Below are 57,553 nucleotides of genomic sequence, written 5' to 3' on the forward strand. Positions count from 1 at the left end.
CACAGGTTGGGATTAAAGGAACTTGTTGGCCAAATAGCCTTCAACTGTGTCGATGCACAATAATAAGCGTGAGCTAAAGCTGAGTCTCTGCCGCCACTGTTACCTATAATAAGGCGTTAATGATGCTGGTTTAAGTTGATGCATCACCCTTACAGCGATTAGAGAGGAAAAACAGATGAAAGGTATCATTGCAGGACAAGCGGCTACCGTAAACGACACTTGCACCGATTGCGGCAGTTTTGTGGATATTGGCGCTGTGATTGACGAGCAGGATACAGTGCTGGAGTTATCCTTCGCGGGTGCAGAGGCTGAGGTCGAAGCGACTAAGATGTTGGAGCGGGCTAGAGCGCGTTTTAGCCAAACCCAAGGGAATATTGTGCAGGGTGAAGCGGGTGTTACCCTCAAGCTGGTCTTCGATGTGAGTGTCGAGAAAATGATTTTCCAATTAGAGAATGGCCTATGATGCAAGCGACTGTGAGCACCGTTAGCGTTAATTTGTAATAAAGTGTGGCCGATGTTGCTGTTTTAAATGTAGATAGTGTAATCTGCATCAACAAAAATAAAGATAAATAGGCTCTATTAACACGCTTCTTTAGTGTGTTAGTCGCAGCAGTACCGTTTTACCCAACACGAAGTTTTGTAGGGATCAGAGTGAAGCGACGTCAGCATCAGCATTTATTAGAGTCTTTAGTGCATTCCACGGCTAAACAGCAGGGTGATTTTACTAAGACCGCGGAGTTAGCCACTGAGCTACTTTGCCAAAATTTAGCCGTTTCTCTGGTGTCGGTTTGGATTTTTTCCGCCGATCAATCGAGCCAATCCCTAGTGGCGCAATTTGGCGCTATGGCCCTACAAGACACTTACCGTCCTTCGCAGTTGCAGACGCTACCGCGCTATTTAGATGAACTTAAAAATCATCGCCATATCGATGCGAGTAATACGCTTATCGATCCGCGCTTGACTGAGTTAGTCGATAACTATTTTATCCCTCGGCAAATTTTATCTAGTCTCGAGATTGGCATTCGCATTAATGGTCATCTCGAAGGCGTGCTTTGCCTTGAGCGAGCGCAACTGACTCACCATTGGCACGACAGCGAAATTCACCTTGCCTGCCAAATGGCCGATCAACTGGCCCTCACGCTGGCCACCAAACATACCTATGATAAAGAAGAGCGCTTAAGCCTGTTTCGCTGTGCCACCGAGCAGTCTCGTCAAATGAGCATGCTGATTAACCTGCACACCGAAAAAGTGGAATACGTGAATCAAGCCCACGAGGAGATCACCGGCTTAGCGCGTGAAAAAAGCATAGGCACCAATTTACGCGAGTTAAGTTTCTTTAAGCAGCACAGTGAATTAGCCGAGCAGACCTTGGCTAAAATTTTCAGAGGCGAGCAGGCTAAAGGCGAAGTGCAATTTAATCGAGCCGATGGCAGTCGCTACTGGCTCAAGTATGTAGTCAGCCAATTTATCACCGATCGCGGCAATCATTACGCCTTAGTCTCCGGCGAAGAAAGCACAGATGAGCACAACTATAAGGCGGAGCTTGAGCGTTTAGCCTGGCGTTGTAGCCTCACTGGGCTGAATAATCGTAGTCACTTCAATCGCGTATTGGAGCGCACCACCAATGGATTGTTGCTGTTGGTCGATTTAGTCGCCTTTAAGCGTTTCAACGATACCTATGGTCACGAAAATGGCGACAGCTTGCTGATTGAAATTGGCCGGCGCTTAAAACATTTCTCTGAAATTAATAAGGCGACCGAAATTGCCCGCGTCGGTAGCGACGAGTTTGCCGTGTTGCTTACCGATGATAACGCGGTTTACGATCTGGATTATTTCAGTACCCGCCTATATCAGCATTTAGCCATGCCGATTTTAATCGGTCGTGAGCAAATCGAACCTAAACCCGCACTGGCGGTTGTCGATATCGCCTCGGTGGCGAATCTGTTCGCGCCGCTGACCTGCGCCGATATTGCGGTGCAATACGCGAAGAAGAAAAAGGGCACAGCTATTCAAGTGTTTAACAGCACCTTGCTCAGTGCCTTTAAGGAAGATGCGCAAATCGAGCGTGATTTGCATAGTGCGATTCGCGGCCGTCAATTCGAACTTTATTATCAGCCCTTACGGGATCTGGAGCAGAAAACCTATATCGGTGCTGAAGCCTTGATCCGTTGGCATCACCCGAAAAAAGGTGTGCTGTATCCCGGCGCCTTTATCGATATTGCCGAGCAATCTGGGATGATAAATGCCATTGGCAGCTGGGTGCTTGAGGCCGCGTGCCGACAATTGAATATATGGCAGCACCATAATGCCGATTTAAGCATGCATGTTAACGTGTCGGCGCGGCAGTTTTTTAGCGGAAACCTGTATGAGCAAGTCTGGCAACTGCTGACGCGCTATCGTTTAAAGCCTAAAACCCTGATCCTTGAGATCACCGAGACGGAATTGATGGGCGACATTCGCCATGCCACGCTCTTATGTCAGGAATTGGCAGAGCTGGGTGTGGGGCTGGCCATCGATGACTTTGGTACGGGTTACAGCTCGATGCGCTATCTTAAACAATTCCCGATCAGTAAGTTAAAAATCGACCGCTCCTTTATCTCCGATCTCACCATTAGCCGCGAAAGCCAAGAAATCGTCTCGGCCATTATTGCGATGGCGAGCGCGCTTAATATTTCCTTGACCGCCGAAGGGGTTGAAACCGCCGAGCAGGAAGCGTTTTTAGCCAAGAGTTTTTGCCATCAGGCGCAGGGGTATTTATACAGTCCTGCGTTGCGAGAGCCCGAATTTGCGCAATTCTTATTGGAGGCAAAAGAACCTAATCTTGTTACGCATTAACCAGTTAGATTAGTCGTACAGGTGATATAAAAACAAAAGGCAATCAATAGATTGCCTTTTGTTTTATCTGTGGACTTGGTTAACCCTTCATGCAGCACTGCTTAAACTTTTTACCGCTGTGGCAGACGCAAGGATCATTACGCCCCGGTAATTTGGCATGCATTTGATGGCCTTTAGTGTAAAACCAACGACCTTGCTCGAAGATAAACTCAGAGCGCTCGTAAATGGCATCAATCTCGCCACTCATTTTATACCAGGCTTTGAAAGTTACAGTACCGAACTTGCTGCCATCGGGCTGGGTAGTGTCATTGGCGGATAATACATCGAGCCCTAACCATTCGGGATGTGGACCTTGTTGGAGCTGCTCAAGGGTTAAGCCATCGAGGTAAGCTGCATGGTGTGTTTTGATAATGTAATCAAAATTTTTCAACACAAAAGCGCAGTAGCGAGAGCGCATTAATTGCTCAGGACTTGTCGCCAGTTGTGCTCCTGAATCGAGCCCTAGATGCAGTATTTGACAGCAATCTTGATAGATTTTTGGGTTGCCGCAAGGGCAGGTTTTGTCGTGTGTCATAATGGTAATGCTTTAAAATATAATAGATTACTGCTTTTTCTTTTGGCTGTCCGGTAATGGTGGGAACTGGCGGCCATAGTAAAGATTGGGTACAGGTTTGGCATTCAAATAGAAACTGGGTTCGGCACGGTTATTCATATCCAGTGTGACGTTCCAGCGCTGCTGAGAGTCTTTTTGGGTGCCAATCACAAATTTGCCAGCAAATTCACTCACTGGTTCGCCAGTTTCTTCTGCGGGGTAAAAACGCACTAAATAATAGCCAGTGTCGAACGCGCTGTTGCCCGAAAGCTTACGGTTGAGCACCCGGAAATCGATATCGATACGGGCCTTTTTATTGCGGATTTTATCGAAAAAACGTTGGTAAATAGCAACGATACTGTCGCGGCCATAATAGATTTCTTTACTTTGGCTTTCAGAGAGATAGCTTGCATCTTTCGCATAAATCTCTGCGGTGACTTCGGGGGCAAGCTCAGTAAATGCTTTAGTGAACAGCGGATAATTAGCATTGATCAGCTGATCGGTTGTCATGGTTGTTTTGGCTTTTGCGGGAGTTGCAAAACTTGGAAGCGACAATAGGCATATCAGGGCTAGCAGCAAAAATCTCATTACATTATTCTAATCAAGCATTCATGGCGCCACTATAATGGAGGTGCCCGCTGAACTAAAGGGTTGAATGTTTACAAAGTGTGTTTCTGTTCTAAAAGTGCACACTGAGCGTTAAGAGTGGAGGAGCTTGCCATGCTAGATGATGAATCGGCACTGTTTTTTGAAGAAATGGCGGGGGTTGTGCCACTTAAGGGTGATGTGAAAGCGGTGAATTTGCAGCCTAAGGCACTAACGGAGGAGCAACTTCAGCGCCGTGATGCGTTGCAACGCGAGGCTTATTTAGCCTGTATGCCCTTGGATTTGAGTTTGATCCCGATAATAGCGCCCGATGATATTGCCAGTTTTAAGCGCGAAGGGGTACAAGGTGCAGTGTTTAAGCGCTTAAGGCTGGGGCAGTACAGCATTAAGATGGAATTAGATGTACATGCCTACCGTTTAAGTCAGGCCCGTGATGCGTTGCTCAATTATCTGTTAGCAGCGCAGGCCCATGGGGAACGCTGCGTCATGCTTATCCATGGTAAGGGCCATAACAGTAAACCCGTGGCCGGACTGTTGAAATCTGCCGTCTGCCATTGGTTGTCTCAGCTTGATATGGTGCTGGCCTATCATTCGGCTAAAACCGAGCAGGGCGGCACGGGCGCCTTGTATGTGATGCTCACTAAATCCGAACAGCTTAAGATCGAGAACAAAGAGGCAAATCGTAAGGGAATGGGTTGGCGTTAATAGGTTTCTGAACGCATTGATTTTATCTGATTGATACTCGCTTTCGTTATTAATGCCGAAGCTTAAAAAGAAAATGCCCAACATCGTTGGGCATTTTTATCGGTTATATTTTCACACCAAGAGCCTAGGTGTTACTGACGTTAGAGTCTTCATTCCGTCTTGGTTTTAATTACCAACCACATTGACGATTCGCCGCTGTGTTTTGCTCATCGAGCCAGGTTTTAAGCGGCGCAAAATAATCGAGTACGGCTTTGGCATCCATTCCCTCAGTACCTGTCACTTCTTTTAAAGCAACTGGCCAAGGTTGGCTTGCACCTAGCTCTAACATTTTATTGAGTTTTTCCCCTGCGGCTTGATTGCCATAAATACTGCATCTGTGTACAGGTCCTTTATCGCCGGCGGTATCACACAGTGCCTTATGGAACTGGAATTGCAGAATATGCGCGAGGAAGTAGCGCGTATAAGGCACGTTACCGGGCACATGGTACTTGGCACCTGGGTCAAAATCGGCTTCGCTGCGGTCTGTTGGCGCCTTAACGCCTTGGTATTTCTCTCTTAATTCCCACCAGGCTTGGTTATATTGTGCTGGAGTGATTTCACCGCTAAAGACTTTCCAGCGCCACTGGTCAATCATCAAACCAAAGGGCAGGAAGGCAATTTTATCCAGAGCTTGTTTCAGCAGTAAGCCAATATCCTTGGAAGCATCGGGCACGTCTTCGAGCAAGCCAATCTGTTTTAGATAGCTAGGGGTAATAGATAGCGCGATTGTGTCACCAATGGCCTCATGGAAACCATCATTGGCACTGTTTTTAAACAGGAAAGGCTGCTGTTTATAGGCACGTTGATAGAAGTTGTGTCCAAGCTCGTGGTGAATAACGGTAAAGTCTTCAGCGGTTTTCTGGATACACATCTTGATGCGAATATCGTCGAGGTTATCCAAATCCCACGCCGAGGCATGACAAACGACATCACGATCCTTGGGTTGCAAGAATAAAGAGCGACTCCAGAAACTGTCTGGCAGTGGCGCAAAGCCTAACGAGGTGAAAAAGCTTTCGGCCTGTTTAACCATCTTGTGTTCATCATAGCCTTTCTGCTCGAGCAACTCTGTCACATCATAGCCAGGATCGGCATCGTCAGGGGCGACGAGATCGTACACATTACCCCATTGTTGCGCCCACATATTTCCCAGTAAGTGGGCGGGAATAGGGCCTGTTTTTGGCGCGATGGCATCACCGTATTCGTTATTCAGCTCGCCGCGAACGTAACAATGCAGGGATTCATAGAGGGGCTTAACTTGTCCCCATAAACGATCTAATTCCTGTGAAAATTCATCGGGTTTCATATCGTATTGGCTGCGCCATAGCTCAGAGAGGTTAGCGTAACCAAGATCTTTTGCACCTTCGTTGGCGAGTTCAACTTCACGTTGAAATAGTGGGCGCATCGGTTTTGCAATTTCACGCCAGCCTTTCCATGCTTCAAGCAGTTTGGCTGGGTCACGCGATTCCGCCATCAGGTTCGACAGCTCTGGCTGGGTCATACACTTGCCATCGGCGAAACAGTATTTGCCTTTACCATAGAGTCCATTGAGCTCGGAGCTGATTTGCGCCAGCTCAGCATTTTTGACGGGATCAAGCGGCGCAGGTAACACGAGTGCGCTGCGCAGAATATTCAGTTTGCGCGCATTGGCAGGATCGAGTTCCACATTGGCGTATTTGGCAGCTTCGGTGGCAAATTTGACCGACGCGGCACTAACTTTCTCACCTACTGCGGCCGAGAGTGCAGCGGTATCTTCGGTGATGAAGTTACTGTAAATCCATTCGGCGCGATTCGCTTCGATAGAGAGCTGCGCCATCTGGGCTTCAGCATCTTGAATAAAGGCGATGGCCTGAGCTTTATCGGGCGCAGCATTAGTTGCAGCAGGTGCTACTGCAGTGGTTTCGGCCTTGCTTTGGGCATCATTACAGGCGGTTACGCCTAAGGTTAGCGCTATGGTGAGCGCGAGAGTGGTGGGACGATTCAATAGAATAGCCATGTATTGCAGTCCTTTGTTGTTTTTGTGTTAAGCATTCTACCTAAGCACAGTGTTTTTTGCACAGGACTTGATGACTTTTCATTGTTTTTTGCAACGGATGTGAGTGGCCTGTTAATCCCTGTCAGCAAGGCGCAGCTTATTTGGCCATTTTTCGTTTGACAACTCCCATACCAATGTTTAATTTAAACGAGTGTTTTAAATTAATTCAAGGTCACGGAATGGCAAGTCGATCCGATACAAAAACTAGAATACTTGATGCCGCAGAGAAGCTATTTGCCGAAAGGGGGTTTTCTGAGACGTCATTGCGACTTATCACGAGCAAGGCGGAGGTTAACTTAGCCTCGGTGAACTATCACTTTGGTTCTAAAAAAGAGTTAATCCGCGCCGTGTTAGCCCGCTATTTAGACGTGTTTATGCCCGCCGCATCGACGGCCATAAAACGTTTACATACTGCGCCAACACAGGCTTCGTTAGAGGAGATTTTCTCTGCGTTAGTCGATCCATTATTGGATTTGAACGAGCTGCGCACCGAAGGCACGACAATTTTCCTACAATTGCTCGGTCGCGGTTACATTGAAAGCCAAGGTCACCTACGTTGGTTTATCACCACCCATTATGGGCAGCATTTAGACACCTTTGTTAAAGCTGTTTCGGCCAGTGCACCGCATATTCCTCCTGCTGAAATGTTTTGGCGCTTACACTTTACCCTAGGCACGATTGTTTTCACTATGGCGTCAGCCGATGCGCTCAATGATATTGCCGCGGCCGAATTTGGTGAGCATAACGACATCGAAGCCGTGATCCGTAAAGTGATCCCCTACATGGCTGCGGGCGTATCAGTCCCCGTGGCTTCTTAATAAAAGGTCTTGATTATGTTGACGATTATAATTATTGCCCTGATTGCGATTATTGCACTGTTTGCAGTAAAGAGCCTTCGGATGCAATTTATCACCCAGCCTGTGTTTCACTTCTTTAAAAAAGTATTACCGCCATTATCCGATACCGAGCGCGAAGCGATGGAAGCGGGTGATGTGTGGTGGGAAGGCGAGCTATTCCGCGGTAATCCGAATTGGAATACCCTGCACAGTTACGGTAAACCCACTCTTACGGCTGAAGAGAAAGACTTTATCGATAATCAGGTGATGACCGCCCTGAAGATGATCGATGATTTCGACATTGTGCATAATCGCAAGGATTTGCCACCAGAGCTGTGGGACTACTTTAAGAAAGAAGGCTTTTTTGCGCTGATCATCCCGAAAAAGTTCGGTGGTCGTGCGTTTTCTGCCTACGCCAACTCGACGATTGTGAGTAAATTAGCCAGCCGCAGCGTGAGTGCCGCGGTCACTGTGATGGTGCCAAACTCATTAGGCCCAGGCGAGCTTTTGACTCATTATGGTACCAAAGAGCAAAAGGAGCGCTGGTTACCTGCATTAGCCAAGGGTGATGAGATCCCATGCTTTGCATTAACTGGTCCTGAAGCAGGTAGTGATGCGGGCGCTATCCCCGATGTGGGTATTGTTTGCCGTGGTGAGTTTAACGGCGAAGAAGTTTTAGGCCTTAAATTAACCTGGGATAAGCGTTATATCACGCTCGCACCAGTGGCAACCGTATTAGGTTTAGCCTTCCAGATGCGCGACCCTGATGGTTTGCTGGGCGATAAAAAGAATTTAGGTATTACCTGCGCCTTGATCCCAACCGATCATCCTGGTGTGATCATTGGCCGTCGTCATAATCCGCTTAACATGGCGTTTATGAACGGGACCACTAAGGGCGAAGAAGTCTTTATTCCGCTGGATTGGATCATCGGTGGTCCTGAGTTTGCGGGCAGAGGCTGGCGTATGCTGGTTGAATGTTTATCGGCGGGTCGCGGTATTTCTCTGCCTGCATTGGCTACCGCGTCTGGCCATATGGCGACCAAAACCACAACGGCTTACAGCTATGTGCGTCATCAATTTGGTATGGCGATTGGCAATTTTGAAGGTGTGCAAGAAGCGCTGGCGCGCATTATCGCCAATACCTATCAATTGGAAGCGGCGCGCCGTTTAACCACTACGGGGATTGATCTTAAAGTTAAACCCTCAGTGGTGACGGCAATTGCTAAATTCCACATGACTGAACTTGGCCGCGCTGTGATGAACGATGCGATGGATATTCAGTCGGGTAAGGGCATCCAATTAGGACCTAAAAACTACTTAGGTCACCCTTATATGTCGAATCCGATTTCGATTACCGTTGAAGGGGCGAACATTTTGACGCGTTCCTTGATGATCTTTGGTCAAGGTGCGACCCGTTGCCATCCATATGTGTTGGCCGAAATGGAAGCCGCGGCGATGGAAAACGAGCACGATGCGCTCGAGCGTTTCGACTCGCTGTTAATGGGCCATATGGGTTACGCCACTCGCAACGCGTTCAGTGCCTTATTCAACGCCTTGACTGCCAGCCGTTTCGGCAGTGCGCCAGTGAGCGGCGAAACCAAGCAATATTACAAAGACATGTCGCGCATTTCATCGGCATTAGCCTTGATGACAGATATTTCAATGCTGATCATGGGCGGCGATTTGAAGCGTAAGGAAATGTTGTCGGCACGTATGGGAGATGTGTTAAGCCAGCTGTACTTAGGCTCAGCCACCTTAAAACTGTTTGAAGACAATGGCCGTCAACAGGACGATTTACCCGCGGTGCGCTATGTAATGGCAAATCGCTTGCACTTAGCAGCTAAAGCGCTTGAAGAAGTGATCCGTAACTTCCCGAACCGCCCATTTGCATGGTTGCTACGCGCGCTGATTTTCCCCATCGGCAACCATTTCAATGCGCCTAGCGATAAAATGGCGACTGAATTGGTCTCTGGCATGTTAAAACCGAGTCCTGCCCGTGAACGCATTACTTTCCTATGCCCAGAGTTTGAAGGCGACGTGGGTGGTATTGCAGAGGTTGAACAGGCCTTCGTGGCGCAATATGCCTGTAAAGAGATTTACAAGAAGCTCAAGAAAGCACAACGCGCCGGTGAGTTACCAGCCAAAGTGCCTAACTTAGTGTTATTTGCTAAAGCGCTGGAGCAGGGCACTGTGACTCAAGATGAGCATCAAAAGCTGTTACATGCCGATAAGCTGCGCTTAGCGGCCATCAATGTGAATGATTTTGAAGCCTTATAAACGGATCGGCTATCGCGACTACAATCGTTTCTAGCCGTGACAAGAGATAAAAAAACCACCTCAATTGAGGTGGTTTTTGTTTTTAAGCTTGATGACGGTTAGCCTTACTCTTTACGTCTAGCTAACGCCAATCAGCAAAGATTAAGCAACGATCAACACTTTACAAGTGTTAGTGCCGCCGATAGTTTCCATCGCATCGCCCTTGGTCATTAATACCAAGTCGCCACTCTGTAGATAACCCGCAGTTGTTAATGATTCCAACGCTTTTTGCGCTAACTCATCGGCAGGATAAATGGTTGAGTCGAAGTAAATCGGTAACACACCACGATACAGTGCCATCTTCGCCAGTGTTGTCTCATGGCGTGATAAACCAAGAATCGGTAAAGATGAACTGATACGTGACATCAGTTTAGGTGTTGCGCCGGACTCAGTTAAGGCAATAATTGCTTTAACGCCTTCTAAGTGGTTAGCAGCATACATAGTAGAGAGTGCAATCGTTTCTTCAACTGAAGTGAAACGTGCATCTAATCTGTGCTTAGACACTTTCACGCTTGGGTGTGATTCGGCACCGATACACACATTCGCCATCGCCTTAACGGTTTCTTCTGGGAAGTCACCGGCAGCGGTTTCGGCAGACAACATCACAGCGTCAGTACCATCGAGGACTGCGTTAGCCACGTCCATGACTTCCGCTCGAGTTGGCATTGGACTCGAAATCATTGACTCCATCATTTGAGTCGCAGTGATCACGATTTTATTCAGTTGACGAGAGCGCGCGATAAGCTTCTTCTGCACTGCAACCAGTGCTGCGTCACCAATCTCAACCCCTAAGTCACCACGGGCAACCATGACTACGTCAGAGGCTAAAATCACATCATCCATCGCTTCTTCGCTAGCAACGGCTTCAGCACGTTCTACTTTTGCGACGATCAGTGCATTACTGCCAGCTTGTTGCGCTAAAGAACGCGCGTATTCCAGATCGGCGCCGCTACGTGGGAAAGACACGGCTAAGTAATCTACTTGGATCATGGCCGCAGTCAGAATGTCTGCCTTGTCTTTTTCAGTCAGTGCTGCTGCCGATAGACCACCACCTTGTTTGTTGATCCCTTTATTGTTTGATAGAGGGCCAGCAACGGTAACAGTCGTGTGCACTTTACGACCTTCAACGCGCTCAACACGCAGTTGAACTCGGCCGTCGTCGAGCATCAGGATATCGCCAACATTCACATCGTCTGGCAATTGCTTGTAGTCGATACCAACTTGATTCTCATCGCCTTCGCCTTTACCTAACTCGGCATCCAGAATGTAGGCTTGACCTAAGTTCAGTTGAACTTTCTTGTTGTCTTTAAAGGTAGATACACGGATCTTAGGACCTTGTAAGTCACCTAAAATAGCAACATGGACACCTAATTCTTTTGCAATTTCGCGAGCTTGAGTCGCGCGTTTGAGATGATCTTCGGGGGAGCCGTGGGAGAAGTTAAGACGAACAACGTTTGCACCTGCCGCGATAATACGGCGTAAGTTATCGTCACGGTCAGTGGCGGGGCCCAGAGTGGTGACGATTTTGGTTCTGCGGAACATAAGATACTCCGTTAAAGTTAAAAAAATCTTGGGACTATATTACCATGCAATTCCAAATTATGTAGTAAAGTTACAATCAAATTGATCTAAAGTTATGTTTCAAATTTGTGAGGTATCGCTGAAATTTGCTTTAAAAAAGGCTAGACGGACGATTTGCACTAGCCTTTTTTAAGATAGGAAGTGAATTACAGTATCGGATCTTTATTGATACGAGACTCTTTCAACACTTCTTTCACACGTTTTAAATTGTCACGGAAACGCGGGCCGCGGCGTAGGGTAAAGCCAGTCGCCAATACATCTATAGTCACCAATTGCGCTAAACGCGAGGCCATTGGTAAATACATATCGGTATCTTCAGGCACTTCCATCGTCACGGGCAGTGTACATTCCATAGATAACGGTGAGTTACGAGCTGTAATACCAATCACAGCTGCGCCGTTTTCTCTCGCTAAACGCGCTATTTCAATCAATGATTTAGTGCGACCTGTATGGGAAATCAGCACCACAACGTCGCCTTCATTGCTGTTAATACAGCTCATGCGCTGCATTAGAACATCGTCAAAACAGATGACAGGCACATTAAAACGGAAAAATTTATTCTGGGCATCATGGGCAACGGAGGCCGAAGCGCCTAAGCCAAAGAAGGAAATAGTTTTGGCTTGAGTCAGAATATCCACGGCTTTATTGATAGCAGTGACGTCTAAGCTTTGACGTGCTGTATCTAAGGAAGCCATTGATGATTCGAAAATTTTTGTGGTGTAAGACTCTGGAGAGTCATCTTCTTCCACATGGCGGCTCACATAAGGCGTACCGTTTGCGAGACTTTGCGCCAGATGTAACTTAAAATCAGGAAAGCCTTTAGTATCTAAGCGGCGACAGAAACGGTTCACAGTAGGTTCACTCACATCTGCCATCTTAGCTAGAGTGGCAATACTGGAGTGAATAGCTGTTTGCGGAGAGGCTAAGATCACCTCTGCAACCTTGCGTTCTGACTTACTAAAATGGGTGAGGCTTTTTTGAACCTTTTCTAGGGTATTCATACGCGTACGTCCGCTAAATTGAGAATGTAATTTTATTTATTTTTGTTTAGTGCTGCTGATCTGTTTCAGGATCTCACTAATCGACACTGCTTAAGTAAGTTTTAAGTACATTTTTGAAATAAGAATTTACTATCATCAGTAATTTAAGCACAAAAAGCATATCAGATTTATGCCCTAGGTGCCTAGTTAGCAAGAATGTTAATATTGATAAAAATAGATGCATTTAACAAATTCTGTTGTTATATTACAACAAAAGTGTGGATTTCTTCATTGGCTTGAAGGGACACGACATACAAAGGAGAGCGTAACGCAATGGGCAAAACAACATCAGGCGCCAAAGCTTGTGACTTCGTACTCTTTGGTACTAAAGGCGACTTGGCACGACGCAAGTTGTTACCTTCTTTATACCAGCTAGATAAAGCTGAACTTCTGGATAAAAACACCAAAGTCATTGGGGTTGCCAAAGATGAGTTCAGTCAGGATGAATTTAGAGAACTCGTCATCCTTGCGTTAAAAACCTTCGTAAAAGAAGCCCTCTGCGAAGAGACTGTCCAACGCTTCTTGTCCCGCTGCCATTATGTCGGCACGAATTTCACAGAATCTGCAGGCTACAGCGCCTTCCATGAATTGCTCAAACCAGAAGAGCGCGTCATGGTCAGTTATTTTGCCACCCCTCCTGCGATTTTTGGCGATATCTGCCGCTGTTTACACGAACAAAACCTTATCCATAGCGATTCTCGCGTGGTACTCGAAAAGCCCATTGGCTCTGACCTCGCTTCTTCCCGTGTGATTAACGATCAAGTTTCTGCCTATTTTAAAGAAAACCAAGTTTATCGTATCGACCATTACTTAGGTAAAGAGACGGTCCAAAACCTGATTGCACTGCGTTTCGCTAACTCGTTATTCGCGTCTAAGTGGGACAACCGGACCATTGACCATGTCCAGATCACCGTTGCTGAAGAAGTGGGTATCGAAGGCCGTTGGGGTTACTTCGACAAAGCTGGTCAGATGCGCGATATGATCCAAAACCACTTACTGCAAGTGTTGACACTGGTTGCTATGGATCCTCCGGTTAACTTAGATGCCGACAGTATTCGCGATGAAAAAGTGAAGGTACTGAAGTCGCTGCGCCCAATTAATGCTGACAATGTGTATGAGAACACTGTCCGTGGTCAGTACAGTGCAGGCTTCCTAAAAGGCAGTCCAGTGCCAGGCTATTTAGAGGAAGAGGGCGCTAACCTTCAGTCTCACACCGAAACCTTTGTGGCGCTGCGTGTCGATATCGACAACTGGCGTTGGGCGGGCGTGCCATTTTATCTGCGTAGCGGTAAACGCATGCCGTTCAAGAGCTCTGAAATTGTGGTGTATTTTAAAAACCCACCCCACAACTTGTATCGCTCAAGCTACCGTAACTTGCCACCTAACAAGTTAACCATCCGTCTGCAACCACATGAAGGGGTAGAGATCCAGATGATGAACAAGGTGCCGGGGCTAGAGCAGAAACAACGTTTACAAACCACCAAACTCGACTTGAGTTTCTCGGATACCTTTAAAAACGAGCGTATCGCCGATGCTTACGAGCGTCTGTTGCTCGAAGCCATGCTCGGTAACCAAGCACTGTTCGTTCGCCGTGACGAAGTAGAGCAGGCTTGGACTTGGGTGGATGGCATCATCCAATCATGGGAACAAAGTAACGAGAAACCGAAACCTTATCCTGCGGGCACTTGGGGACCTGTAGCGTCGGTCGCGCTGATCACCAAAGACGGCCGTTCGTGGGATGAATAGGGGGCTTTGATGATTAAAGAAACCGTATTTAAATCCTTTGATACACCTGCAGCGCTCGAGCAACAGTTGGCGAATAAGATCGCCAGCCAGTTGCAAGAGGCCGTGGATGCCCGTGGTAAGGCAAGCTTAGTCGTCTCCGGCGGCTCAACACCGCTTAAACTGTTTGAGCTCCTCAGCATGAAATCCATCGATTGGAGTGATGTTTATGTCACGCTCGCCGATGAGCGCTGGGTAGATGTGGAAGACAGTGCATCGAATGAGCGTTTAGTGCGTGAACATTTACTGCAAAACCGTGCGGCCAATGCCAAGTTCCGTGGATTGAAGAATATGTTTTCCACCGCCGAAGCGGGCGCCGATATGACAGCCGAGTCGCTGTCTAATTTCCCGCGTCCCTTCGATGTGGTAGTACTCGGTATGGGCAACGATGGTCACACTTGCTCATGGTTCCCCTGCAGCGCCGAGTTAAATGATGCCTTGAGCACTCAAGCCTTGTGTGTGGCAACCAATCCCACCACGGCGCCCCATGGCCGGATCACATTATCTAAGAATGCGATCCTCAATAGCAGACAGATTTATCTGCATTTGGTCGGGGAACAGAAATTATCCGTATATCGTCAAGCCTTAGAAAATGATGATGTTAATGCTATGCCCATCAGAGCAGTGTTAGCGCAGCGTAAAACGCCCGTTGACGTGTTCTGGAGCGCTTAAGGAGTCACTCTCATGCACTCAGTCGTTCAATCTGTTACCGACAGAATTATTGCCCGTAGCAAAGCATCTCGTGAAGCGTATTTAGCCGCGTTAAATGATGCTCGTAACCATGGCGTACACCGTAGCTCCTTAAGCTGCGGTAACTTAGCCCACGGTTTTGCTGCTTGTAGTCCAGATGACAAAAATTCATTGCGTCAACTGACCAAAGCCAACATCGGGATTATTACCGCATTCAACGACATGTTGTCTGCACACCAACCCTATGAAACCTATCCTGAACTGCTGAAAAAAGCCTGTCAGGAAGTGGGCAGTGTTGCACAGGTCGCCGGTGGTGTACCCGCGATGTGTGACGGTGTGACTCAAGGTCAACCCGGGATGGAACTGAGCTTACTGAGTCGTGAAGTGATTGCTATGGCGACGGCGGTGGGCTTATCCCACAACATGTTTGATGGCGCCTTATTGCTGGGTATCTGCGACAAAATCGTGCCGGGTTTATTGATAGGCGCTTTAAGTTTTGGCCATTTACCCATGCTGTTTGTGCCTGCAGGCCCAATGAAGTCGGGAATTCCTAACAAGGAAAAAGCCCGTATTCGTCAGCAATTTGCCCAAGGCAAAGTCGATAGAGCGCAGCTGCTTGAAGCCGAAGCGCAGTCTTACCACAGCGCTGGCACTTGTACCTTCTACGGTACGGCTAACTCGAACCAGCTGATGCTCGAAGTGATGGGCCTGCAATTGCCGGGTTCATCCTTTGTGAATCCTGACGACCCACTGCGTGAAGCGCTGAATAAAATGGCTGCCAAGCAAGTGTGCCGCTTAACCGAACTGGGTACTCAATACAGCCCAATCGGTGAAGTGGTTAACGAGAAATCCGTGGTGAACGGCATAGTGGCGCTACTGGCAACGGGTGGTTCAACTAACTTAACCATGCACATTGTGGCGGCGGCGCGTGCGGCTGGCATTATCGTGAACTGGGATGATTTTTCTGAATTATCTGACGCGGTTCCTTTGCTGGCCCGTGTTTATCCAAACGGTCATGCGGACATTAACCACTTCCACGCCGCGGGCGGTATGGCTTTCCTTATCAAGGAATTACTCGACGCGGGCCTCCTACATGAGGATGTCAACACAGTTGCCGGTTTTGGTCTACGTCGTTACACCCAAGAGCCAAAATTACTCGATGGCGAGCTGCGCTGGGTCGATGGTCCAACCGTCAGCTTAGATACTGAAGTATTAACGTCTGTCGCTACGCCTTTCCAAAACAACGGTGGCTTAAAACTGCTTAAGGGCAACTTGGGCCGCGCTGTGATTAAAGTGTCAGCCGTGCAAGAAAAGCACCGTGTAGTTGAAGCGCCTGCCGTGGTGATTGACGATCAAAACAAACTCGATGCGCTGTTTAAATCCGGCGCGTTAGACCGAGATTGTGTGGTGGTCGTAAAAGGTCAAGGGCCGAAAGCGAACGGTATGCCAGAGCTGCACAAGTTAACGCCACTGTTAGGCTCTCTGCAGGACAAAGGCTTTAAAGTGGCACTGATGACCGACGGTCGTATGTCGGGCGCATCGGGCAAAGTACCAGCAGCGATTCACTTAACGCCAGAGGCTATCGATGGCGGGCTCATTGCCAAAGTGCAAGATGGCGATCTTATTCGTGTCGATGCGCTGACCGGTGAGCTGAGCTTATTGGTCCCCGATGCAGAACTTGCCGCGAGAACCGCCGCTGAAATCGATTTACGCCACTCACGCTATGGAATGGGCCGTGAGTTGTTTGGGGCACTGCGTTCAAACTTAAGCAGTCCAGAAACCGGTGCGCGCAGTACCAGCGCCATTGACGAACTTTATTAATACAAAGGAAGAATACCGCAATGCTTGAGAATAACTGGTCATTACAACCACAAGATATTTTTAAACGCAGCCCTATTGTTCCTGTTATGGTCATTAACAAGATTGAACATGCGGTGCCGTTGGCTAAAGCCTTAGTTGCTGGCGGGATCAGCGTTTTGGAAGTGACATTACGTACTCCATGCGCCCTCGACGCTATCACTAAGATCGCCCAAGAAGTGCCTGAGGCACTTGTTGGCGCGGGTACCATTTTAAATGAAGCCCAGCTCGATCAGGCGATTGCTGCCGGTGCACAATTTATTATCACCCCAGGGGCGACGGTCGAGCTGCTTAAAGCGGGTATGCAAGGCCCTGTGCCTTTGATCCCAGGCGTTGCCAGCATCTCCGAAGTGATGACGGGCATGGCGCTCGGTTACACTCACTTTAAATTCTTCCCAGCGGAAGCTTCGGGCGGTGTGGATGCGCTAAAAGCATTCTCTGGCCCATTAGCGGATATCCGTTTCTGCCCAACGGGTGGAATTACGCCAAGCAGCTATAAAGATTACTTAGCGCTGAAAAATGTGGATTGTATCGGCGGCAGCTGGATTGCCCCAACGGATGCAATGGAGCAGGGCGATTGGGCGCGTATCACCCAATTGTGTAAAGATGCGATTGGCGGACTCTAAGCCGTTTACTTGCAGAACGCACTGATAATAAAAAACCACCGCAAGGTGGTTTTTTATTGCCTGTTCATCGCTACATCTCTTTGCTGAGTTCCACGTTGGAGCCAGCCTTGGGGCTAAACAACTGCTGGTACAGTCGTCCGGCAAATTCATCCGTCATGCCAGAAATATAATCTGCCAACACCCTGTGGCTGTTTTGGCCTTGCTGCTCACTGGTGCGCCAGCGTTCTTGGGTATTGAGTGGTAATAACCGCTCCGGATCCGAGGCGAACGCTTCGAAGAGTCCCATCACTATCTGTTGGCCCTTGTATTCCAGCATCTGGATCTCGGGTTTACGGATAACGTATTTAAACACTAACTGCTTTAGCACATTGAGCGCATTAGCAAATTCGGGTTCGAGGCTGGCATTAAACCGCAGCAACGGTTCCTCGAAGGTTGGATCGTCGTTGATGATTATGGCGGTGACAAAGCCATTTACTAAGGTGCCGATGGCATCCTTTCGCAGATGATGTTCGTGGGAGAAGAGCTTAGTGCCGATATCGGCAAGCTCCTGGCGGATCCAAGGATCGCCACTGTGCTTAAGTGTCGGCGCCACATCCTGTTGCCATTGCGAGGCGGTGACTATGCCCATGACAATCGCATCTTCAAGATCGTGCACCGCGTAGGCGATGTCGTCCGCCAGTTCCATAATCGAGCAATCGAAGGATTTAAACTGAGTGCGTAGATGCGGGTAGTTTGGCTGCAGGCTCGGCTGAACGGAGGTAAAGCGCGCTCTATCGGCAACGGATAAGGGTTCCAGTACCCAATCGAAAATGTCGCTATCATCGTCGAATATGCCTTTAACAGGCGGCCATTGTGACGGTTTGAGCTGTCTGTGATTGGTGATTTCAGGATGTGATCCCGGCACAAATAGCAGTGATTGCGGCGCGGGATATTTTAAAATGCCGAGCATAGTACGGCGGCATAGGTTCATCCCAAAATCTAAGGTGTAGGGTTCAAGTTTCGAGAGGATGCGAAACGTCTGGCCATTGCCTTCAAAGCCGCCGTGGTGGCGCATCATATAGTTGAGCGCGACTTCACCGCCATGGCCAAAGGGTGGATGGCCAATGTCATGGGCTAGACAGAGGGATTCGAGCAGGCTCATCGAGCCTAATAAGGGCTTATGCTCGGGATACTTGCGGCTGAGCTGCGCCGCAATGCCAGTGCCGATTTGAGACACTTCGAGTGAATGGGTTAAGCGCGTGCGATAAAAATCATTCATGCCTACCCCAAGCACTTGGGTTTTGGCCTGTAGGCGGCGAAAAGCTGCGGAGTGGAGGATCCTTGCTCTGTCCCTTTGGAAAGGGCTTCGATGATCATTACGTCTTTGTTTATCTTCGCCATGGCGGCGTTCTTGCCAAACACTTGAGCTCATATGCATTCCTAGCGAGAGTGATACATCACAACATCTTGTTAATTTCGTCTAAATTCAAGGTGAAACTTGGCACAAAGCAATCCATAAAATATTTCACCGCCGGATCGGGATTGGCCGCCAGCATGGCTTCGAGTCGTTTACGCGCGGTATTAAATTCGGTGTTGCCGGCGCGGTTTTCCTCTAGACATTTAAGGTAAGCGCACAGGGTATCGGCGGATTTGACTATGGCTTTGTAAATCGGATCGGCGTAATCGCTAATAAACAGGCTGCGATAATCCTCTTTAAATTCATCGGGTACCATATCGAGCATGCGTTGCTCGGCAATGGCCTCAATCTTCTTATACTCGGCTTCGATTTCTTTATTAAAGTACTTTACCGGAGTCGGTAAGTCGCCAGTTAAAATCTCACTGGCATCATGGAAAATCGCTAAACTGGTTGCCTGATGGGCATCGAGCGTGGTGCCAAATTTCTTATTACTGATAATAACTAGGGCATGGGCGACCATGGCAACTTGCAGTGAATGCTCTTGAACGTTTTCGGTGCGCACGTTGTACATTAAGGGCCAGCGCTGGATAAGTTTCATTCGGGCGAGGTGGGCAAATAAATGACTCATAATGCTCCTTTATATGAATGCCGGACCGCATAACACTCAACTCGAGGTAAATTGGCGTGAAGCGTGGCTTAAAAATACGGCTTAAAAATACTGCATAAAAAGTACGGCGATGAAGCTTTAGCCTAACACAGGCAAGGTAGATAAGTGAGTGGAATGATTGAAGAGTTTTTACGCACAGCAAAAATAAAGCGACCCAGAGGATCGCTTTAGTCGAGGTTAACCTAATGGTCATCTTGGCGGTGAGACTAAAACATTATTGTTTGTAGGTCTCGAGGAAATTGCCAAACTCTGTCAATGCTTTAGTTAAATCTTCCTTATAGGGTAAAAATACCACTCTGAGATGATCTGGCTCTGGCCAGTTAAAGGCGCTGCCGTGCACGAGGAGGATTTTTTTATCCCTGAGCAAATCGAGTACTAAGCGTTCATCATCCCTGAGATTGAACTTCTTCATGTCCAATTTGGGGAAGGCGTACAGTGCACCCTTGGGCTTTTTCACGCTCACACCGGGAATTTGGTTCAATAACTCATAACAGGTATCGCGCTGAACCGTTAAGCGGCCGCTAGGTAAAATCAGCTCATTAATGCTTTGATAACCGCCGAGCGCGGTTTGAATCGCGTGTTGATTCGGCACGTTGGCACACAAGCGCATCGAGGAGAGCATCTCTAAACCTTCGATATAACTCTTGGCTGCCTTAAGATTGCCAGACAACATCATCCAACCGACACGAAAGCCTGCTGCGCGATAGGCTTTTGAAAGACCATTAAAGGTCACGGTTAAGATATCGTCAGAAAGACTCGCGGCCGGAATATGTTTGGCCTCGTCGTATAAAATCTTATCGTAGATTTCATCGGCAAACAGGATCAAGTTGTGCTCGCGGCAAAGCTCAATCACGGCCAGTAATAGTGCTTTACTGTAGACAGCGCCCGTTGGGTTGTTTGGGTTAATCAACACTATACCACGGGTACGAGACGAAATTTTGCTCTTAATATCATCAAGATCTGGGAACCAATCCGCCTCTTCATCACAGCGGTAATGTACCGCTTTACCGCCGGCTAAATTTGCCGCGGCGGTCCATAGCGGATAGTCGGGCGAGGGGATAAGCACTTCATCATCGGTGTTTAATAAGCCCTGCATGGCCATCATAATCAGCTCTGACACACCATTACCGATATAGACATCTTCAATATCGACGCCTTTAATGCCCTGCGCTTGATAATGCTGCACAATCGCCTTGCGGGCAGAGAATAATCCTTTCGACTCACAGTAGCCTTGGGCGCTGGGAAGATTGAGGATCACATCGCGCACAATTTCTTCCGGCGCTTCAAAACCGAAGGGGGCGGGGTTACCAATGTTGAGTTTGAGGATGCGGTGTCCCTCGTCTTCTAAACGTCTGGCTTCCTTGTGCACTGGGCCGCGGATGTCGTAGCAAACAGTATCCAACTTGTTGGACTTGATGATAGGGCGCATTTACACCTCGAAACATGCAGTTAATTTAGGCTTAAGTTTGTGCACCATAACGAAATTATTTGGCTTAAGGAAGGGGGCTTGAGCACAAATAACAAGTTTTTTTCATCAAACTCGCCAGTTAAATATGCTTTAACCAAGCTTTAAATAAATTAAAACAAGTTTTAAATGCTGAGTATGAGCAAAATATCAAGCTAATACACTATTGGTTTTGATGGGGTCAGCCTTTGCGACTATCAAGTGGCTTGCTTGAGCTTGTGCTCGCTTTTTTTGAAACTGAAAATCCATTCAGCGGTTAAATGTTAATGAAATTGTTAATCAGTTTTTGCTTAACCGCTGATTTACTAGTGGTGATTTTAGTTAATGCGGTTTTATCGGGTGTTCAGCGATTTTTTGATATTTAGGCAGATTAACTGAATGCTTATTAAGCATTTAAGGTCAAATAAAGATTTCTTTTAACTGGTTAAAAGTCATTTAAAATCAGGCAGATATATCAATTCTTATTTCAGTATTAAAAATTATTTATGGTTAGCATAAATTTATGGTTGACTCGATATTCGATGCGCTTTATTTTCTGCGCGATGTTTTTGGCAAGGCACCTAAGATAACAAGCTTTTAGCAGGTTTTATCAGCGGAGTTAGTCATCATGAAGCAGCAATATTGGCGTCCGTTATCGAGGTGATTTCAGGCGCTGTTCTAAAAACTTTTGCCTTTAGGCAACTTATTTAGAGGACCTAAGTGCATGTCTGAACCGACAGCGTTAAGTCTTATTCCACCTCTGGTGGTATTGGTGTTGGCCATTTGGTTACGCCGCCCCATTCTTTCTCTGATCATTGGTGCGGTAACTGGTTTTCTGTTACTCGATCCGTCGCAAGTCTTAAATAATTTCGCCAGTACTTCATTAAAAGTCATGGCCGATGAAACCATCGGTTGGTTGATTTTAGTGTGTGGTTGTTTTGGTGCGTTAATTGCCCTGTTAGTGCGTACTGGTGGTGCACTGGCGTTTGGTCGAAACGCACTGAAATTTGCTAAAGGCCCTAAATCCTCCCTGTTTATGACCTTTATTCTCGGGATTGTGATTTTTATCGATGACTATTTGAACGCGTTAACCGTGGGTGAAACCATGAAGCGTGTGACCGATAAGTTTAAAGTGTCCCGTGAAATGCTGGCCTATGTGGTTGACTCTACCGCAGCACCAGTGTGCGTGCTCGTGCCATTATCCACCTGGGCAGTATTCTTTGGTGGCTTGCTGGTCGATAACGGTGTGGCGGCAGAAGGTCAGGGCATTAGCGTATATATGCAGGCGATCCCCTACATGCTTTACGCTTGGTTAGCCGTAGCCATGGTGTTACTGGTGGTGTTAGGTGTTGTGCCTGCCATTGGTCCGATGAAAAAAGCCCAGCTGCGCGCCGCCCAGGGTGAACCTGCTGAGGCGCAAGTCGATTTAGACCAGGTACAAACCTCTGACGAATACGCGATTGCTGCGATTGAAGAAGAGTTTAAGCATGCCGACAATCAGGGCAAGCTGCACAACTTCTTGGTGCCTATTCTGCTACTGGTTGCCTTTACCGTTTATTTTGATATCGACGTGTGGAAGGGCTTATTAGCGACATTAGTTATCACGTTGCCTTACTATGCGGTGCAACGTTTAATGCCACTGTCAGAGATGATGGATCAGATGATCGATGGTTTTAAGAGCATGTTGCCCGCCATTGGTACCGTGATCGCCGCATTCGTGTTTAAGGATGTGTGTGATGCGCTGCTGCTGCCACAATATGTGATTGAATCATTGAGCCCATTCATGACGCCTAAGATGTTGCCAGCGGTAGTATTCCTCTCTATGGCGATCCTTGCTTTTGCGACGGGTTCAAGTTGGGGTATTTTTGCGGTGACCATTCCAATTGTGATGCCATTGGCGCAATCGGTTGGTGCGGATATTCCACTGGTGATTGGTGCGCTGCTGTCGGCATCATCATTTGGTAGCCAAGCGTGTTTCTACTCAGATTCAACCGTATTGGCCGCACAAGGCTCTGGTTGTAACTTAGTGAGCCATGCGGTGACTCAGTTACCCTATGCGTTAATTGCCGCTGTGATTGCGTTCTTTGGCTTTATCTTGATTGCCTAAGCTGCGATGCAGTAAATATAAAAAACCAGCTACGGCTGGTTTTTTTATTGCCAACGTTTATTGCCAATGTTTATTGCTAACGTTTATTGAGCGTGTTGACTGGCTCGGTTTACTAAAGAACTCTTCGCTGTTTACCTCGATACCCAATTCCATGTGATAACTGTCCGCTGCAAACCGTTAGAAGCATCAAATTCGAGGCAATAAAAAAGCCAGTGCAGGCACTGGCTTTTTTATCTGGGAGTAGGAAGGGCGATTATACGCGCTTCTTGAATTCGCCAGTACGAGTGTCGATTTCAATCTTGTCGCCAACCTTAACGAAGTCAGCCACGCTGATTGTACCGCCGCCAGTGATAGTTGCTGGCTTCATCACTTTACCTGAAGTATCGCCACGAGCAGATGGCTCAGTGTAGATCACTTCACGTACGATAGTGGTTGGCATTTCAACAGAAATTGCTTTGCCTTCGTAGAAAGTTACTTGGCAAGTTTCTTCCATACCGTCAACGATGTAAGCCGCTGCATCACCTAAGTTCTCAGCTTCTACGTCGTATTGGTTGTATTCTGCATCCATGAACACGTACATAGGATCAGCAAAGTAAGAATAAGTACAATCCAGACGATCTAGGATAATATCGTCAATCTTATCTTCACCTTTGAAAGTGGTTTCAGTACCAGAGTTAAGCAGTAAGTTTTTCAGCTTTAACTTAACGATGGCAGCGTTACGGCCAGAACGAGTTGTTTCTGTTTTCTGTACAACCCATGGGCTGCCTTCAAACATGATCACGTTACCAGGACGGACTTCATGAGCAGTTTTCATTACACAATTTCCTATATGTCGATTTTCTATTTCAGCGCAGCATCTTAGCTTTTTTTGACGAATTGGACTAGCCGAGTCGCAAGATCTGCAGCATTTATTGCGTCAATTGGCCAATCTTTAGCATGTTGCAAGAGTGGCAAACTGACAGGATTTAGGTTTTGCCAGTGAGTTTTCACGGCAGATTGCTCGCCTTGGTTAAATGCAACATTCAATCTAGACCAAGTGTCGGCAATATCAGGGGGCAGATTATCGCAGTAAAGTTGGATAAAAGCTTCTAATTTTATTAGATGATAATCATCTTCTTGCGGATAAATATGCCAAATGAAGGGTTTTGCGGCCCATTGCGCCCTCAGGAAGCTGTCTTCTCCGCGGACAATATTAAAGTCGCAGCTCCACAGCAGGCGGTCAAACCCTTGTTGGTCTGTCATCGGCAAGATATGCAGGGTCAAATGACCTAGCTTAATTTGCTGTCCGAGGCTGAGCGCCTCAACCTTGCAGGGTAATAAGTGTTGTAAGCTGTTTAAGCTGCGTCCCTTGGGAATAAGCACATGGATTTTGGCATCGCTTGTTGCACTGGCTTGCCAGAGCTCACACAAGGCCGGCAGAGAATCAGTTTCATAGCTAAAGACACTGTAGACAGTATCTTGCGCCTGAATATCCTTAAGACCAAGGCGCTCAAATAATTGCAGTTTATTGGCGCTATCCTGTTGCCATGCATCGCGTTCGGCAAATAACTCCCGTTCACAGATCAGCCCACCCGTCTTTGGGGTAAAACCCGGGAAAAAGAAATACTTTTTGATGCCGCTTGCCTGCATCGAGGGTAGCCCATGGCAGCCATCGACCCAGTCTTCGGCGCTTAAATATTCTAAATTCAGCCATACAGGCACCGCTTGCGGTGTGGTGCTGTGCAGCGCGATGAGTTGTTGTTTTACCTCGTCAGGCAGTTCGCAGGCAAAGGCTTCAATTAACACGGCGCCGGGCACAAATGCCACGGGCAGGGGCGTTGTCCAATGATTGATGGTGACGCCATTAAAGACTTGGCTGCTTTGGTTTGGATCAAGGCTCGGTAAAATATGCGAGAAGCTGTTTAAGTCATCGACCCAGAGTGTAATGGGGAGCTGATATTCATTGACCAGCTGTTTGGCTAAGCGCCAAGTGACGCCGATATCGCCGTAATTATCGACGACGCAGCAAAAGATGTCCCAGTGGGGAGCGGTGGTTGCCATTGAGTGTATCGCTTTCATTAATCGGGAGAGCACACATAAAAAAAGCGGCGTTTCGGCCGCTTTATTTACGGAACTGAGCTTAGTCTTCGAACTCGGCTAAGCACATTTCTTCGTAGATTTGCTTAACCCAAGCATCCACACGCTCTTCAGTCAGCTCGGGTTGACGGTCTTCGTCAATGCCTAAACCGATGAAGTGGTCATCATCGACTAAGCCTTTTGACGCTTCGAAGTTATAACCTGCCGTTGGCCAGTGACCGATGATGATACCGCCACGTGCTTGAACGATATCGCCCACCATGCCCATGGCATCGAGGAAGTATTCTGCGTAGTCTTCTTGGTCACCACAACCGAAGATAGCAACCAGTTTGTCTGTAAAATCAATCTGTTCTAATTCAGGGAAAAAGTCATCCCAGTCGCACTGTGCTTCACCGTAATACCAGGTTGGGATGCCGAACAGCAGCAGGTCGTATTCTGCGATCTGTTCTTTGGTGCTCTTGGCGATATCTTTCACCTCAACCATTTTCTTACCCAGTTTCTTCTGGATCATCTTGGCGACAGCTTCGGTGTTGCCTGTGTCGCTACCGAAAAAAAGACCTACAGTTGCCATTGTCTATCCTTTATGTCTAGTTCACTTATACGTTAATCTTGCTGCTATCGATTGCTCAGCATTCAATTTTTTGCTGAAGAATTAATTCGATTAACTGGCTTCGGCTGATGTTACTGGCCAATGCCTGCTCATTCAAGGCGTCATATAAATCTTGTGACACCTTTAACTCTATTCGCTTTAATCCTTTGGCTTTATCCCGCTGGATCTGGTTGCGCTTATTGACCTTAAGTTGCTGGCTACGGGACAAAGGATTGCTACGTGGGCGGCCCCGGCGCTTTTCATTGGCAAAAAGGTCAATGGTTGTTCTATCTGTTGTTTCTTTTGCCATGTTCTTATTGTTTAACCGATGCCTGAACCTTCCCAGGACATCTGGATAATACCTTTTGCAATAAACCCGGCGCAGCCGAGAAATAACACTAACCACACAATAAATCGACCAAATTTCGGCACATTACCTTGTTTAAGCACATCGTGGATGGCCATGCCGATAAAGAAAAATATCGCGGCAAAAAACAGGTTCAGGCCGATGGTTTCAATTTGTTCCATGTACTGAGATAACATACTTTCTTAGTCCTCTAGAGTCTTCTAAGGCTAAAAGAGGCGCGAATATATCACATCAGCAGGGTGTCGGCTATATGATTTAGGTCGAGAATCATTGTCATTTACACTGAGTGTTTGTCAATAAATTCAGACACAATACGATTAAACACCGCTGGTTTTTGAGCATGTAGCCAATGGCCACAACCTTCTAATGTTTTGGCCTGTGCCGCGGGAAATTGACGCATGATCTCGTCGCGATGTTCGGCGGTCACATAATTAGATTCGCCACCACGGATAAAAAGGCTCGGTCCGTTATAGACTTGCTGCGATTTGTGGTTTTCATTTGGCCAACCAATGATGTTGGGATAACAGCTTTTTAAGCCAGTCAGGTTCATCTTCCAACGAAAGCCGGTGTCGGTGCGCTGGAGGTTTTTGAGTAAAAACTGCGCGGTCGGTTCATCGATGCCACCCGCTAATAAATGCGATAACGCAAAGCGGCGGTCAGTGTGACCTTCAAGTGGCAAACTTTCGAGTGCCGCAAATACCACATCATGGCGCGGCTGATAAGCAACTGGGGCAATATCGGCAGCTACCATGCTGATGATGCGTTCTGGATAGGCAAGGGCGGTTGCCATGGCGATTTTACCGCCCATGGAATGGCCAACAATGTGTACACGCTCAAGCGCAAGTTCATCTAACAATGCCACCATGGCCTTGGCTAAGCTTGGGTAATCCATCTCCTGCCAATGTTCACTCAAACCATGATTAGGCACATCAACGCGGATAACCTGATGATTTGCTTCGAGGACTTGTCCTAGCCCCTTAAGATTATCTAAATTGCCAAAGAGTCCGTGGATAAGGAGGACTGCTTCTCCTTGACCTGTGGATGCAAAATTCATGGAATCGCCTGTGCTGTGGTACATAAAGTGCTGCGGATTGTGCCCCTAATGGGTTAAGTTTGACAAGTCTTGAGGCGATTTTGAGGCACAGTGCGCCGAACTTGCTGGCTTTTTCAGCGATTAACGCGCTTGTGCTAATTTGATGTGCGATTTCACGCATTTTTAGATTAATGATGCTTTATCAGATTGATAGAGATAGATACACTGAGGCAACGATCGCACAGATCCTTTGCGAGGATCGCCTGTGGTGCACTTTTTCGGTTAAGCCTATCGAATAACAAAGGATAATAAGGTTATGAAATACATCGAAGTGGATGAAGAGCTCTATCGTCATATTGCCAGCAAAACGGAACGTATTGGTGAGAGCGCCTCTGACATTCTCCGTCGATTACTCGGCCTGTCCGTCGATGCGGTTGAACAGGCGCAGCCACAGGCCATTAGCCAACCGAGTTTAGAGGCAACGACGCCTGAGCCACAGATAGCACCTCAGATAGAAACCTTAGTCTCTGCGACCGATTTCAATCAATTGGTGGATGAGCATAAGTTAGAGCAGCAAAAAGGCGCCGTGGGTCGTTTCTTATTCTTGCTCGAGAGTTTATACCAACAGAGCCAAGCGCAATTCTCGCAAATTTTACAGATCCAAGGTCGCGATCGACTCTATTTTGCGCGTTCACGGGAAGAGTTACTCAAGGCCAGTGCTACCGCTAATCCGAAGGAAATCGGGAATACCGGATTTTGGGTCACGACCAACAATAACACCGCCAAAAAACGGGCGATTTTAGTCGAAGCCTTAATGCAATTTGGCTGCGATGCCCAAATCGCCAACGGCATTGCCGAACGCGTATAACGCCTTTATCGACGCCGCAATGATGCGGCGTTTCCATTTAATAACCGATTTTCCAGTAGGAGAGGATCAGGTGGCAATACATCAACGGGCAGGACAAACCGCGAGTCAGACGGATCTGGTGAATATTCCAAAGCTGATGAGCCATTATTACAGCATCAAACCTAATGTGGATGCTGCCGAGCAACGTGTGACGTTCGGGACCTCGGGTCACCGCGGAACTGCGTTTCAAGCAAGTTTTAACCAAGACCATATTTGGACGATTACTCAGGCCGTGGTGGATTATCGCCAATCTGTGAATATCGACGGCCCGCTATTTTTAGGTATCGATACCCACGCTTTATCTTATGCTGCTTATGTTTCGGCGATTGAAGTGTTAGCGGCCAATAAGGTGACTGTGCATATTCAGCAAAATGATGGCTTTACCCCCACGCCTGTGGTGTCCCATGCCATTATTTGCGCTAATCGTGAAGCGGCGCTGAGTGGCGCCGCGTTAAGCGATGGTTTGATTATTACGCCATCCCATAATCCACCGCAGGATGGTGGCATCAAGTACAATCCTCCCCATGGCGGCCCAGCCGAAGGCAATATCACCGCTTGGGTTGAGTCCCGTGCTAATGATTACCTGCGCGCAGGACTCAAGGGCGTTAATAAGCTGGCTTATGCCGATGCGTTAACCTCGGGTTATGTGCATGCCATCGATTTGATCACGCCCTATGTCGCGGATTTAGTCAATGTGGTCGATATGCACGCTATCGCTAAGGCTAAGCTGAAATTGGGCGTTGACCCATTAGGCGGCTCGGGTATTCATTATTGGGCGCCGATTGCCAAGTACTATGGCATTGATATCACTTTAGTTAACGATAAGGTCGACCCAAGCTTTAGCTTTATGTCGCTCGATAAAGACGGCAAGATCCGCATGGACTGTTCTTCACCCTATGCGATGGCAGGCTTACTGGCCCACAAGGAATCCTTCGATTTATGTGTCGGTAACGATCCTGACTACGACAGACACGGCATCGTGTGTCCGGGCACAGGGCTGATGGATCCCAACCACTATTTAGCGGTAGCAATTGATTATTTGCTGACCCACAGACCCGAATGGAGCGAGCAGTTAGCCATCGGCAAGACGCTGGTATCGAGCGCGCTTATCGATAAAATCTGTACCTTCCATGGCAAAAAATTACTCGAAGTCCCTGTCGGCTTTAAGTGGTTCGTTGATGGATTAGCCGAGGCAACTATTGCATTTGGCGGTGAGGAGAGTGCTGGCGCGGCGTTCCTGCGCCGTGATGGCACGACGTGGTGTACCGACAAAGACGGTTTTATTCTGGTACTGCTTGCGGCCGAAATGCTTGCGGTTACTGGCAAGACACCGGGGCAACGCCATCAAGAATTAGTGGCGCAATTCGGTCAAAGTTTTTACAAGCGTATCGACAGTCCGATCAGCCTTGAGAACAAAGCCAAATTTGCCAAGCTTAATGCCGAAACCTTAAACGCCACTATGCTGGCGGGTGAGAAGATTGATGCCGTATTGACCCACGCCCCTGGTAACAACGCCTCGATAGGTGGCATTAAAGTGACGACGGCCAATGGTTGGTTCGCGGCGCGGCCGTCGGGCACTGAGGCGTTATTTAAGATTTACGGTGAGAGCTTTATCAGTGAGCAGCATCTTGCCGATATCATTAAGGACGCACAGGCCTTGATTGATAAGGCGCTTAGCGCCTGACCTAGCAGTTAAGCATTCTTTTTACCGATAAAAAACGCACTCATGGAAATCCTATGAGTGCGTTTTTATTTGCAGCGATGAGAAGCCAAGCCGCTCACGCAGATGCTAAATGGTGATGATCAATACTGAGATGGCAACTTGGTAAGTTGTTCTTATCGATATAGTTTTGATGATATTCCTCTGCCACATGGAATTGCTGCAAAGGTACAATTTCAGTCACAATGTGGCGTAATCCCCAGCGGCCCGAGCGGGCAAAGGCCAGTTTAGAAGCTTCGGCCGTCGCTTTTTGCTCACGGTCATGGAAGAAAATGGTACTGCGGTACTGAGTGCCGATATCGCCGCCCTGCATATTGAGTGTGGTGGGGTTGTGGTTCTTCCAAAACACATCTAATAACTCGTCGTAGCTGACAATCGCAGGGTCAAATTCCACTTGCACGACTTCAGCATGGCCTGTCTTGCCTTTTTTGACTTCCTCATAGGTGGTCGCTTCGTTATTGCCACCCATATAGCCACAGGTCGCGTTGGTCACGCCGTTGACTTGTCTAAAGAAATACTCCACGCCCCAAAAACAGCCGGCACCGAAAGTTGCTAACGCCATGATAAATCCTGATAGAAGTCTAGATGGCTAAGGATTGTGATAAAACTCATCCCTAAAAGCAAGTGTGTCGACAAAATTAATCCTATGTCGACCAAATGCGGCTAAGATGCTGTGGTTTTGCCGCGAAATGCGCTTGTTTGACCAGAATGACAGAGTAACGGCCCAAAAACTTGTGTTAGTATGGATGCGCTTTTTAAGACGGGTTGCGATAAGTGCTATGAAACAGGCAGTTATTGCCATCACACCCGTCTTTAACACGCTATTATAAGGAGAATTCTGTGTTACAAGCTCTGTTAGATTCGAAGGATTTTCTCGCGCTGACCCTCGCCAATCCTGAAACACTCGGGGATGAGTTTAGTTTCACCTTAGGGGAACATACTCGAGTCGAAGTGTGGGACACCGGCGTCATCGTCTTTGAGCCAGAACAAGCCCAAGGTAAGGATGTCATTCTCTCCTGCGGTGTCCACGGTAATGAAACCGCCCCCATCGAACTCTGCAATACCTTAATCAAACAGCTTCTCCAACAAAAAATCATCGCCAAACAACGCACGCTCTTTCTTATTGGTAACCCTTTAGCGATTAATAACGGGACTCGCATTATCGACGAGAACATGAATCGTCTGTTTAGTGGCGAGCATTCAAACCCACCGGGATTAGTGAATCCTGAGCGGGTGCGAGCAAAAAAATTAGAAGCTTATGTCGACCGTTTCTTTAGGGGCGCAGCCGCAGGGCGCCAGCGCATTCACTATGATTTACACACAGCGATGCGGGCGTCAAAACACGAAAAGTTTGCGATCTATCCCTATCGTCCAGGCCGTGCTTACAGCGCCGAGCAAATCATGTTTTTAGCTGCCAGTGGCGTCGATACTGTGTTATTTCACCATGAGCCGACAACCACCTTTAGCTATTTTTCCTCCGAGCAGTATGGCGCCGATGCCTTTACCATTGAATTAGGTAAGGTGTATCCCATGGGCCAAAACGATATGACGCGTTTTATTGCCGCCCAAGAGATGTTTATGCGCCTTATCACAGACAAACCCTTAGCGCTTGAGCCATTCTCAGCGGATAAGGTGAATCTGTATCAAGTGTGTCGGGTGATTAACAAACATTTTGATGATTTTGAATTTACCTTCGCGACCGATGTCGAAAACTTCCGATCGTTCCCGAAAGGCTTTGTATTGGCCCGAGAGGGTGGGCAGGAAATTAAAGTCGAACAGGAATTTGAAGCGATTGTCTTCCCCAATGCTAAGGTGCCCATCGGCAATCGCACTGTGATTTGCCTGATCCCTTCAGTCGCGCCAGATGTTCGCTAGTTTTGTAAAGCATTATATACATGTCCTCAGGGGATTAGTTGTCGTTTGAACTGTGCCAACGGTTGATAGGTAGTTTACGTTAACGTAATGTTCATCCGGCATATTCGTATAAATTAGGCGTTGTGGATTTTCCATGGCGTAACGAGATAACAAGAGCACAATATGAGCAAAGCAACACTCAACACTGATACAGTGCACCGTGTCGGCTTCTTGGATAAGGCATCGCTTCACATTCCTATCCTTCGAATTCTACAAGCAGACGGCACTACCTATGAAACCGCGGTTTTGCCTGTAATAGATGAAGCCTTAGCCACCAAAATTTACGATACTTGCGTATTCACGCGGGTACTCGACGAACGTATGTTAGGCGCACAGCGTCAGGGACGGATCAGCTTCTATATGACCTGTACGGGTGAAGAAGCGGCGATCGTCGGCAGTGTCGCGGCGCTTGATCAAGAAGACGTGATCCTCGCGCAATATCGTGAACATGCGGCGCTACGCTACCGTGGTTTTACGACTGAACAGTTTATGAACCAAATGTTCAGCAATGAGAAGGACTTAGGTAAAGGTCGTCAAATGCCAATCCACTACGGCTGCGCGGCGTTAAACTACCAAACCATTTCATCGCCACTGGCCACGCAAATCCCGCAAGCGACAGGTGTCGGTTATAGCCTGAAAATGCAGGGCAAACGTAATGTCGCTGTCTGTTATTTCGGTGAAGGCGCTGCGTCTGAAGGTGACTTCCACGCCGGCTTGAATATGGCTGCGGTGTTAAAATGCCCGGTGATTTTCTTCTGCCGTAACAATGGTTATGCGATTTCCACCCCAACCGAAGAACAGTTTGCTGGTAACGGTATCGCTAGCCGCGGTGTGGGTTACGGCATGCACACCATTCGTGTCGACGGTAACGATATGCTGGCGGTGTTAGCCGCGACGCAACAGGCGCGTGCCTATGCGATTGAGCACAATGCCCCCGTGTTGATTGAAGCCATGACTTATCGCCTTGGCGCGCACTCATCTTCTGACGATCCTTCTGGCTATCGCTCCAAAGAAGAAGAGGCAAAATGGCAGCAACACGATCCAGTCAAACGCTTCAAGTTATGGTTGATCAACAAAGGTTGGTTGGCCGAGGCCGATGATGCCCAGCGTTACGAGAAGTACCGTGAAGAAGTGTTAGCCGCCGTTAAAGTCGCTGAAAAATTACCTATCCCTATGCTGGATGAGATCATTGAAGATGTGTACGACAAGCCAACACCAGCGCTGAAAAAGCAGCTGAGTGAACTTAAAGAACACATCAAGAAATATCCGCAATCCTATCCCAAAAGTGCAGGGAGGCTATAAGCCGTGGCAGAAATGAATATGTTACAGGCCGTCAATGAGGCCTTGTCTATCGCCATGCAATCTGACGAGCGCATGGTGGTATTTGGTGAAGACGTTGGCCACTTTGGCGGTGTGTTTCGCGCAACCTCAGGTTTACAGGAAAAGTTTGGTCGTAGCCGCTGCTTTAACACGCCGCTGACTGAACAAGGCATTGCGGGTTTTGCCAACGGTTTAGCCTCTAATGGGATGACCGCCGTAGCGGAAATCCAGTTCGCCGATTACATCTTTCCAGCGTTCGATCAGATAGTGAACGAGTCTGCTAAATTCCGTTACCGCAGTGGTAATGAATTTAATGTGGGAAGCCTAGTGTTCCGTACACCTTATGGTGGAGGTATTGCGGGCGGCCATTATCATTCACAATCGCCAGAAGCTTATTTTACCCAAACCCCAGGCTTAAAAGTGGTTGTGCCACGTAATCCTGAGCAGGCCAAGGGTTTATTATTAGCCTCTATTCGCGATAAAAACCCTGTGGTGTTCTTTGAGCCAAAGCGTTTATACCGTGCTTCAGTGGGTGAAGTCCCTGCGGGTGATTATGAAATCGAGCTGGGTAAAGCTGAAGTGGTGCGTGAAGGGAAAGACATCACCTTAGTAGCCTGGGGCGCACAGATGGAAATCATCGAAAAAGCGGCCGACATGGCGGCAAAAGAGGGCATTTCCTGCGAAATTATCGACCTACGTACACTCGCGCCTTGGGATGTAGATACAGTTGCCGATTCTGTGAAGAAGACCGGCCGCTTACTGATCAACCACGAAGCACCATTAACGGGTGGTTTTGCCGGTGAAATCGCCGCGACGATTCAGCAAGAGTGTTTCTTGTATTTAGAATCACCCATCAGCCGTGTATGTGGTCTAGATACCCCATATCCACTGGTCCACGAAAAAGAATATATGCCCGATGCGCTCAAAACCTTTGAAGCCATTAAGGCATCGGTGAACTTCTAGGAGTCCGGTATGATTAAAGATTTTATTTTGCCGGACATTGGTGAAGGCGTTGTCGAGTGCGAACTCGTCGAGTGGTTGGTGCAAGAGGGCGATACGATTGCTGAAGATCAGCCCATCGCCGATGTGATGACTGACAAAGCCTTAGTGCAAATTCCAGCGCCTTTTGCGGGAGTCGTGACCAAGCTGTATTACGCCAAAGGCGATATCGCTAAGGTGCATGCACCGCTTTATGCCGTGCAGATTGAGTCCGACGAAGCTGCACCTGTTGCTGCGTCTCAGCCTGAAGCACACACTGCGACGCAAACACCTGCAAGCCAATCCAGCGCGGCGGGTACCAGCGTCGAAGAGTTTCTGCTACCCGATATTGGCGAAGGCATTGTTGAGTGTGAACTGGTCGAATGGCTAGTCCAAGAAGGCGATACTGTGGTTGAAGATCAACCCATCGCCGATGTGATGACAGATAAAGCCCTAGTGCAAATCCCTGCTATCAAAGCGGGTAAAATTGTTAAACTGCACTATCGTAAGGGCCAGTTAGCGAAAGTACATGCACCACTATTTGCGATTGAGGTCGAAGGTGGCGTGAGTGCGCCAGTCAGCCATGCACAGGAAGCAAGTGCCGCCGCTGTGAATACTACTGCACCAGCCACTTGTGCGGCGGTGTCCTCGGAGCCTGCTCGCCAAGGTAAAGCCTTAGCCAGTCCAGCCGTTCGCCGTATGGCACGCGCCTTAGATATCGATTTAAGTCGCGTCCCTGGTAGTGGTAAACATGGCCGTGTGTATAAGGAAGACATTACTCGCTTCCAAGCACAGGGTGGCGCTGTGCCTGCCGCTGCGCCAGTGGTTGCTGCCCCAACTGTGGCTCAATCGACCGTTTCTACCGCAGTGGCAAGCGCTGCACGAGGTGACATTGTTGAGCCTATCCGTGGCGTGAAAGCCGTGATGGCGAAAATGATGGTGGAATCGGTATCGACCATTCCACACTTCACCTATTGCGAAGAGTTTGATTTGACAGACTTAGTCGCTCTGCGTGAAAGCATGAAGGCCAAGTATTCCTCCGACGAAGTAAAGCTGACCATGATGCCATTCTTTATGAAGGCCATGTCGTTAGCCTTAACGCAGTTCCCTGTGCTTAACAGCCAAGTGAATGCTGATTGTACGGAAATCACCTACAAGGCGCGTCATAACATCGGTATGGCGGTCGACTCTAAGGTGGGATTATTGGTACCAAACGTCAAGGATGTACAAGATAAGAGCATCCTCGAGGTCGCGGCCGAAATCACCCGCTTAACCAGTGCTGCGCGCAGCGGCCGTGTGGCGCCGGCGGATCTTAAAGAAGGCACGATTTCGATTTCGAATATTGGTGCCTTAGGTGGCACAGTTGCAACGCCTATTATCAATAAGCCGGAAGTCGCGATTGTCGCATTAGGTAAGTTGCAAACCTTGCCGCGCTTTAATGCGAAAGGTGAAGTTGAAGCGCGTCAGATCATGCAAGTGAGTTGGTCTGGGGATCACCGCGTTATTGATGGTGGCACCATTGCTCGTTTCTGTAACCTTTGGAAACAATACCTTGAGCAGCCGCAGGATATGCTGTTAGCCATGCGCTAATCGGCTGTCAGCCAATACTTACAGCCAATCCAGCAAAAAAGGACGCAATTTAGCGTCCTTTTTTATTCGCAGGCCATAAATGGGTTAATCTTTTGATCCCAATTACGTATAATTCGCGAACGTTGTTATCCTGATGGATTTGTTATGAGCCCCAGCCCATTTGCCCCAACAATCGAAACTATTGATTATCCGTTTCCGCCTAAGCCAATTCCTCTGTCCGATGCCGAAAAGGCGGACTACAAGGCACGTATCAAGCAGCTGCTGATTGAAAAAGATGCGGTATTGGTTGCCCATTATTATACCGACCCTGAAATTCAAGCGCTGGCCGAAGAAACTGGCGGTTGTGTTTCTGACTCACTCGAAATGGCGCGCTTTGGCCGCGATCATCCCGCCAAGACGTTAATCGTCGCCGGGGTGAAATTTATGGGTGAAACCGCCAAAATCTTAAGCCCTGAAAAAACCATTCTGATGCCGACCTTGGAGGCGACCTGTTCATTGGACTTAGGTTGCCCCATCGATAAATTCAGTGCCTTCTGTGATGCGCATCCTGATCATACCGTAGTCGTTTATGCCAACACTTCGGCGGCGGTAAAAGCCCGTGCCGATTGGGTGGTCACCTGAGTATTGCCCTTGAAATCGTTGAGCATTTAGACAGCGAAGGCAAAAAAATCATTTGGGGCCCAGACCGTCATTTAGGCAGTTATATTGCCAAACAAACGGGCGCCGAGATGTTGATGTGGCAGGGTGACTGTATCGTTCACGATGAGTTTAAGGCCAATGCGCTGCGAGATTTAAAGCGTGTTTACCCTGACGCGGCGATTCTAGTGCACCCAGAGTCACCCGCGAGTGTGGTTGCGATGGCGGATGCTGTCGGCTCCACCAGCCAGTTGATTAAAGCTGCGCAAACCATGGCAAATGAGCGTTTTATTGTGGCGACCGATCGCGGTATTTTCTATAAAATGCAACAAGCGGCGCCGGGTAAAACACTGATTGAAGCGCCTACTGGCGGTAATGGTGCCACCTGTAAGAGCTGTGCTCACTGTCCTTGGATGGCGATGAATGGCTTAAAGGCGATTGAAGCGTCCTTAAGTGACAACGACAAAACGACTCACGAAATCTTTGTCGATGAAGATTTACGCGTGAAAGCCTTAATCCCGCTGACCCGTATGCTCGATTTCGCTAAGACACTGAATATGAAAGTGAAAGGCAACGCTTAATCAAGCGTTCATAACACTCACGAAAAATGAAATCCCTGCCACTTGGCGGGGATTTTTGTATCGGTTCAAATTGATCAGCAGCTAAGCTGCTAAGTATGTGCTTAATAAGGTGCGCTAACTTTTAGACGCCATTCTTCATTGATGCATATATGCTTCAATTTAAAGAAATACATGCTCTTTTACTTACTGGATCGGTGTTGTTGGCCTAAATTTGATATAGCAAAGCGTAGGTGAGTTCACTCATTGCGCTGTGTTCATGCAATTTTGTATAAGATAACCATGGAGAAGGGTATGAAAAACATCGTGTTACTGCTTGCATCAATGTCTGCTGCCAGTGCATTTGCAGACGTGAGTGTGCCAATGAATCTTGTCAACGAAAAGGGCGTGGGTGAAAGTGTCGGCCAAGTGACCATTTCTGAGTCGCAGTATGGAGTGGTATTTACGCCATAACTCAAAGGCTTAATGCCGGGATTACATGGTTTCCATCTACATGAGAACGGCAGCTGTGATCCAAAGGAAAAGGATGGAAAAATTGTCCCTGCTGGCGCGGCAGGTGGCCACTATGATCCTGCCGCCACGAAGGCCCACGGTACGCCATGGGGAGAAGGGCATTTAGGCGATCTGCCACCATTATTTGTCGATGCAGACGGTGCTGCTAGCCAGGCCGTGCTGGCACCGCGCTTAAAAATGGGTGATCTTAAAGGCCATGCGATCATGATCCATGCCGGTGGTGACAACCATTCCGATCACCCTGCGCCTTTAGGTGGCGGCGGTGCGCGTGTAGCCTGCGGTATTATCAATTAATGTATCGCCACATTCAGTTGTTAGCGGCGAAATACTCGCATTGGTAACGACAGTGGATTAATGAGCCGTGAAATCGGTATAAAAAAAGCCCCGCAAGAGCGGGGCTTTTTGATAAAGAAGAATGATTACTTCGCGTTCATCAGCGCAACCGCGTTATCTAACATACGGTTACTGAAGCCCCATTCGTTATCGTACCATGCCATTACTTTAACTAGACGGCCGTTAACGCGGGTTTGAGTCGCATCGAAGTTAGATGAAAACGCATTGTGGTTAAAGTCGATAGACACCAGTGGCTCTTTGTTAACCGCTAACACTTCGCTCAGAGGCGCAACAGCAGCGGCACGTTCGATGATGGCGTTAACTTCTTCAACAGTGGTATCACGTGCAGCAATGAAAGATAAATCCACTAAAGACACGTTAACAGTCGGTACACGTACCGCTAAACCATCAAATTTACCTTGTAATTCAGGTACGACTAAACCAACTGCCGCGGCAGCGCCAGTTTTAGTTGGGATCATTGACAGTGCTGCAGCGCGGGCACGGCGTAAATCTGTGTGGTATACGTCAGATAAACGTTGATCGTTGGTGTAAGCATGAATGGTGGTCATCAGACCTGATTCGATACCAATTTCGTCATTTAACGGCTTAGCGAAAGGCGCTAAACAGTTAGTGGTACATGAGGCATTAGAGATAACTGTCATATCCGCGGTCAACACATTGTTGTTCACACCGTAAACGACGGTTGCATCAACGTTTTTACCTGGTGCAGATATAATGACTTTCTTCGCGCCCGCCGCTAAATGTGGCTGTACAGATTCTTTAGAAGTGAAGATACCAGTACATTCGAACACGACGTCAACTTGTAAGTCGCCCCAAGGTAATTTACCTGGATCGCGTTCTTGGAAGGTGAGGATCTTGTCGCCGTTGACATAAATTGCTTCAGCATCATGCTCAACTTTGGCATTGAAACGACCATGTACAGAATCGTATTTTGTCAGGTGAGCGTTGATTGAAGCGTCGCCTAAATCGTTGATGGCAACAATTTTGATTGGGTAAGCTTTTTCGCTTTCATACAGGGCGCGTAATACGTTTCTACCGATACGGCCATAACCATTTATTGCTACACGGATAGTCATCTCATATCCCTCTGGTGATTATAAAATTCAACTGGTAGTAAAATTACCAAACTGACAGCTATCGTCAAGTGAATTCGGCAATTTTGCCGGGATTCGGTTAACAAATTAGGTTTTTTTTTACATTGCTCGCGAAAACACCATTTTCAGCGCTGTATTTGGGTAAAAAATTACAAGGTGGCAAACATTTTGCCGACGTTCTTCAAAACGTAAGTTAAGGTGAATTTGGCTTCTCTGGCTCGACAGTTGTTGCCGCTGGCGGTGTGACCTCCGTCTGGGGCGGAGCAAGCCAGAGCGCAACCGGACTGGTCGAATAGAGGCCATCTTCTAACGCGTCGATTAAGTTCTGGGCGTATTGATCTAATTTGGCCGCTAGCGTCTTGTCGCCACCGATTAAGGCTAGCATCTTATCTTCAGAATACTTCTGCTGCGTAAGTAGTAAATTCGCTTTGGTCAGCATATATGTTTTTTCAAACGCTTGGGTTTGACGATAGGCTGAGGCGAGCCCAAGCAACCAGTTGGGATCAAAGTCGGCATATTGAATTTCTGCAAACACTTTAAGATAGAGTTGTTGCGCTTTGATGGCATTTCGATTGCTGTAATAGGTGGCGATTTGAGCTAAGAGAAAAGGCTCTGTGACTTCACCAGCATTTTCTTGCGCTAATAGTCGGTTTAAGGCATCAGTGTCAGCAAAACGTGTCCATTGATAGTAAGACATAAAGGGGTCTTGGCGTTCGCGGGTTTCTTCCTGTAGACGGCTGAGGTTTTCTGTACTTAGGCGAAAGGCTCTTGCGCGGTCAGCCGTGCGATTCGTATGGATGATATGTTGCACCCCTGAGGCCAATTCAATACAACGGCTGTAATCTTCAAGGTAAGTTAACTGTTGATAAAGTTGCTTACCCGTAGGATTTTTGTTGTCTAATAGGTCGAATCGGCTCTGGATCAGCAGGGTTTTCTCGGTTAAACACCATCCATCCTTATGCAAATCGGCACAAATTTCAGGATTATTTTTACAAATCGTTTCGATATTTCGGCCATTATCACAACCGAAAAGGCTTATCGCGAGGGTAAATGATGTAATTATTACTAGATTTTGTCTCAAAATACGCTCCAAAATGCAATTTTCTCTAATAAAATTACAGATTTACAGAAAATATCTTACTGGCAAGCTGGGTCAGTTTTCATTACAATGGCGCCGACCAAAACACAGGGTTTTCCCTAAAACCTCCATAAGATTATTGGTCTTTTCGTCATGTTACTCAAACCTTTCAATATATTTTATTGAAAAGTGAGATAAAGGATCTGTAAATGAGCGCTGATAAACACCTACAAAGTTGGCAAGAACGTTTTGAAATGGCAGAGGCAATGCAACCTTTGCTGGGCAAGTTGTACCGTAACCAAGGCGTCGAAGTTGTGGTTTATGGTAAGCCATTACTCAATGCTTCTACTATTGAGATTATTAAAGCGCACCGTTTAGTTCGTCGTCATGTCGGCGAGAAATTACGTTTACGCGAGAGTTTCCCGTTTGTTCAAGCCTTAAGCAGACTCGCTGTTAAACAATGTAAAGTGGATATTGGTAAGCTTGCCGTTAAATACTGGGCTGAACATACCGATACCAACGAAATTGAAAGCTATATGGCACGTGAATTAGCGGCAGCGATTGATCATGCTGATGATATCGCCCCGCGTGATGTAGTGTTGTATGGTTTTGGTCGTATTGGCCGCTTATTAGCGCGCTTACTGATCGAACGTACTGGCCGCAGCAACAAGTTAAGACTGCGCGCTATCGTGTTACGTGGTGGTAAGAAGGGCGATTTAGAAAAACGCGCAAGCTTACTGCGTCGTGACTCTGTTCATGGTCCATTTAACGGTTCAGTTGAAGTGGATGAAGAGAACAACGCTATCATCGCTAACGGCACTTATATCCAAGTTATTTACGCAAACTCGCCAGATGAAGTGGATTACACCAAATACGGTATTACAGATGCCTTAGTGGTAGACAACACGGGTATTTGGAAAGATGAAGCTGGCCTAGGTTTACACTTGAAGAGCCCTGGTGCGAGCAAAGTGTTACTGACTGCACCTGCAAAAGGCGCCATCAAGAACATCGTTTACGGCGTGAATGAAGGCGACATCACTGCAGAAGATATCATTGTGTCTGCGGCGAGCTGTACCACTAACGCCATCACACCTGTACTGAAAGCGGTAAACGACAAGTACGGTATCGAGAATGGTCACGTTGAGACTATTCACTCATACACGAACGATCAAAACCTGATCGACAACTACCACAGTGCTGACCGTCGTGGTCGCAGTGCACCATTAAACATGGTGATCACTGAAACAGGCGCGGCTAAAGCCGTGGCTAAAGCTCTGCCAGTATTAGCGGGTAAACTGACGGGTAACGCGATTCGCGTGCCAACACCAAACGTATCTATGGCGATCATCAGCATGAACCTCAATGCTGAGACCAACAAAGATGAATTGAACGAATACCTGAAAGACACTGCGCTGCAATCACCATTGCAAAACCAAATCGATTACACAGACTCAACTGAAATCGTATCAAGCGATTTAGTGGGTTCTCGCTATGCGGGCGTGGTTGATTCACAAGCGACTATCGCCGAAGGTAAACGTGCCATTCTGTACGTATGGTATGACAACGAATTTGGTTACAGCTGCCAAGTAGTTGGTGTGATGCAGACGATGTTAGGCCTGACGACTCTGTCTCTGCCGGCATAATCGCTACGCACATAAAAACGTCCAAGGAAAAGCGCCCAGTAGGGCGCTTTTTTTATGGCATGGACCCGTCCTAAATTGCGTTGATAAGGCTGGATAACATCACTTCAGCTCTTGTTGTTGCAAAGAAAATCATCAAATTGATATTCCATCGGCAAGTTTTTATTTCTGTGGCTGAATATTGGGCAAACAGTGCTTCTAAGCGCAATATTTCAAATTTGTTGATTGACTCTGAAGGTTAAATCGGTAGAATGCCAATCCGCAGTCAGGGGAAAGCGTAGCAACGTAACTCCTAAGCTTAATCGCTGATTAAGCTGTGACATCGATGCGACATTAGCTCAGTTGGTAGAGCGATACCTTGCCAAGGTATAGGTCATCGGTTCGAACCCGATATGTCGCTCCAACTCTTTACGAGTTTGGAAATCTGGCGCGATGGCAGAATGGCTATGCTGCGGATTGCAAATCCGTCGATCTCGGTTCGACTCCGGGTCGCGCCTCCATAGATTAAGGTATTAATGACACGATTCCCGTCGTTAATATAAAGAGTTTGCCCGAGTGGTGGAATCGGTAGACACAAGGGATTTAAAATCCCTCGCTGGTAACAGCGTGCCAGTTCAAGTCTGGCCTCGGGTACCATAACATAAAAAAGGCCTAACAGATGTTAGGCCTTTTTTATTGCCGAAAATCCCGTTCTAACACCTACAAATTAATCCTTAAACAAATAGTGATCAGCCTCTTAAAAATCACAATTATCAAAAATTTCAGCTTCAAGACAATTGATCTCTCATTTAGTTGTTATTTATTTTAATCAATCCATAATACGCAAACTATTTCCTTAAGATGCGGCAATAGGCGCTATTCCCCCTCTTAAGACAGTGGTATAAATAAGCCGAATTTCCCCTACACGTGAACATTTAGGATAAGTAGTCATGATTTTCTCTCAGGTAGTACTCGCACCCGCTGATCCCATCCTTGGTTTAACCGATACCTTCAAGGCCGATCCACGCCAAGATAAAGTGAACCTCGGTGTTGGCATTTATAAGGATGAAGCAGGGCAAACTCCAGTATTACAGTCAGTGAAGAAAGCAGAAGCCCTATTGCTTGAGCAAGAGAAGACCAAGAATTATTTAGGTATCGAAGGGGTTCAAACCTATAACCGCGTGGTACAAGAGCTATTATTTGGCGAGGGCAGTACGCTTGTGACGTCAGGCCGTGCCGCGACCGCTCAGGCGCCAGGTGGTACTGGTGCACTGCGTATTGCCGCCGAGTTTCTACTGCGCAACACGCCATCGCGCACTGTGTGGGTCAGTAACCCAACTTGGGCGAACCATCAGAATATTTTTGAAACTGCAGGTTTAACGGTTAAAGAATACGGTTACTACAATGCCAGTGCCCACGATATCGATTTCGATGGCATGATGACAGATCTCGCCAATGCACAGGCGGGTGACATTGTTCTACTGCACGGCTGCTGCCATAACCCAACGGGTATTGATTTGACCTTAGCCCAATGGGAATTGGTTGCTAACCTGTGTGCAGACAAACAGTTAGTGCCATTGTTTGACTTTGCTTACCAAGGTTTTGGTGCTGGGATTGAAGAAGATGCCGCAGGCCTACGTTTAGTGGCTGCAAAAGTACCTGAGTTGTTAGTGGCTAACTCATTCTCTAAAAACTTTGGTCTTTATAACGAGCGTATCGGTGCTGTGACTGTGGTTGCACAAAATGCCGATGAAGCAGTATGTGCCTTTAGCCAAGTGAAACGTACTATCCGCGCTAATTACTCAAACCCACCAGCACACGGTGCGTTAATCGTTAGCACCATTTTAAGTGATGCGGCATTGAAAGCACTTTGGGTACAAGAGTTGACCGAAATGCGTGAGCGTATCGCCGAGATGCGTACTCTGTTCGTCCAAAGCTTAAAGGATGAAGGCGTCACCCAGGACTTTAGCTTTATTTCCCGTCAAAACGGTATGTTTAGCTTCTCTGGTTTAAACAAAGCGCAGGTTGCACGCTTGAAAGACGAGTTTGGTATTTATATCGTAGGCTCAGGCCGTATTAGTGTTGCCGGTATGACCAAAACCAATATGCCTGTGATCTGTAAAGCGATTGCCCAAGTTCTTTAACTTAGTTCTTTAATTTAGTTCTTTAATTTAGTTCTTTAATTTAACTCTTTAATTTAGTCCTCTAATATTAGAAGAGGGCTCACTAAAAAGGACAGCCTAGGCTGTCCTTTTTGTATTTTGAGCTGTCCTTTAGCATTTTGAATATGTTGGATGCTAAAGGATGCGGTTAGTCTGTCGTTATGACGCCAAGGTTTCTAGCGGTAAATCCGACTTTATTCTCAATACTGCGCTGAGCGCATCACGCAGCCCCGCCTGATCGTGTAATTGCGGATTGTGGCGATTTCTTAACGGGAAGTAATTCATTAAAGTGCCAAGGCGCACTTGTTCAGCGTGACGCAGTACCTTAGTGATCACAGGCTTGCCAATCACTTGATGGCACCAAGCTATCCGCTGCTCAATACTAAACTGGCCGGCTGGTGAAGTTTCTTCATTCAGATTATCGATAAAAACCACGGGCGCAGTGGTCATCGCTAAGGCTTTAGCAAAGCAGGGCAGTAACAGCGGTGGCATAATACTGGTCAGGAAGCTCCCTGGGCCTAGGATAATCAGATCCGCACGGCTGATGGCTTCACAGGCTTCGGTAGTCGCATCAACCTGTGGTTCAAGACATAAGGCAATGGGCGCCTCATTCATTTTATCGACATTAACCTCACCAAAGACCTTACAGCCAGAGGCCTGCAATGCCACTAAATGGGTTGGTTGCTCTGACATAGGGATGATATTGGTTTCAATCTTAAGCATATGACGAATAAGATTGACGGCCTCGAGGGGCCTAACGCAAAGCTTGTCGAGGGCAAGCAACATCAAATTACCCAGATTGTGGCCGCTTAGTTCGGTTTCGCCCTGAAAGCGATACTCAAATAATTGCGAGCTAACCGATGGGCGATGGGCTAGTTGAGACAGACAATTACGCAGATCACCCCAGGCAATACAGTCCTGTTCGGCCCGTAATCTGCCCGTAGAGCCACCATTATCTGTGGTTGCAACAATGCCCGTGAGACGATTGCCTAGAAAATCCAGCGATGAGAGCACACGACCTAAGCCGTGACCACCGCCAATGGCGACCACGTGTCTGTATTGATTTAAGATTTGATGCTGCATGAGGGTTCCTTCCTGAATACCCAAAAAATCCTGTCCTGTTGTTAAGCGGTGTTGCGAAGCCTCGTTTGGGCTCGGTTGCCAATACCTGCGTTAACGGAACCTTAGTATAAAAGCTCAGTCAAAAGCATGCACTAAATATTCACGCTCAAATTGTGCCAATGTGTATGAGTTAAGCGTGGGATCGCATTTTCAGCACAGATACGCTTTGACTGCGCTTTACATGGGCGGTTTTGTCGTCAGATTTCGTGAATTTCAAGATATGACATATAATCTGGCGCTTATTTTGCCACTCGTGACTCAATATCAAAGGTGACTTATTGAAAACAGGTAGAATTGGTTCGTTTACACTCGCGTTAGCCCTAGTGATCTTAGCGATTTTTTCGCTGAGAGTCTGGCTCATTCCTACAATTGATGAGCCTGAATCTATCGTTAACCAACTGGAAAACTCCGTTGATCCCGTTACTCAAGTGCCTGACTTTTCTGCCATCAATGATGTGGCGGAAAAAAAGCGTGCCTTTTTTGATTTTCTCAGGCCGATCATTCAACAACAAAACGCCATTATTGCCACCGAGCGTGACTTTATCACCGACATGTTGGCCTTAGTGGAGAACGACAGCACTTTGTCGGATAAACAGTTAGCACAGCTCAATCAGTTATTTGATAAATATCAATATGCTGCCCGTAATGTGGATGCAAAATCCCTGAACAGTTTACTGAAACGGGTCGATATTATTCCCGAATCTATGGTGCTTATTCAGGCGGCCAATGAATCGGGGTGGGGCAGTTCGCGTTTTGCCCGTGAAGGCTTTAACTTTTTCGGCGAATGGTGTTTTAGCAATGGTTGCGGCATAGTGCCATCCTCTCGAGGTTCGGGCAAAACCCATGAAGTGAAAGTGTTTCCCTCGGTGGACGCTTCAGTTTCTTCCTATATGCGCAATTTGAACTCGAATACGGCATACACGCTGTTTCGCTCAATACGTGCAGATTTACGCTCTCAGGAAGCCGAATTAAGTGCCGACCAACTGATCTATGGACTCGTGAATTATTCTGAAAGGCAAGAAGCTTATATCGACGAGTTACTCGATATGTTACGTCATAATGAAAAATATTTGGTGAAGGCGGATGTATAAAAAATGGTGGTTAGTAGGGCTTTGCTTGTGTGCGACAAGCCTGCAGGCAGAAACGATTTCCCTCGAATATAAAGGCTTTTATGACAGATTAAAGCAAGTCAATAAGGGGAATTATCAGTTAGTCGAAATCGCCTTTAGTGTGCCTATGCTGCCTAATTGTCAGATCCAGAGTGGAAGCATTTCGAGTGAATTAAATTCAACACCACTCACTTATACTGCGGCGCAGCGGTTGTTTATTCCCTTTGATGACGCGTTGAAAGATCAACGCGCATTAGTGAATCTAGAGTTTGAGGGCAAGGCTGAGGGCTGTGGTATTTCGATGCAAGTCAGAGCTAAGCAGACTTTAGCCACATACGACAAGGCGCGACTAGCGCAAATCGCCAGCGAAATGGATGCTTTACTCGGGGCCATGCAGGGGTTCCCGATGCGCTATTTTAAGGAGCCAATCGCGGGATTAAACTTTGAATTTGCTCAAGACCAAGCCGTTACTGTGACGCTTGATGGGCGTGAGCAACAGGTGAACAGCAGCTTTAAGTTGAGTGTTGAGCAGCTTAACAGTTTGAGGTCGTTGCAATTTAGCCAAGCGCCGACCGTATTGAGCCCTTGGGTTAAGTAAGGATAGATTTAAGTTATAAAAAAGCCCACTCTCGTGGGCTTTTTTATGCGTATCGCGTTTACGCTTCGTAAACGTTGACGATATTGATGCGTTTTGCCGCATCTAAATCGATATGGCCGCTGTTGGCGATATCCAAAAAGTCAAATGCGGGTAAATCGGCTTCGGCCACATCACCCTTCATTGGCGCGTTGGGATCGCGTTTCAACGACACAAAGTCAAACTGCTCACGGTCAACACCCTGTGAAGGGGCGGTGTTTTGCATGGCGGTAAAAATGGTTTCAATACGGCCTGGGTAGAGTCTATCCCACTGATTGAGCATGTCTTTCACTGCTTGGCGCTTGAGGTTTTCCTGCGAGCCACAAAGGTTACAGGGAATGATGGGGAATTTTTTCAATTCCGCATATTCTTCTAAATCCTTTTCGCGGCAATAGGCGAGTGGACGAATAACCACGTTAGCGCCGTCGTCCGAGAGCAACTTAGGTGGCATGGCTTTCATCTTGCCGCCGTAGAACATATTGAGGAACATGGTCTCAATAATATCGTCTCTGTGGTGGCCTAGGGCGATTTTGGTTGCGCCAATGCGCTGGGCAAAGCCATAGAGTGTACCGCGACGCAGGCGAGAGCACAGCGAGCAAGTGGTTTTGCCTTCAGGGATCTTTTCTTTCACAATCGAGTAAGTGTCTTTCTTGAGGATGTGATAAGGAATATTTAGGCTGTCTAAATAGGCTGGCAGTACGTGTTCAGGGAAACCCGGCTGTTTTTGATCTAAATTAACGGCAATAATCTCGAACTGTACGGGCGCGCGCTGCTGTAGATTAAGCAGAATATCCAGCATGGCGTAACTGTCTTTACCGCCACTTAAGCAGCACATGACTCGGTCGCCATCTTCAATCATGTTGTAATCGGCGATGGCACTACCCACTTCACGGCGCAGACGCTTCTGTAATTTATTCAGACGGGTAATTTGTTTTTTTGATAATTCTTCAGGCATTTGACTCGCCGTAACTTCAGACATAGCTTCCAACATAAAAAAGCGCCCAGTAACTCAGTTTCAGGGCGCGTATTATTCCAGCTATCGACGGCGGGGTAAAGAGCGGCGTGCGTTATGCCTCTTCAAGCGGCGATTTATAACCATCGGGTTTGATGGCTAATAAATCACAGTTAATGCTATCAATCACATGCTCTGCGGTATTGCCGATAAGCGCCGCCGAGAATCCAGTCCGACCGACAGTACCTAAAATGACCAGCTCGGCATCGAGTTGTTCGGCAAGCTCAGGGATCACATCCTCTGGCAAGCCTTCTTTCACATGGCAGTGCAGGGTATCGATACCATAGGCATTGGCAAGGTATTGCACTCGTTGCTCATGTTGCATGCGAATAGTGTCGTTATAGGTTTGTGCATCGAAATCAGGCAGTTCAATGGCAAGATTCACCGGTGTGCCGGGATAACCATTGACTAAGTGCACTTCGGCGGCAAATTTTGCGGCTAAATCCTTGGCATGTTCGATAATCTTGCCGTTTAGCATCTGATGATCGGTGTCTTCGGTTGCCACGTTGACGGCGCAGAGGATCTTACCCGCTTCAGGCCAATCATGATCTTTAACCATCAACACAGGCACAGGGGCTTTCCGCATTAAATGCCAATCGGTTGGGGTAAAAATGACGGCCTTTAACTTGTCGTGGGCGTGGGTGCCTTTGACGATCAAATCATATTGCCCAGCAATCGCATGGTTGATGATGCTTTCAAATGGGCGATTGTGCCAAATAACTTGAGTATCAATATCGAGTTGCAGGTGGTTATAGGCGGTCAGCAGATCTTGGATCCACGCCAGACGCTGATCAATCACACCTTGGCGCATGGCTTCGCGCTCTTGGCTCGATAAAATCGATGTCATTTCGTAGGAGAAGTCAAAAATAGAGAGAAACACAGTCACATGGGCGTTACTTTTACTGGCCAAGGTCACCGCTCGGGCGAGTGCAACTTGATGCTCTGTCGTGGGGTCGACTACTACCAGTATTTTTTGATAATCCTTCATAACATGTTCCTTTAGTCATAGGCTCATGTTCATCATGAGCCTTTGGCAATTATCTGTATTGTTCTAGATCAAAACTCTTTTCAAAACCAGTGCCTAGCGCATTAATTACGAATATTAAAGCACAAACGCAGGAAGGTGTGACTTATCTGGCGATCCTAGCATTACCTGCCAAGAGATTCAGTTCGTGGTGGTCAAGGATAGTGATGTACTTGCCTTTCACTTCAATCAAACCTGACTTTTGGAAACGGCCTAACAAGCGGCTGATGGTTTCTACGGTTAAGCCAAGGTAGTTACCAATATCACCACGGGTCATGGTTAAACGGAATTCTTTCGGAGAAAAACCACGGTTGCCAAAGCGGTTAGCAAGATTGCTGATAAACGCGGCGAGGCGTTCCTCGGCGTTTTTCTTGCTCAGCAATAAAATCATTTCTTGATCGCTCATGATTTCATTGCTCATTAAGCGCATGATTTGTTGGCGCAACTTGGGCATGCTGCCTGAAAGCTCATCGAGAATATTGAAGGGGATTTCACATACCATGGAGGTTTCTAAGGCTTGGGCAAAACTCTGGTGGGATTGAGCGTGAATACCGTCAAAACCAATCACATCGCCCGCTAAATGGAAACCGGTGATCTGTTCATCGCCCTGTTCGGTAATCGTATAACTTTTGACTGTACCAGAGCGGATGGCGAACAGGGACTTTAATGGATCGCCTGATTTAAAAATCTGCTCACCTTTTTGAATTGGCTTTTTACGCTCAATGATATCGTCGAGCTGATCAAGCTCGTTGGCATTGAGGGTAAACGGAATACAAAGGGTACCCATACTGCAATCGTGACAATGAATTGCGCACCCACTCGCGGCGGGACGACGGTTTTTATTCTGCTCTATTGTCATGTCGGTTCTCAAGTTAATCCACTGCAGCCATGTTAAACCAATTCACTCGCTTGGGCTAGTTTAGCTGCGACAGGGCGATATATAAAGTTTGTGCGCCAAAGGCAATTAAAAGTAAGCCACTCAATAATCTAACGGTTTTTTGCTGTACCCAATTGGCCAAACGTTTGGCCGCAACACCGGCAATCAGGAGCGCTGGGAGTGTCCCTAATCCAAAGGCGAACATAATCAAGGCGCCTTGGCTGGCAGAGCCTGCCGCCACCGACCAGGTTAAGGTACTATAGACCAAGCCGCAGGGTAGCCAGCCCCAAATGAGTCCGGCGGTGATGGCCTGCATTGGCGTAGTGATGGGAACGAGGCGCTGGGCTAAGGGTTTCAGGTAGCGCCATAACACTTGGCCAAGGCGCTCAATCTGCACTATACCCACCCAGATTTTTGCAATGTAAAGCCCGGTTGCAATCATCATCACGGCAGCAATGATCCTGAGGATCAACAGGTAACTGTCGAGTTCAAATAAGTGCCCAAGCATGGCCGATGAACCGCCGACTAAGGCACCTGCGAGGGTATAACTTAAAATCCGGCCGAGGTTATAGCTTAATAAGTAGGTGAGTTGATGGGCTAAGTGATTGCCCTGTTTAGGATTCGGCAGTTGGGAGGAAAAGGCACCAACGAGGCCGCCACACATGCCAAAGCAGTGGGCTGCGCCCATTAACCCCACCAGAAATGCCCCTGTGACGTTATATTCAATCACAGAGCCAATCACTGAGGCATGCCTTTATCTTGTGCCTGTGACGATGGATTGGCTTGAGTCGGTTTGTCTGCATCCTCATCGAAGAGAATCGACACGCTTTGACGGTCTAAGTCATCGAATTGTTCGGATTTTACCGCCCAAAAGAACACGGCTACGGCGATCAACACAAAGATCATCGCGATAGGGATTAGTACATAAATGATGCTCATAACCTAAGCCTATTTCATTGTTATAATTTAATTCGTAATAATCTCAAACTGTTACCCACAACAATCAAAGAGCTTGCCGACATGCCAAGGGCGGCAATATAAGGCGCAACATGCCCAGTTACCGCTAGCGGTAAAATCAGCGCGTTATAGCCTAAGGCCCAAGCGAGGTTTTGACGAATAATTTGTGTGGTCAGTTTAGCAACCTTGACCGCTTGGGTGAAGCGAGAGAGGTGATCGCCAAGCAGAATGAGGTCGGCGCTGTTTTTAGCAATCGCGCTGCCGCTCCCCATCGCCACAGATAAATCGGCGCCCGCCAGTACTGGCGCATCGTTGATGCCATCGCCGAACATCGCAACCGGTGTCGATTGCTGTAGTTTGGTCACCAGGGCCAGTTTATCGGCTGGAGTCAGTCCACTGTGGACATCGCTAATCCCGAGTTCTTTCGCCAATTGATGCACATGCCCTGAGCTATCGCCACTGGCAATACTGACCTTGCAACCTTGTTGCTTCAAAATATCGACGGTTTCTTTGCTATCGACACGGATATTATCTTGGATCTCAATAGTGGCAATGACTTCAAGCTGGCCATTCTGACTGTGGGCGAGCCAAATCAGCTGGTTTGCAAGTTTGGGCTCGGCGGCCCCCGTGAAGTTTGAATTACCAATGCGGTACTCAGTGCCATTAATCAAGCCTTTCACCCCAAAACCCACTTCATGGTGAACTTGCTCGGCCACAACATCGACTTGGGCAAAGCTGGCAAAGGCCGCGGCAATAGGGTGGCGTGAGCCTGCTTCTAGCGCCGCTGCAATCGCCAGTACCTGTTCTTTCTCGATATAGCTATGACATTCAACCTTGGCAATCGATAGGGTGCCGCAGGTGAGGGTGCCGGTTTTATCAAATACCACATGTTTGATTTGTGGCAGTTTTTCAAATACGCCGGCTTTACGGGTAATAATCCCAAGGCGAGTAAAAATCGCGGTCGCGCAGGTGACGGCGGTGGGGGTGGCCAGTGCAAGCGCGCAAGGACAAGTTGCCACTAATACCGACAAGGTGACCCAAAAGGCATCTTCGGGGGAGATTTGCAGCCACACCAGATAGGTGATTGTCGCAATCGATAAGATAGTGCCTGAGAAATAACGCGACAGTTTATCAGCCAACATAGCGACGGCAGGTTTAGTATTTGAGGCTAATTCCTGCAGGCGAATAATTTCGGCAACCAATTGGTCTTGCCCAAGGGCGGTCACTTTAACCTTAATGGGTTGGTCTAGGTTAATGGTGCCAGCAAATACTTGGCTATCGACGGGCTTTTCAATCGGCATTTGCTCACCGGTGAGCATGGCTTCATTGATACTGGTGTGGCCGTCAACCACGATTCCGTCGGCGGCGACCATTTCGCCGGGTTTAATAAGGATAATGTCCCCGAGGCGTAATTTTTTCGCGGGGATCTCTTCTTGCCCCTGGGCCGTAACCAAATGCGCCGTTAACGGTACTAATTTGTGGAGGTTACTGGAACTGACGGAGGCTTTTTGTCTTGCCTTTTGCTCGAAATAACGTCCTAGCAGCAGGAAGAAGGTAAACATGGAGACGGACTCAAAATAGACTTCGCCCGTGCCGTTAACAGTCGCAAAGCAACTGGCGATATAGGCGCCGCCAATAGCGATAGAGACCGACACATCCATATTGAGTTTGCCACTGAGCAGGGTGCGAATGGCGCTGAAATAGAAGGGCTGCGCCGAGTAAAGCACCACGGGTGTGGCAAAAATCATGCTCACCCAACGGAAATAATCCCGATATTGCACATCCAAATCGGTAAAGTAACCGGTATAGAGGGCGAGGGCGAACATCATCACTTGCATGGTAGCAAAACCCGCCAAACCTAAGCGCAGTAAGAATTTGCGGCTATTTTGCTTGGCGGTCAGTTCTTGCTCATCCACTTGATAGGGCGCGGCTTGATAACCTATACGGCTAATTTGTCCAAGAATATCACTGAGTTTAACTTGCTGGTTATCCCAGCTGATCATCGCCCTTTGGGTGGTGGAGTTGACCATCACTTGGCTGACGCCAGGCAGTTGTTTCACTTTATGTTCGATTAACCAAGCGCAGGCCGCGCAGGTAATGCCGTCGATGGACAGTGACACAGAGTCACTCTTTTCCTCCGAGTGGACAAAGTCCTGCTGTACTTCGGGCAAATCGTAGGCACTAAACTGATTTAATTCATCAGGTACCAGTGCCGTCTGTTTACTGCCAGGTTCGGTTCGAAACTTGTAATAGCTTAATAAGCCTGCATCCACAATGGCTTGGGATACCGCTTGGCAGCCTGGGCAACACATGAGTTCATCGCGGTCATTAATGCGGGTGACAAACTGAGTCCCAGTGAGCACGGGCTCATTACAGTGAAAACAACTTGGATGTGTCATAGCAATATTCATTCAACCACAATTAGTTCAACCACAATTGGACGTTGTCTTTGAGTTCGACACGTTGATGAATACGCCATTTACCGTCAAAACCTTCTAGGCGGACTTCCCAAGCACCGGTTAATACATCGGGCAGTGTAATGCGATACACATGGTTAGCATCGGCCGTTACCGTCATCTTGATGTCTTTTTCGGCAATCGTTGGGTGATAAAATTCGACTTTTAACGCGGCTTGATAGGCTGGTCCACCGTGTTGGGTGAAGAGTACTTCGTGGTGATTTTGTTCGAGTTGCCATTGCATGCCAAGTTGCTTGGCATATTTGACTTTACTCAAGTCCATGTTGATGGCTTTGCCTTCTTTGTAATAATCCTCGGCGACCAGAGAGTCAGAGTTAGAGAGGGCAATTTTTAGCGTGGTAAAACTTGCGACGACGGCACACAAAGGAAGAATAATTAAAAACCAAGGCCAAAACTGCTTATACCAGGGTTGTTGTTCGCTCATGTTAAATACCCATAATAAAAATTTGCGCCATTTTACCGTTAAAAGGTGGCTTTAGCACTTTAAAAAAAAGGCCTCGACGTTATCGAGGCCTTAGCGTTACTCACATCTAATTACTTGTTTGACAAGCTATAAACATAAGCTGCGATCACGTGGACTTTCTCTTCACCGAGAACGTCTTTCCATGCTGGCATCACGCCTGCACGGCCGTGCTTGATCGTTTCTTCGATCACACCACGGCTACCGCCATATAACCAAACATCGTCAGTTAAGTTAGGTGCGCCCATGAGTTTGTTGCCTTTTGCGTCCATACCGTGACACGCAAAACAACCTTTCATGAATGACCCTTGACCTTGAGCGGCGAGTTTCTCGTCGTGCTCACGGCCAGATAACTTAACTACGTACTCGGCCAGACCAGCAATTTCGCTATCGTCGATTGGCAAACCACCTTTTGGTGGCATCATGCCATGACGACCGTTCATGATAGTGGTCTTGATAGTGGCTAAATCGCCACCGTATAACCAATCACTGTCGGTCAGGTTAGGGAAGCCTTTGCTACCACGTGCGTCAGAGCCATGGCACTGCGCGCAGTTTTGTAGGAACAAACGACCGCCCACTTTCAACGCTTCTTGGTTTTTCACTAACTCTTCGAGTGGTGTAGCCAAGTAAGCCGCGAAGATTGGGCCATATTTTTCGTTAGCGTGTTTAACTTCTTGGTCATACTGAACGTACATGCCTTCTTTTGCTGCCAGCTCAACCGCTGCTGCAGAATCGGCTTTAATACCTTTCTCTGTACCAATGCTCTGGTTAGAGCTGGTCCAGTTCAGTAGACCTTTGTAGTTACCTAAACCTGGGAACAGGGCTAAGTAAACCAAGCCAAACACGATAGTGATATAGAACATATAACTCCACCATTTTGGCAGTGGGTTATTGAGTTCTTCGATACCATCGAAACTGTGACCCATAGATTCGCCTTCTTTTACATCCGTGGTGTTCTTTGAACACACACGCAGCAACAGAAAACATCCTGCGATCACAATTAACGAGAGTACGCTAATCCAAATACTCCAGAAGCTACTCATCACTTATTCTCTCCTGAGTCCTTCGATTCCTTGCTGATTTCCTCATCGGAAAACACAAGATTGGCTGCTTCATCAAAGGATTTTTGACGACGCGAGCTATATGCCCAAGCAAATATACCGACGAAGGTCAGCATCACAATGATGGTTAAAATACCTTGTAATGTGCCGTAATCCATATATTGCCTCCTTATTTGAGTGCGTGACCCAAAGACTGAAGATATGCAATCAAGGCTTCCAGCTCTGTCTTACCTTCAACAGCTTTCTGAGCGCCTGCGATTTCTTCATCGGTGTAAAGATCATTACCTTTGTAACCGCCTTTGTGCATGTTACGCAGAATAGTCATCTTGTCGCCGGTTAACTTGCCGTCTAACTTGTTTTCGGCAAGCCATGGGAAGGCTGGCATATTCGATTGAGGGACCACAGCACGAGGATCGATTAAGTGAACTTCATGCCATTTATCGCTGTAGCGACCGCCAACACGAGCCAAGTCTGGACCAGTACGCTTAGAACCCCATTGGAATGGGTGATCCCAAACAGACTCACCGGCTACAGAGTAGTGACCGTAACGTTCAGTCTCTGCACGTAAAGGACGGATCATCTGGCTGTGGCAGTTGTAGCAACCTTCACGCACATAGATGTCACGGCCTTCAAGTTGCAGGGCAGTGTAGGGTTTCAAACCTTCAACAGGCTCAGTGGTATCTTTTTGGAAAATCAGCGGCGTGATTTCTACCAAGCTACCGAAGCTGATAGCGATAACAGTGAAGATCGCTAACAAACCGATGTTTTTTTCAACTATCTCATGATTAAATTTCATCGAGTTTGCTCCTTAAGCCGCTTTTGCTTCAGCCAGTGCTGGCAATGAATCTTTAGAGGCTTTCACAGTACGGATCACGTTGTATGCCATGATCAGCATACCGGTTAAGAAGAAACAACCGCCGAGGAAACGTACGAAGTAGAAAGGATAAGAAGCTTCCAGACTTTCAACAAAGCTATAAGTCAAAGTACCGTCAGCGTTAACTGCACGCCACATCAGACCTTGCATTACACCCGAAATCCACATAGACACGATGTAAAGTACAGTACCGATAGTCGCTAACCAGAAATGCACGTTAACTAACTTGATGCTGTACATACGGCCATGGCCGAACAGTACTGGGATCAAGTGATACAGAGAACCGATAGACACCATTGCAACCCAGCCTAGCGCGCCTGAGTGAACGTGACCGACAGTCCAGTCTGTGTAGTGAGATAAAGCGTTAACTGTCTTGATGGCCATCATCGGACCTTCGAAGGTCGACATACCGTAGAAAGACAGAGAAACCACTAAGAAACGTAGTACTGGGTCAGTACGTAGTTTGTGCCATGCGCCAGATAAGGTCATGATACCGTTGATCATACCACCCCAAGATGGTGCGAACAGGATCAGTGACATCACCATACCTAAAGACTGAGTCCAGTCTGGCAGGGCAGTGTAGTGTAAGTGGTGAGGACCCGCCCAAATGTACAGTGCGATCAGTGCCCAGAAGTGCACGATAGACAGACGATATGAGTAAACAGGACGACCCGCTTGCTTAGGCACGAAGTAGTACATCATCCCTAAGAAACCTGCGGTTAACAGGAAGCCTACTGCGTTGTGACCATACCACCATTGCACCATGGCATCGACCGCGCCACTGTACATAGAGTATGACTTGAACAAGCTAACAGGAACAGCCATAGAGTTCACGATGTGAAGCACGGCAACCGTAATGATAAATGCACCAAAGAACCAGTTCGCTACGTAGATATGCGATGTTGTTCGTTTGATAATAGTGCCGAAGAACACTATTGCATAAGATACCCAGACGATAGCGATAGCGATATCGATTGGCCATTCTAATTCAGCATACTCTTTACCACTGGTGTAACCCATTGGCAGCGTAATGGCTGCTGACAGAATGATGGCTTGCCATCCCCAAAACGTAAATGCAGCTAATTTAGGTGCAAATAGTCGGGTTTGACAGGTGCGTTGTACGACATAATAGGATGTTGCAAAGAGGGCTGATGTTCCGAACGCGAAGATAACCGCATTGGTATGTAATGGTCGCAAGCGACTATACGTAAACCAAGGAGTATCAAAGTTCAGATGTGGCCAGATTAACTGAGCCGCAATTAATACACCGACTGACATACCAACAATACCCCACAAAACAGTGGTTAAGGCAAATTGGCGGACAATGGTGTAATTGTAATCAGCGCCTGTTGGCTGGGAATGGTTCATCATAATGCTTCCACTGCTTATTACTTTTACTTTTAGTAAAGACAAGCTTTACCTGTTATATATGACACAAAGCTCGCTTCCCTATTAGGGTTGTGAAGCCATGTCAATGCGTTAACCTACACATTTGTGCTCAAATATGAGGTTTTGCAATGATACTTGAGCCATGTCAAAAAAGATACCAAAGATGGGGTCTGGAAAGTTGATCTAGATCAACCTACGCCATAGAATGTTAACATCTTGCATCACAAGGTTAATTTTTGTGCTTACACGCAAACTTCTGCCACTCACACTCATGCTAGTTATGATGAATCTCACAGCTTGCAATGAAAAGACCACGCAACAGATAAAAACCACGCCTGCAGACCTAACACTTTGCGTCTTTACGCAGGGAGATTGTATTAAACGCATTGGCGATATTGAGCTGCGTATTAGTCTCACCCCAGCCCATGCGCCGAGCGAAAAACCATTAACATTGAAGCTATTAACATCCGATACTATCGAAAACCTTCAGATCCGTTTAGAAGGCAGAGACATGTTTATGGGGGTTATACCTGTTAATTTTCGTGAAGTGAATAAAACCACCTATGAAGGGCAGATGATTTACGGCGCTTGCAGCAGTGGATACATGGTGTGGCGAGGATTTATCAGTTTTAGCCGAAATGGTGTTCAACAAGCCGTCGTTTTTGACTTTCTGGCCGATAATCCGAGTTGATTGGAACGATTGAGCCAAATAAAACCTTATTTCGTGAGTTTTTGCTGAAGAAATAGCAGATACAGCTATTTACCATTCAGTTGATACTGATTTTTAAGGTTATTTTAATGACTCGTCATGGTCCTTCCAGTTATCTTTGACTCGAACAAAGATATCGATGTTATTGATAAAGAGTTCGAGCAAATCT

51 protein-coding genes, 3 tRNA genes and 2 pseudogenes (1 of these 56 only partly in view) are annotated in these 57,553 nt (G+C 47.4%); 26 read left to right on the forward strand and 30 right to left on the reverse strand.

All coding sequences use genetic code 11. The features are described from left to right. Positions 1–175 precede the first annotated feature (175 nt). Together ACUZ8J_RS10185 and ACUZ8J_RS10190 are read left to right on the forward strand one after the other, a co-directional pair. Positions 176–463, forward strand: coding sequence for a DUF406 family protein (locus ACUZ8J_RS10185; protein ID WP_374919141.1), 288 nt, complete (start codon positions 176–178; stop codon positions 461–463). A 188-nt stretch (positions 464–651) separates the two neighbouring features. Continuing rightward, positions 652–2,835 carry a putative bifunctional diguanylate cyclase/phosphodiesterase gene (locus tag ACUZ8J_RS10190; protein ID WP_446693755.1) on the forward strand — a complete coding sequence of 728 codons (2,184 nt, stop codon included), beginning with the start codon at positions 652–654 and terminating at the stop codon, positions 2,833–2,835. 79 nt (positions 2,836–2,914) lie between these two features. Here the strand turns inward: ACUZ8J_RS10190 and ACUZ8J_RS10195 are convergent, their stop codons facing one another. Beyond that, positions 2,915–3,409 (reverse strand): YchJ family protein, encoded by a 495-nt coding sequence (locus ACUZ8J_RS10195; RefSeq protein WP_446693756.1) that lies wholly within the window; start codon positions 3,407–3,409, stop codon positions 2,915–2,917. Positions 3,410–3,436: 27 nt separating this feature from the next. After that, on the reverse strand, positions 3,437–4,015 hold the full coding sequence (locus ACUZ8J_RS10200; protein ID WP_011717111.1) for a hypothetical protein: 579 nt from the start codon (positions 4,013–4,015) through the stop codon (positions 3,437–3,439). A 132-nt stretch (positions 4,016–4,147) separates the two neighbouring features. Here ACUZ8J_RS10200 and smrA point away from each other — a divergent pair, with 132 nt between their 5' ends. Further along, complete coding sequence (smrA, locus tag ACUZ8J_RS10205; RefSeq protein ID WP_089067744.1) at positions 4,148–4,738, forward strand: DNA endonuclease SmrA; 591 nt, start codon at positions 4,148–4,150, stop codon at positions 4,736–4,738. A gap of 169 nt (positions 4,739–4,907) precedes the next feature. On the opposite strand, the gene ACUZ8J_RS10210 is transcribed toward smrA, so the two are convergent. Continuing rightward, positions 4,908–6,770 (reverse strand): M2 family metallopeptidase, encoded by a 1,863-nt coding sequence (locus tag ACUZ8J_RS10210; protein WP_446693757.1) that lies wholly within the window; start codon positions 6,768–6,770, stop codon positions 4,908–4,910. A 218-nt stretch (positions 6,771–6,988) separates the two neighbouring features. Here ACUZ8J_RS10210 and ACUZ8J_RS10215 point away from each other — a divergent pair, with 218 nt between their 5' ends. Both ACUZ8J_RS10215 and ACUZ8J_RS10220 read left to right on the forward strand, forming a co-directional pair. After that, on the forward strand, positions 6,989–7,627 hold the full coding sequence (locus tag ACUZ8J_RS10215) for a TetR/AcrR family transcriptional regulator (protein ID WP_011622813.1): 639 nt from the start codon (positions 6,989–6,991) through the stop codon (positions 7,625–7,627). A gap of 15 nt (positions 7,628–7,642) precedes the next feature. Then, positions 7,643–9,922, forward strand: coding sequence for an acyl-CoA dehydrogenase (locus tag ACUZ8J_RS10220; RefSeq protein ID WP_446693758.1), 2,280 nt, complete (start codon positions 7,643–7,645; stop codon positions 9,920–9,922). Positions 9,923–10,063: 141 nt separating this feature from the next. On the opposite strand, the gene pyk is transcribed toward ACUZ8J_RS10220, so the two are convergent. Next, positions 10,064–11,503, reverse strand: coding sequence for a pyruvate kinase (gene pyk / locus ACUZ8J_RS10225; protein ID WP_088212341.1), 1,440 nt, complete (start codon positions 11,501–11,503; stop codon positions 10,064–10,066). A gap of 185 nt (positions 11,504–11,688) precedes the next feature. Continuing rightward, entirely contained in the window at positions 11,689–12,543 is an 855-nt protein-coding gene (locus ACUZ8J_RS10230) for a MurR/RpiR family transcriptional regulator (RefSeq protein ID WP_011622810.1), read from the reverse strand. Positions 12,544–12,855: 312 nt separating this feature from the next. Between ACUZ8J_RS10230 and zwf the strand changes: the two genes are divergently transcribed. The 4 genes from zwf to ACUZ8J_RS10250 are packed head-to-tail and all read left to right on the forward strand — an operon-like array spanning position 12,856 to position 17,537. After that, positions 12,856–14,328 carry a glucose-6-phosphate dehydrogenase gene (zwf, locus tag ACUZ8J_RS10235; protein ID WP_011717106.1) on the forward strand — a complete coding sequence of 491 codons (1,473 nt, stop codon included), beginning with the start codon at positions 12,856–12,858 and terminating at the stop codon, positions 14,326–14,328. A gap of 9 nt (positions 14,329–14,337) precedes the next feature. After that, positions 14,338–15,036, forward strand: coding sequence for a 6-phosphogluconolactonase (gene pgl / locus ACUZ8J_RS10240; protein WP_011622808.1), 699 nt, complete (start codon positions 14,338–14,340; stop codon positions 15,034–15,036). 12 nt (positions 15,037–15,048) lie between these two features. After that, entirely contained in the window at positions 15,049–16,875 is a 1,827-nt protein-coding gene (gene edd, locus ACUZ8J_RS10245; protein WP_446693759.1) for a phosphogluconate dehydratase, read from the forward strand. 20 nt (positions 16,876–16,895) lie between these two features. Further along, entirely contained in the window at positions 16,896–17,537 is a 642-nt protein-coding gene (locus ACUZ8J_RS10250; RefSeq protein WP_011717104.1) for a bifunctional 4-hydroxy-2-oxoglutarate aldolase/2-dehydro-3-deoxy-phosphogluconate aldolase, read from the forward strand. Between the two features lie 70 nt (positions 17,538–17,607). Here the strand turns inward: ACUZ8J_RS10250 and ACUZ8J_RS10255 are convergent, their stop codons facing one another. The 3 genes from ACUZ8J_RS10255 to ACUZ8J_RS10265 form a co-directional block, all read right to left on the reverse strand. After that, positions 17,608–18,948, reverse strand: a complete 1,341-nt coding sequence (locus ACUZ8J_RS10255) for an anti-phage deoxyguanosine triphosphatase (RefSeq protein ID WP_374919133.1) — start codon at positions 18,946–18,948, stop codon at positions 17,608–17,610. 25 nt (positions 18,949–18,973) lie between these two features. Next, positions 18,974–19,561, reverse strand: coding sequence for a 5'-deoxynucleotidase (gene yfbR, locus ACUZ8J_RS10260; RefSeq protein WP_089067750.1), 588 nt, complete (start codon positions 19,559–19,561; stop codon positions 18,974–18,976). A gap of 253 nt (positions 19,562–19,814) precedes the next feature. Further along, the gene (locus ACUZ8J_RS10265; protein ID WP_446693760.1) at positions 19,815–21,029 is read right to left on the reverse strand and encodes a pyridoxal phosphate-dependent aminotransferase; all 1,215 of its coding nucleotides are present in this window, start codon (positions 21,027–21,029) and stop codon (positions 19,815–19,817) included. A gap of 739 nt (positions 21,030–21,768) precedes the next feature. Here ACUZ8J_RS10265 and ACUZ8J_RS10270 point away from each other — a divergent pair. Beyond that, positions 21,769–23,151, forward strand: coding sequence for a Na+/H+ antiporter NhaC family protein (locus tag ACUZ8J_RS10270; RefSeq protein WP_011717101.1), 1,383 nt, complete (start codon positions 21,769–21,771; stop codon positions 23,149–23,151). A 253-nt stretch (positions 23,152–23,404) separates the two neighbouring features. Here the strand turns inward: ACUZ8J_RS10270 and efp are convergent, their stop codons facing one another. From efp to ACUZ8J_RS10300, 6 genes are all read right to left on the reverse strand, one after another. Further along, positions 23,405–23,965, reverse strand: coding sequence for an elongation factor P (efp, locus tag ACUZ8J_RS10275; protein WP_011622801.1), 561 nt, complete (start codon positions 23,963–23,965; stop codon positions 23,405–23,407). Between the two features lie 44 nt (positions 23,966–24,009). Next, positions 24,010–25,191, reverse strand: coding sequence for an elongation factor P maturation arginine rhamnosyltransferase EarP (gene earP / locus ACUZ8J_RS10280; RefSeq protein ID WP_446693761.1), 1,182 nt, complete (start codon positions 25,189–25,191; stop codon positions 24,010–24,012). Between the two features lie 79 nt (positions 25,192–25,270). Next, the gene (gene fldA / locus ACUZ8J_RS10285; RefSeq protein ID WP_011622799.1) at positions 25,271–25,798 is read right to left on the reverse strand and encodes a flavodoxin FldA; all 528 of its coding nucleotides are present in this window, start codon (positions 25,796–25,798) and stop codon (positions 25,271–25,273) included. Positions 25,799–25,853: 55 nt separating this feature from the next. Beyond that, positions 25,854–26,126, reverse strand: coding sequence for a LexA regulated protein (gene ybfE, locus ACUZ8J_RS10290; protein WP_446693762.1), 273 nt, complete (start codon positions 26,124–26,126; stop codon positions 25,854–25,856). 11 nt (positions 26,127–26,137) lie between these two features. Further along, positions 26,138–26,359 carry a DUF2788 domain-containing protein gene (locus tag ACUZ8J_RS10295; protein ID WP_007648263.1) on the reverse strand — a complete coding sequence of 74 codons (222 nt, stop codon included), beginning with the start codon at positions 26,357–26,359 and terminating at the stop codon, positions 26,138–26,140. Positions 26,360–26,460: 101 nt separating this feature from the next. Continuing rightward, positions 26,461–27,237 (reverse strand): alpha/beta fold hydrolase, encoded by a 777-nt coding sequence (locus ACUZ8J_RS10300; protein ID WP_446693763.1) that lies wholly within the window; start codon positions 27,235–27,237, stop codon positions 26,461–26,463. A 295-nt stretch (positions 27,238–27,532) separates the two neighbouring features. Between ACUZ8J_RS10300 and seqA the strand changes: the two genes are divergently transcribed. Beyond that, positions 27,533–28,084, forward strand: coding sequence for a replication initiation negative regulator SeqA (gene seqA, locus ACUZ8J_RS10305; protein ID WP_011717098.1), 552 nt, complete (start codon positions 27,533–27,535; stop codon positions 28,082–28,084). Between the two features lie 70 nt (positions 28,085–28,154). Further along, positions 28,155–29,807 carry a phosphoglucomutase (alpha-D-glucose-1,6-bisphosphate-dependent) gene (pgm, locus tag ACUZ8J_RS10310; protein WP_446693764.1) on the forward strand — a complete coding sequence of 551 codons (1,653 nt, stop codon included), beginning with the start codon at positions 28,155–28,157 and terminating at the stop codon, positions 29,805–29,807. A gap of 94 nt (positions 29,808–29,901) precedes the next feature. On the opposite strand, the gene msrA is transcribed toward pgm, so the two are convergent. Further along, positions 29,902–30,405 (reverse strand): peptide-methionine (S)-S-oxide reductase MsrA, encoded by a 504-nt coding sequence (gene msrA, locus ACUZ8J_RS10315; protein WP_446693765.1) that lies wholly within the window; start codon positions 30,403–30,405, stop codon positions 29,902–29,904. 278 nt (positions 30,406–30,683) lie between these two features. On the opposite strand from msrA, the gene astE reads away from it, so the two are divergent. From astE to sodC, 6 genes and pseudogenes are all read left to right on the forward strand, one after another. Then, on the forward strand, positions 30,684–31,718 hold the full coding sequence (gene astE, locus ACUZ8J_RS10320; protein WP_446693766.1) for a succinylglutamate desuccinylase: 1,035 nt from the start codon (positions 30,684–30,686) through the stop codon (positions 31,716–31,718). 162 nt (positions 31,719–31,880) lie between these two features. Further along, positions 31,881–33,059, forward strand: coding sequence for a thiamine pyrophosphate-dependent dehydrogenase E1 component subunit alpha (locus tag ACUZ8J_RS10325; RefSeq protein WP_011717094.1), 1,179 nt, complete (start codon positions 31,881–31,883; stop codon positions 33,057–33,059). A gap of 3 nt (positions 33,060–33,062) precedes the next feature. After that, complete coding sequence (locus tag ACUZ8J_RS10330) at positions 33,063–34,040, forward strand: alpha-ketoacid dehydrogenase subunit beta (RefSeq protein ID WP_011622791.1); 978 nt, start codon at positions 33,063–33,065, stop codon at positions 34,038–34,040. A 9-nt stretch (positions 34,041–34,049) separates the two neighbouring features. Then, the gene (locus tag ACUZ8J_RS10335) at positions 34,050–35,645 is read left to right on the forward strand and encodes a dihydrolipoyllysine-residue acetyltransferase (RefSeq protein WP_446693767.1); all 1,596 of its coding nucleotides are present in this window, start codon (positions 34,050–34,052) and stop codon (positions 35,643–35,645) included. Positions 35,646–35,789: 144 nt separating this feature from the next. Continuing rightward, a pseudogene (gene nadA / locus ACUZ8J_RS10340) lies at positions 35,790–36,862 on the forward strand (quinolinate synthase NadA). 291 nt (positions 36,863–37,153) lie between these two features. Next, positions 37,154–37,666 (forward strand): annotated as a pseudogene (gene sodC / locus ACUZ8J_RS10345) (superoxide dismutase [Cu-Zn] SodC). 125 nt (positions 37,667–37,791) lie between these two features. On the opposite strand, the gene gap reads toward sodC, so the two are convergent. Beyond that, a complete protein-coding gene (gene gap / locus ACUZ8J_RS10350; RefSeq protein ID WP_011622787.1) occupies positions 37,792–38,802 on the reverse strand; it encodes a type I glyceraldehyde-3-phosphate dehydrogenase in 1,011 nt (336 codons plus the stop codon). A gap of 211 nt (positions 38,803–39,013) precedes the next feature. After that, positions 39,014–39,901 carry a DUF2989 domain-containing protein gene (locus tag ACUZ8J_RS10355; RefSeq protein WP_446693768.1) on the reverse strand — a complete coding sequence of 296 codons (888 nt, stop codon included), beginning with the start codon at positions 39,899–39,901 and terminating at the stop codon, positions 39,014–39,016. Between the two features lie 206 nt (positions 39,902–40,107). Between ACUZ8J_RS10355 and ACUZ8J_RS10360 the strand changes: the two genes are divergently transcribed. The 5 genes from ACUZ8J_RS10360 (at position 40,108) to ACUZ8J_RS10380 (ending at position 43,661) form a co-directional block, all read left to right on the forward strand. Beyond that, positions 40,108–41,541: a glyceraldehyde-3-phosphate dehydrogenase gene (locus ACUZ8J_RS10360; protein ID WP_011622785.1), complete on the forward strand. Its 1,434-nt coding sequence runs from the start codon at positions 40,108–40,110 to the stop codon at positions 41,539–41,541. Positions 41,542–41,865: 324 nt separating this feature from the next. Next, positions 41,866–41,941: transfer RNA gene (locus ACUZ8J_RS10365), tRNA-Gly, on the forward strand. A gap of 23 nt (positions 41,942–41,964) precedes the next feature. Further along, positions 41,965–42,038: transfer RNA gene (locus ACUZ8J_RS10370), tRNA-Cys, on the forward strand. A gap of 49 nt (positions 42,039–42,087) precedes the next feature. Then, positions 42,088–42,174, forward strand: a tRNA-Leu gene (locus tag ACUZ8J_RS10375). A gap of 293 nt (positions 42,175–42,467) precedes the next feature. Beyond that, positions 42,468–43,661, forward strand: coding sequence for an amino acid aminotransferase (locus ACUZ8J_RS10380; protein WP_446693769.1), 1,194 nt, complete (start codon positions 42,468–42,470; stop codon positions 43,659–43,661). Positions 43,662–43,838: 177 nt separating this feature from the next. Here the strand turns inward: ACUZ8J_RS10380 and ACUZ8J_RS10385 are convergent, their stop codons facing one another. Then, the gene (locus ACUZ8J_RS10385) at positions 43,839–44,762 is read right to left on the reverse strand and encodes a YvcK family protein (RefSeq protein ID WP_446693770.1); all 924 of its coding nucleotides are present in this window, start codon (positions 44,760–44,762) and stop codon (positions 43,839–43,841) included. Between the two features lie 317 nt (positions 44,763–45,079). Between ACUZ8J_RS10385 and ACUZ8J_RS10390 the strand changes: the two genes are divergently transcribed. Both ACUZ8J_RS10390 and ACUZ8J_RS10395 read left to right on the forward strand, forming a co-directional pair. Further along, on the forward strand, positions 45,080–45,892 hold the full coding sequence (locus tag ACUZ8J_RS10390) for a glucosaminidase domain-containing protein (RefSeq protein WP_089067761.1): 813 nt from the start codon (positions 45,080–45,082) through the stop codon (positions 45,890–45,892). Further along, complete coding sequence (locus ACUZ8J_RS10395) at positions 45,885–46,508, forward strand: DUF2987 domain-containing protein (protein ID WP_446693771.1); 624 nt, start codon at positions 45,885–45,887, stop codon at positions 46,506–46,508. The genes ACUZ8J_RS10390 and ACUZ8J_RS10395 overlap by 8 nt, the downstream gene beginning before the upstream one ends. A 58-nt stretch (positions 46,509–46,566) precedes the next feature. Here ACUZ8J_RS10395 and ttcA read toward each other — a convergent pair whose 3' ends face one another. The 11 genes from ttcA to ccoN all read right to left on the reverse strand — a co-directional run bounded on the left by ttcA (position 46,567) and on the right by ccoN (position 56,657). After that, complete coding sequence (gene ttcA, locus ACUZ8J_RS10400) at positions 46,567–47,535, reverse strand: tRNA 2-thiocytidine(32) synthetase TtcA (protein WP_446693772.1); 969 nt, start codon at positions 47,533–47,535, stop codon at positions 46,567–46,569. Positions 47,536–47,611: 76 nt separating this feature from the next. Beyond that, the gene (gene uspE, locus ACUZ8J_RS10405) at positions 47,612–48,544 is read right to left on the reverse strand and encodes a universal stress protein UspE (protein WP_011622779.1); all 933 of its coding nucleotides are present in this window, start codon (positions 48,542–48,544) and stop codon (positions 47,612–47,614) included. Between the two features lie 142 nt (positions 48,545–48,686). Beyond that, entirely contained in the window at positions 48,687–49,439 is a 753-nt protein-coding gene (etrA, locus tag ACUZ8J_RS10410; protein WP_011622778.1) for an electron transport transcriptional regulator EtrA, read from the reverse strand. Between the two features lie 55 nt (positions 49,440–49,494). Continuing rightward, positions 49,495–50,187, reverse strand: a complete 693-nt coding sequence (locus ACUZ8J_RS10415; protein ID WP_446694929.1) for a sulfite exporter TauE/SafE family protein — start codon at positions 50,185–50,187, stop codon at positions 49,495–49,497. A gap of 8 nt (positions 50,188–50,195) precedes the next feature. Next, entirely contained in the window at positions 50,196–50,396 is a 201-nt protein-coding gene (ccoS, locus tag ACUZ8J_RS10420; protein ID WP_011622776.1) for a cbb3-type cytochrome oxidase assembly protein CcoS, read from the reverse strand. A 20-nt stretch (positions 50,397–50,416) separates the two neighbouring features. Further along, complete coding sequence (locus ACUZ8J_RS10425; protein WP_446693773.1) at positions 50,417–52,813, reverse strand: heavy metal translocating P-type ATPase; 2,397 nt, start codon at positions 52,811–52,813, stop codon at positions 50,417–50,419. 22 nt (positions 52,814–52,835) lie between these two features. Further along, complete coding sequence (locus ACUZ8J_RS10430; protein ID WP_011622774.1) at positions 52,836–53,315, reverse strand: FixH family protein; 480 nt, start codon at positions 53,313–53,315, stop codon at positions 52,836–52,838. Positions 53,316–53,425: 110 nt separating this feature from the next. Next, positions 53,426–54,394, reverse strand: a complete 969-nt coding sequence (ccoP, locus tag ACUZ8J_RS10435; protein WP_248967962.1) for a cytochrome-c oxidase, cbb3-type subunit III — start codon at positions 54,392–54,394, stop codon at positions 53,426–53,428. Further along, on the reverse strand, positions 54,394–54,570 hold the full coding sequence (locus ACUZ8J_RS10440) for a CcoQ/FixQ family Cbb3-type cytochrome c oxidase assembly chaperone (protein ID WP_011072349.1): 177 nt from the start codon (positions 54,568–54,570) through the stop codon (positions 54,394–54,396). The genes ccoP and ACUZ8J_RS10440 overlap by 1 nt, the downstream gene beginning before the upstream one ends. A gap of 11 nt (positions 54,571–54,581) precedes the next feature. Next, positions 54,582–55,208 (reverse strand): cytochrome-c oxidase, cbb3-type subunit II, encoded by a 627-nt coding sequence (ccoO, locus tag ACUZ8J_RS10445; protein ID WP_037430478.1) that lies wholly within the window; start codon positions 55,206–55,208, stop codon positions 54,582–54,584. A 12-nt stretch (positions 55,209–55,220) separates the two neighbouring features. Then, positions 55,221–56,657, reverse strand: coding sequence for a cytochrome-c oxidase, cbb3-type subunit I (ccoN, locus tag ACUZ8J_RS10450; RefSeq protein ID WP_089067765.1), 1,437 nt, complete (start codon positions 56,655–56,657; stop codon positions 55,221–55,223). A 223-nt stretch (positions 56,658–56,880) separates the two neighbouring features. Here ccoN and ACUZ8J_RS10455 point away from each other — a divergent pair, with 223 nt between their 5' ends. Continuing rightward, positions 56,881–57,366: a hypothetical protein gene (locus ACUZ8J_RS10455; RefSeq protein WP_446693774.1), complete on the forward strand. Its 486-nt coding sequence runs from the start codon at positions 56,881–56,883 to the stop codon at positions 57,364–57,366. A 99-nt stretch (positions 57,367–57,465) separates the two neighbouring features. Here the strand turns inward: ACUZ8J_RS10455 and ACUZ8J_RS10460 are convergent, their stop codons facing one another. Continuing rightward, on the reverse strand, positions 57,466–57,553 hold the 3' portion of the coding sequence (locus ACUZ8J_RS10460; protein ID WP_446693775.1) for a DUF3369 domain-containing protein. It continues 1,499 nt past the right edge of the window; only the last 88 of its 1,587 coding nucleotides appear in the window; the start codon falls outside the window, past its right edge; it ends in the stop codon at positions 57,466–57,468.

The organism is Shewanella sp. Koi 1 (assembly GCF_052907445.1).

What these genes read in the sequence shown, in the direction of transcription:
- ACUZ8J_RS10210 (WP_446693757.1), bottom strand. Translation starts at nt 6,770, where the DNA reads ATGGCTATTCTATTGAATCGTCCCACCACTCTCGCGCTCACCATAGCG.
- pgl (WP_011622808.1), top strand. Translation starts at nt 14,338, where the DNA reads ATGATTAAAGAAACCGTATTTAAATCCTTTGATACACCTGCAGCGCTC.
- ccoN (WP_089067765.1), bottom strand. Translation starts at nt 56,657, where the DNA reads ATGATGAACCATTCCCAGCCAACAGGCGCTGATTACAATTACACCATT.
- ACUZ8J_RS10425 (WP_446693773.1), bottom strand. Translation starts at nt 52,813, where the DNA reads ATGACACATCCAAGTTGTTTTCACTGTAATGAGCCCGTGCTCACTGGG.
- ACUZ8J_RS10250 (WP_011717104.1), top strand. Translation starts at nt 16,896, where the DNA reads ATGCTTGAGAATAACTGGTCATTACAACCACAAGATATTTTTAAACGC.
- ACUZ8J_RS10380 (WP_446693769.1), top strand. Translation starts at nt 42,468, where the DNA reads ATGATTTTCTCTCAGGTAGTACTCGCACCCGCTGATCCCATCCTTGGT.
- ACUZ8J_RS10255 (WP_374919133.1), bottom strand. Translation starts at nt 18,948, where the DNA reads ATGAGCTCAAGTGTTTGGCAAGAACGCCGCCATGGCGAAGATAAACAA.
- ccoO (WP_037430478.1), bottom strand. Translation starts at nt 55,208, where the DNA reads ATGAAATTTAATCATGAGATAGTTGAAAAAAACATCGGTTTGTTAGCG.
- ACUZ8J_RS10395 (WP_446693771.1), top strand. Translation starts at nt 45,885, where the DNA reads ATGTATAAAAAATGGTGGTTAGTAGGGCTTTGCTTGTGTGCGACAAGC.
- ccoS (WP_011622776.1), bottom strand. Translation starts at nt 50,396, where the DNA reads ATGAGCATCATTTATGTACTAATCCCTATCGCGATGATCTTTGTGTTG.
- earP (WP_446693761.1), bottom strand. Translation starts at nt 25,191, where the DNA reads ATGGCAACCACCGCTCCCCACTGGGACATCTTTTGCTGCGTCGTCGAT.
- ACUZ8J_RS10455 (WP_446693774.1), top strand. Translation starts at nt 56,881, where the DNA reads ATGTTAACATCTTGCATCACAAGGTTAATTTTTGTGCTTACACGCAAA.
- ACUZ8J_RS10295 (WP_007648263.1), bottom strand. Translation starts at nt 26,359, where the DNA reads ATGTTATCTCAGTACATGGAACAAATTGAAACCATCGGCCTGAACCTG.
- ACUZ8J_RS10430 (WP_011622774.1), bottom strand. Translation starts at nt 53,315, where the DNA reads ATGAGCGAACAACAACCCTGGTATAAGCAGTTTTGGCCTTGGTTTTTA.
- ACUZ8J_RS10385 (WP_446693770.1), bottom strand. Translation starts at nt 44,762, where the DNA reads ATGCAGCATCAAATCTTAAATCAATACAGACACGTGGTCGCCATTGGC.
- yfbR (WP_089067750.1), bottom strand. Translation starts at nt 19,561, where the DNA reads ATGAGTCATTTATTTGCCCACCTCGCCCGAATGAAACTTATCCAGCGC.
- ccoP (WP_248967962.1), bottom strand. Translation starts at nt 54,394, where the DNA reads ATGAGTAGCTTCTGGAGTATTTGGATTAGCGTACTCTCGTTAATTGTG.
- efp (WP_011622801.1), bottom strand. Translation starts at nt 23,965, where the DNA reads ATGAAAACTGCTCATGAAGTCCGTCCTGGTAACGTGATCATGTTTGAA.
- ACUZ8J_RS10360 (WP_011622785.1), top strand. Translation starts at nt 40,108, where the DNA reads ATGAGCGCTGATAAACACCTACAAAGTTGGCAAGAACGTTTTGAAATG.
- ACUZ8J_RS10230 (WP_011622810.1), bottom strand. Translation starts at nt 12,543, where the DNA reads ATGAATACCCTAGAAAAGGTTCAAAAAAGCCTCACCCATTTTAGTAAG.
- ttcA (WP_446693772.1), bottom strand. Translation starts at nt 47,535, where the DNA reads ATGTTGGAAGCTATGTCTGAAGTTACGGCGAGTCAAATGCCTGAAGAA.
- ACUZ8J_RS10265 (WP_446693760.1), bottom strand. Translation starts at nt 21,029, where the DNA reads ATGCGCCCTATCATCAAGTCCAACAAGTTGGATACTGTTTGCTACGAC.
- ACUZ8J_RS10195 (WP_446693756.1), bottom strand. Translation starts at nt 3,409, where the DNA reads ATGACACACGACAAAACCTGCCCTTGCGGCAACCCAAAAATCTATCAA.
- smrA (WP_089067744.1), top strand. Translation starts at nt 4,148, where the DNA reads ATGCTAGATGATGAATCGGCACTGTTTTTTGAAGAAATGGCGGGGGTT.
- zwf (WP_011717106.1), top strand. Translation starts at nt 12,856, where the DNA reads ATGGGCAAAACAACATCAGGCGCCAAAGCTTGTGACTTCGTACTCTTT.
- edd (WP_446693759.1), top strand. Translation starts at nt 15,049, where the DNA reads ATGCACTCAGTCGTTCAATCTGTTACCGACAGAATTATTGCCCGTAGC.
- uspE (WP_011622779.1), bottom strand. Translation starts at nt 48,544, where the DNA reads ATGAAGGATTATCAAAAAATACTGGTAGTAGTCGACCCCACGACAGAG.
- ACUZ8J_RS10215 (WP_011622813.1), top strand. Translation starts at nt 6,989, where the DNA reads ATGGCAAGTCGATCCGATACAAAAACTAGAATACTTGATGCCGCAGAG.
- msrA (WP_446693765.1), bottom strand. Translation starts at nt 30,405, where the DNA reads ATGGCGTTAGCAACTTTCGGTGCCGGCTGTTTTTGGGGCGTGGAGTAT.
- ACUZ8J_RS10270 (WP_011717101.1), top strand. Translation starts at nt 21,769, where the DNA reads ATGTCTGAACCGACAGCGTTAAGTCTTATTCCACCTCTGGTGGTATTG.
- ACUZ8J_RS10325 (WP_011717094.1), top strand. Translation starts at nt 31,881, where the DNA reads ATGAGCAAAGCAACACTCAACACTGATACAGTGCACCGTGTCGGCTTC.
- ACUZ8J_RS10185 (WP_374919141.1), top strand. Translation starts at nt 176, where the DNA reads ATGAAAGGTATCATTGCAGGACAAGCGGCTACCGTAAACGACACTTGC.
- ACUZ8J_RS10200 (WP_011717111.1), bottom strand. Translation starts at nt 4,015, where the DNA reads ATGAGATTTTTGCTGCTAGCCCTGATATGCCTATTGTCGCTTCCAAGT.
- fldA (WP_011622799.1), bottom strand. Translation starts at nt 25,798, where the DNA reads ATGGCAACTGTAGGTCTTTTTTTCGGTAGCGACACAGGCAACACCGAA.
- gap (WP_011622787.1), bottom strand. Translation starts at nt 38,802, where the DNA reads ATGACTATCCGTGTAGCAATAAATGGTTATGGCCGTATCGGTAGAAAC.
- seqA (WP_011717098.1), top strand. Translation starts at nt 27,533, where the DNA reads ATGAAATACATCGAAGTGGATGAAGAGCTCTATCGTCATATTGCCAGC.
- ACUZ8J_RS10335 (WP_446693767.1), top strand. Translation starts at nt 34,050, where the DNA reads ATGATTAAAGATTTTATTTTGCCGGACATTGGTGAAGGCGTTGTCGAG.
- ACUZ8J_RS10220 (WP_446693758.1), top strand. Translation starts at nt 7,643, where the DNA reads ATGTTGACGATTATAATTATTGCCCTGATTGCGATTATTGCACTGTTT.
- etrA (WP_011622778.1), bottom strand. Translation starts at nt 49,439, where the DNA reads ATGACAATAGAGCAGAATAAAAACCGTCGTCCCGCCGCGAGTGGGTGC.
- ACUZ8J_RS10440 (WP_011072349.1), bottom strand. Translation starts at nt 54,570, where the DNA reads ATGGATTACGGCACATTACAAGGTATTTTAACCATCATTGTGATGCTG.
- ybfE (WP_446693762.1), bottom strand. Translation starts at nt 26,126, where the DNA reads ATGGCAAAAGAAACAACAGATAGAACAACCATTGACCTTTTTGCCAAT.
- ACUZ8J_RS10300 (WP_446693763.1), bottom strand. Translation starts at nt 27,237, where the DNA reads ATGAATTTTGCATCCACAGGTCAAGGAGAAGCAGTCCTCCTTATCCAC.
- pyk (WP_088212341.1), bottom strand. Translation starts at nt 11,503, where the DNA reads ATGTTCCGCAGAACCAAAATCGTCACCACTCTGGGCCCCGCCACTGAC.